This window comes from Micromonospora sp. NPDC023869, assembly GCF_055559695.1.
The window spans coordinates 307,218-364,888 of sequence record NZ_JBVHKD010000007.1 but is presented as its reverse complement, the minus strand read 5'-3'; the positions used below and the strand labels follow the sequence as shown (position 1 = coordinate 364,888).

The window sequence follows — 57,671 nt, the reverse complement described above, 5'->3', positions numbered from 1 at the left end:
CACCACCGGCACGTCGACCACCCGGCGTACCGCGGCGATGAGTTCGAGGTCGAACCCGGCCTTCGTGCCGTCGGCGTCCATCGAGTTCAGCAGGATCTCCCCGGCACCCAGCTCCGCGCCGCGTGCGGCCCACCACACCGCGTCCAGCCCGGTCCCCCGCCGGCCGCCGTGCGTGGTGACCTCGAAACCGCTGTCGGTGGTGCCGGCCGGTGCCCGCCGCACGTCCAGCGAGAGCACCAGCACCTGACGGCCGAACCGGTCCGCGATCTCGGCGATCAGCTCTGGCCGGGCGATGGCCGCGGTGTTCACCCCGACCTTGTCGGCACCGGCGCGCAGCAGCGTGTCCACGTCCCCCACCGCACGCACGCCACCGCCCACGGTCAGCGGGATGAAGACCGACTCGGCGGTACGCCGCACCACGTCGAGCATGGTGCCCCGGTCACTGGAGGAGGCGGTCACGTCCAGGAAGGTCAGCTCGTCCGCGCCCGCCCGGTCGTACGCCGCCGCCAGCTCGACCGGGTCACCGGCGTCCCGCAGGTCGAGGAAGTTGACCCCCTTGACCACCCGACCGGCGTCCACGTCGAGACAGGGGATCACGCGCACCGCCACCGTCATGCCGGAAGCCTATCGCTCGGTGCCGGTGCGCTGACCGGCCGTACCCGGGCCCCCGGCCGGCTCATGTGTTAGCAGGGGACCCTTCCTCTACCTCAGGCGGCAACAAGGTGCCCTTCCTTACCGCTCGGCGAGGGTTTCCAGGGCCTGGGCGACGGTGAACGCGCCCGCGTAGAGCGCCTTGCCGGCGATCACGCCCTCCACCCCGATCGGCTCCAGCGTCGCCAGCGCCCGCAGGTCGTCCAGGGTCGAGACGCCCCCGGAGGCGATCACCGGGGCGTCGGTGCGGCCACACACCGCCCGCAGCAGGTCCAGGTTCGGCCCGCGCATGGTGCCGTCCTTGGTGATGTCGGTGACCACGTACCGGGAGGCGCCGGCCTTGTCCAGCCGCTCCAGCACCTCGTACAGGTCACCGCCGTCGCGGGTCCACCCGCGCGCCGCCAGGGTCCGACCCCGCACGTCCAGCCCGATCGCGACGCGGTCGCCGTACTCGCCGCAGATCCGGTCGCACCACTCCGGGTCCTCCAGCGCCGCGGTGCCGATGTTCACCCGCTCGGCGCCGGTGGCCAGGGCGGCCCGCAGGGACGCGTCGTCCCGGATGCCGCCGGACAGTTCGACCCGTACGTCGAGCCGACGCACCACCTCGGCGAGCAGCGCCGCGTTGGAGCCCCGGCCGAACGCCGCGTCGAGGTCGACCAGGTGGATCCACTCGGCGCCGTCCTGCTGCCAGGCCAACGCGGCCTCCAGCGGATCGCCGTAGGTGGTCTCGCTACCCGCGGCGCCCTGCACGAGTCGGACGGCCTCGCCGTCGGCGACGTCCACGGCGGGCAACAGGGTGAGGCTCACGAATCTTGGTCCTCTCAGATCAGGAACGGCGGTTCAGGGCGATCACCACGATCACCGGCAGAACGAGCAACAACAACACGATCAACAACAGCCGCAGCCCCAGGTCGGGCACGAGCAGCCAGATCAGGACCACCGCCGCCAGGGTCAGCGCCACGATCGCGGCACGTTCACCCCGGGAGTACCGGAGCAACCGACCGGTCCGGCCCCGGCGGACGGTGGGCACGAGCCGGCGGACCAGCGCACGACGCCGGGCCCGGCGGGCCATCGCCCGTTCCCGGACCACCTGACGTCGGGCGGCCTCCGCCTCGCGGACCGCGCGACGGCGGGCCCGTTCCTTGCTCACCGGCGCCTCCGCGTACGCCCGGTCGTCCCCGGCCGCCGGGCCCTGCCCCGGTCAGCCACCGACGGGCACCGTGGCCAGCCAGTTGCGCAGCAGGGCGGCACCGGTGTCGGCGGACTTCTCCGGGTGGAACTGGGCGGCCGACAGCGCACCCCGTTCCACCGCCGCGACGAAGTCACGGTCGTGGTGGGCGGTGGTCACCTTGGCCCCGGCCTCGGTCAGCGCCGCCACGTCACCGGCCGCATACGAGTGCACGAAGTAGAAGCGGCTGTCGGCGGGCAGGCCGGCGAAGAGCACCGAGCCCACCGGCGCCTGCACGGTGTTCCAGCCCATGTGCGGCAACCGGGCGGCGGGGAGCCGGCTGACGCCACCCGGCAGCAGACCCAGCCCCTTGGTGACCACCCCGTGCTCGTCACCGGACTCGAAGAGGATCTGCATGCCCACGCAGATGCCCAGCACCGGCCGACCGGCGGCGACCCGCTCGGCGATCACCGGACCCGCGCCGATCTCCTCGATGCCGGCCATGCACGCGGCGAAGGCACCCACCCCGGGCACCACCAGACCGTCGGACTGCGCGGCGGCGGCCAGGTCTCCGGTGACCACCACGTCGGCACCGGCGGCGGCCAGCGCCCGTTCCGCCGAGCGCAGATTGCCCGACCCGTAGTCGAGCACCACGACCCGGCGACGCGCGTCCTCGGCACCGGCCGGGCGACTGGTCACGTCGGCCACTATCCCTCCCCCGGCAGCAGCCACAGCACACCGGCGACGCTGGCCAGCAGCGCCAGCAGACCGCAGACCACCACCGCACCCCGGGGCGCGCCCTGCCGGTGCAGCGAGAGTGTCCCGCCCACCAGCACCCCGGCGAAGATCAGCAACAGCGTCGGCAGCACTCCGCCCATCAGCGGCACCCCCGCCCGGTCACGCCCCGGCCGGTCACAGCGCGCCCTTGGTGCTCGGGATCGCGCCGGCGGAGCGCGGGTCCAGCGCGGTCGCCTCGCGCAGCGCCCGGGAGACCGCCTTGAACTGCGCCTCCACCACGTGGTGGGCGTCCGGGTGCCCGCCGGGGCGAGCCGCCCGCAGCACGTCCACGTGCAGCGTGATCCGGGCCGCCTGACCGAACGACTCCCAGATGTGCCGGGTCATGCTGGTCGGGTAGACCGGCCCGATGTACGGCGCCAGCGCCGGCTCGTCGTGCACCACGTACGGCCGACCGGACAGGTCGACGGCGGCCCGGACCAGTACCTCGTCCATCGGGACGACGGCCGAGCCGTACCGCCGGATGCCGGCCTTGTCGCCCAGCGCCTGGTCGAACGCGGCGCCCAGCGCCAACGCGGTGTCCTCCATCGTGTGGTGGGCGTCGATCTCCAGGTCACCCACGGTCTGCACGGTCAGGTCGAAACCGCCGTGCCGGGCGATCTGGTGCAGCATGTGGTCGTAGAAGCCGACCCCGGTGCTGATCTCGACCGCTCCGGTGCCGTCGAGGTCGATCTCCACCAGGACCTTGGTCTCCTTGGTGATCCGCTCCACCCGGGCGGTCCGGCTCATGATGTGGTGCCTTTCGGTCGCGGCGGGGCGGCCTGGCCCTCGCGCTGGGTCTCGTCCACGGCGGCAAGGAAGGCGTCGGTCTCGGCCGGGGTGCCGGCGGTGACCCGCAGCCAGCCCGGCAGGCCGACGTCGCGGACCAGCACCCCCTGCGCCAGCATCGCGCGCCAGGCCACGCCCTGGTCGCCGCCCACCTCGTAGAGCACGAAGTTGGCGTCGCTGTCGGCCACCCGCAGGCCACGCTCCCGCAGCGCGGTGACGATCCGGTCGCGCTGCCGCATGATCTCCGCCACGGTGCCGAGCAGGGTCTCGCGGTGCGCCAGCGCCGCCCGCGCGGCGGCCTGGGTGAGCGCCGAGAGGTGATACGGCAGGCGTACGAGCTGCACCGCCGCCACCACGGCCGGGTCGGCCGCCAGGTAGCCCAGCCGCCCGCCGGCGAACCCGAACGCCTTGCTCATCGTGCGGGTCACCACCAGCCGTGGGTGCCCGGGCAGCACCGCCAGGGCGCTGACCGTCCCCGGCCGGGCGAACTCCGCGTACGCCTCGTCGACCACCACCATGCCCGGCGTCTCGTCCAGCACGGCGGTGACCACCGCCGGGTCGAGCGCGGTGCCGGTGGGATTGTTCGGCGAGCAGAGGAAGACCACGTCGGGCCGGTGCTCGCGGATCTGGGCCACCGCCTCGTCGGCGGTCAACCCGAAGTCGACGCCGCGCCGGGCCGGCACCCACCGAGTGCCGGTCCCCAACGCCAGCAGCGGATGCATCGAGTACGCCGGGGTGAAGCCGAGCGCGGACCGCCCCGGCCCCCCGAACGCCTGGAGGAGCTGCTGCTGGATCTCGTTGGAGCCGTTGGCCGCCCACACCCCGTCGGCGGTGAGCCCGTGGCCGACGTACTCGGCCAGGTCGGCGCGGAGCGCCACCGCGTCGCGGTCCGGGTACCGGTTGAGGTCCCGCAGCTCGGCGGCGACGGCCTTGCCAATCGCCTCCACCACCGACTCCGGCACCGGGTAGGAGTTCTCGTTGGTGTTCAGCCGCACCGGCACGTCGAGCTGCGGCGCGCCGTACGGCGACAGCCCGCGCAGATCGTCCCGGATCGGCAGGTCGGACAGCTCGGTCATGAGGGGTCCTGAGGGAATCGGGCCGACACCGCCTGGCCGTGCGCGGGCAGGTCCTCCGCGGTGGCCAGCGCCACCACGTGCGGGGCCACCTCCCGCAGCGCCTCCTCGGTGTACTCCACCAGGTGGACGCCGCGCAGGAAGGACTGCACCGAGAGCCCGGAGGAGTGCCGGGCACAGCCGCCGGTGGGCAGCACGTGGTTGGAACCGGCGCAGTAGTCGCCGAGCGACACCGGCGAGTACGCGCCCACGAAAATCGCCCCGGCGTTGCGTACCCGCATCGCCCACTCCCGGGCGTCGACGGTCTGGATCTCCAGGTGCTCCGCCGCGTACGCGTCGACCACCCGCAGCCCGGCGGCCAGGTCGTCGACGAGCACGACGCCGCTCTGCTCCCCGCCCAGCGCGGTGGCGACCCGGTCGGCGTGCTTGGTGGCCGGCACCTGCCGGGCCAGTTCGCGGTCCACCGCGTCGGCCAGCGCCACCGAGGGGGTGACCAGCACACTCGCCGCCAGCGGGTCGTGCTCGGCCTGGCTGATCAGGTCGGCGGCGACGTGCGCCGGGTCGGCGGTGTCGTCGGCGAGGATGGCGATCTCGGTCGGACCGGCCTCGGCGTCGATGCCCACCACGCCCCGCAGCAGCCGCTTGGCGGCGGTGACCCAGATGTTGCCCGGCCCGGTGATCATGTCGACCGGAGCGCAGTGCGCGCTGCCGGCGGCGTCCACCGCGCAGCCGTACGCCAACATGGCCACCGCCTGCGCCCCGCCGACGGCGTAGACCTCGTCGACGCCGAGCAACGCGCAGGCCGCCAGCACCCGGGCGTCCGGCAGCCCGCCGTTCTCCTTCTGCGGCGGCGAGGCCACCACCAGCGACCGGACTCCGGCCGCCTGGGCGGGCACCACGTTCATCACCACGGTCGACGGGTACATCGCCAGGCCGCCGGGAACGTAGAGACCGACCCGGTCGACCGGCACCCAGCGCTCGGTGACCGTGCCGCCCGGCACGACCTGGGTGGTGTGGTCGGTGCGCCGCTGGTCGTCGTGCACCTTGCGGGTCCGGCTGATCGACTCCAGCAGCGCGGCGCGGACCTGTGGATCGAGGGTGTCCTCCGCCGCGGCGATCGCCTCGACCGGCACCCGCAGCACGTCCGGGGAGATTCCGTCGAACCGCTCACTGGCCTCGCGGACCGCCGGGTAACCATGCTCACGGACCGCCTCCACGATCGGGCGGATGCGCTCGACGGCCACCGACACGTCGAGTTGGGCACGGGGCAGCAGGTGGCGTGGGTCGGGCTCGCCACCGCGCAGGTCGATCCGGTTCAACACCCCTGCGAGTCTAGGCGGCCCGCCGACGGGCCGACCGACGCCGCCCGCTGTCCGGGACGGTGAGCCGGGACACTCCGGTGGCGCCGAGTGGGGCTACGCTCGATCACGTGACCGCACGGCTGCCGGTGTTCCCGCTCACCACGGTGCTCTTCCCCGGTTTGGTGCTGCCGCTGCACATCTTCGAGGAGCGTTACCGCGCGCTGGTCCGCCACCTGGTCGACCTGCCACCGGGGACGCCCCGCGAGTTCGGTGTGGTGGCCATCCGCAGCGGCTGGGAGGTGGCCCCCGGCCCCGGCCGGGTCACCCCGGGCACCGGCGAGGTGACGCTGCACGAGGTGGGCTGTACCGCCGAGCTGCGAGAGGTCGCCGAGTTGCCCGACGGCGGGTTCGACATCGTCACGGTGGGCAAGCGACGGTTCCGGGTCACCGAGATCGACCCCGCCTCCGCGCCGTACCTGACGGCCGAGGTGCAGTGGCTGCCCGAGCCGAGTGGCCCGGACGAGGCCGCCTCGTTGCTCGCGGCCCGGGTCACCGCCGTGTTCCGGCAGTACCTCGGGCTGATGCGGGCCGAGCCCGAGCAGCTCAGCGAGCAGCTGCCCGAGGACCCGACGGTGCTCTCCCACCTGGTGGCCGCGACCGCCGCGTTGACCCTGGCCGACCGGCAGCGGCTGCTGGCGATCGACGACACCGCCGCCCGGCTGCGCGCCGAGCTGACGCTGCTCAACCGCGAGGCGGCTCTGCTGCGCCAGGTGCGCGCGGTGCCGGTGCCGCTGGCGGAGCTGGCCACGACGCCGCCGGCTCCGAACTGACCGGCGGCGGCACCGGCCCGCCCGGGTAGCCGACCGGCGGTGGCACGGTCCCGCCCGGGTAGCCGAGCGGCGGTGGCTCGGTCCCGTCCGGGTGACCGGCCGGCGGGACGAACCAGGCCGGGTCGGGCTCCGGCTCGGGACGCAGCGACGGCCACCGGGACCAGCCGGCCAGCAGGGTGTACGCCACCGCGGCCCCGAACGCCGGCAGCAGCAGGTTGCCGTGCGGCACCGGCAGCACGCCGAGCACCATCTCGATGCCGCCGGCCCGCAGGTCGGCGGGTTTGGCCAGCCGGGCGCCGTCCGGCGCGCTCTCCAGCAACCGCTCGTAGCCGCCCAACCCGATGCGCCGCCCCACCTGCCAGGCGACCAGGGCGGCGGCAAGGCCACCGGTCGCCACGACGACCAGGCCGACCGGCCCCCGGTAGCGCCGCAGCACCAGCCAGACGACGAGCGCGGCGAGCACCCCGAAACCGAGACCGAGCAGGCTGAACCAACCGTCGGCGGCGATCGGCTGCTCCGGCTGCGCCTGACCGTAGACGGCCCGACCGGGAGCACTCTTGACCACCGGGGTGGCCGGGGCGAGCACCGCCCAGAGCAGCCCCAGCGGGACACCCAGCAGACCCATCACGAGCGCGGTCAGAGCACCGACCCGCAGCGTACGGGCGGGACGGCGCGGCGGTCCGGTCGGCGGCTGCGGGACGGCCGGCGGTACCGGTGCGGGCGGTTCGGCGGCGGGGGTCTCCGGGCTCACCCGTTGATCCTCGCAGTTGCCGTCGGACACCGTGCACGGTGTCGCCACTCCGTCACCACGGTCGGTGGTGAGCTGCCCGGACGCGTCACCGGCCGAAGGGCTCCAGCATCGCCGCCGCCGCCCGCAGCCACGCCTGCCGGGTCTCGCCCTGGAGTTGGTGGTACTCGATCGAGGAACCGGTCTCCAGCGCCGGGTCGTACGGCACCACGGTCACCGCCCGGGTCCGGGTCGCGAAGTGCCGCTCCAGGTCACCCTGCAACGGCAGCCGGCCCGGCGTCGGGCAGGAGATCAGCGTGACCGCGTTGTCGGCCAGCTCCCCCATCCCCTCCTCGTGCAGCAGGTCGAGCATCCAGTCGGCGCTGAACGCGGCGTCCTCGCGCGGCACGGTGGTGACCACGAGCTGGTCGGCGGCCTGCATGACGGTACGCCAGTTCGGGCTCTCCACGTTGTTGCCGGTGTCCACGCAGATCACGTCATGGGTGCGGCGCAGCAGTTCGAGCACCCGCTTGACGGTGAACTGGTCCAGCCGTTGGGCGAACCGGGGGCTCTCCTCACCGGCCAGCACGTCGTACGAGCCGTCGGAGGCGTGCCGCAGGTAGTCGTCGAGGATCTCCAGCAGCTCCGGCCCCTCGCGGATCTCGATCTGCACCAGGTCGGAGACGAGGTGCCGGATCGTCCGGGCGTGCCGGGCGCTGCCGGCGCGCAGCCCGAGGGTGCCCCGCAACTCGTTGTCGTCCCAGGCCAGCACGCCCCGCCCGCGTACGCTGCCGACGGTCGCCGCGGCCAGCACGGTCGCGGTGGTCTTGTGCACGCCGCCCTTGGGGTTGGCGAAGGCGACCACCCGAGGGGTGCCCAGGTCCCGCCGCAGCACGGCGGCGGCCCGTTCCAGGTCGCCACCGGAGTTCTGCGCCCGCCACTCGAAGCGTCCCGGGCGACCGCCGACCGCGCCCGGTGGCGCCGCCGGGGACGCCTGGGCCGGCGGCCCGGGCGGTGCCGTCGGCGGCGCGGGTGCCGGCGGGGCGGGCGGCTGGTAACCGCCGTTGTCCAGTAACGCGTACCGCGACTCCACCGGCGGGGCGGCGTGCCGGTAGCCGTTGTCCAGCAACGTGTACCGCGACTCGCTCGGGTCGGCACCCCGCTGGTCGGGGCGGCGCGGCTCAGGGCGGCGCTCGGGACGACGTTGCTCGGGCACCGGCGGATATCCCGGATCGCCCGGATAGCCGGGCTCCGGCGGGTGGCTCCCGGGCGGCCCGGGGTACGTCGGGGCGGGACGCGGCGGCTCGACCCGGTAGCTCGCCTCGGCCCGGTAACCGGGCTCCACACCGTACGGCTGTCGGTTGGGCGGCGGAGGTCCCATCGGCGGAGGTCCGACCGGCGGGGGTCCCATCGGCGGAGGTCCCATCGGTGACTGCCCGACCGGAGGCGGTCCGACCGGCGCCACCCGCCCGGAGTAGCCGGGACCCGGCCCTCGGCGCGGCAGCGGATCGGGCAACGGTGGCGGCTGATCCTCGTCGGCCTGCCGCTCGGCGGGCTGGTCGCCGCCGCGACCGCCCAGGCGGGCTCGATCCAGCAGCGCCCGCCAACGCGGTGCCGGTTCGGCGGGCCGTCCCCAACCGGTCTCGCTGCCGTCCACGGCTCGCCCTCCCAGCGCTTTGGTTTCCGTCTGACAGGCTACGAACGAAACCCTATTCAGGCCACACCGGGCGACGTACCGATGTGTCCGCAACCGTCACGGTGTCGGGCTCGCTTCGCTCTCCTCGGCGCTGTCCACCGAGGTGGAGGCCGTCTCGCGCGGGATGACGGGGGGTACCGACGAGGGAACCGCCGGTGATGGTGACGAATCCGTCACCTCCGGCGAAGCCGACGCGTCGCGCTCCGGAGTCGACGTCGGCGCCGGCGAACCCGTCGCGGCGGTCGGCATCGGGGACGCGGTGTGACCGTGGTCGATCGGCGGCCGGACGACGTCCTGCTGCTCGGGCAGCGGCGGGGTGAAGACGGTGCGCTCCAACCGCCGTACCTCCGGGGCGGGGTCGACCACCCGCACCCCCGCCCGGGCGGCCACGCCGCGCAACTGCGCCGGTGCGGCCCGGACCACCAGCGCATAGAGGCAGGCACAACCGGACCGGTACGCGGTGGCCTCCGCCGCCGCCACCTGCGCGCCGCTCTCGTAGAGCTCGCGCAGTTCGCGCTGCTGCGGTCCACCGCCGCCGAGCGCGGCGGCTCGGGCCCGGTAGTCGGTCGCCTCCTGCTCCTTGCGCTCGGCCAGCCGGGTCATCCCGGCGGTCACGTCCTCCGGCAGCCGCTGGGCGGGGATCCGGACGATCTCGGTCTGTCGGTCCGGCAGCGGCACCCGGCCGAAGACCACCGCCACGCCGACGTCGCCGACGACCGCCGCGAGCGACTGCGGCGTGCGGTACTCGGTCAACGAGACCAGCGCGTACGTGCCGTCGGTGCGGGACGCGCCGCCCAGCGCGGCCAGGTCCGCCGCGGCGGTGCGCTCGTAGCCGGGGATGGAGTCACCATCGGAGACCCCCACCCGGGTCACCTCACCGACGGTGCGGTCCGGCACCGGTGGGCCGTTGGTGGCGAGCACGGCGGTGGTCAGCACGGCGGCGCAGGACAGCACCGCCACCCAGCCGAGCAGCGGGACCCGGGTCGGCCCGTGGCCGAGCCGGGTCAACGCGGCGGCGAGACGGGGCAGCAGCCGCTGGTCCAACTGCCGCAGCAGGTCGCCGGCACGCACGGGCAGCCCCCTCGTCGGGTCGGTCTCCACGGGTGGGGCGCGTCAGTCGCGGAGGAGTTCCAGCGCACGTCCCAGGTCGTCAGGGTAGTCGCTGACGAAGCGGACCTCGTCCCCCGTACGGGGGTGCTGGAAGCTCAACTCTCTGGCGTGCAACCACTGCCGATCCAGTTTGAGCCGGGCGGCGAGCGTCGGGTCCGCGCCGTACGTCAGGTCACCGACGCAGGGGTGCCGCAGGGTGGAGAAGTGCACCCGGATCTGGTGGGTGCGACCGGTCTCCAACCGGACGTCGACCAGACTGGCCGACGGGAACGCCTCGATGGTGTCGTAGTGGGTGATGCTGGGCTTGCCGCCGGAGACCACCGCCCAGCGGTAGTCGTGGTGCGGGTGCCGGTCGATCGGGGCGTCCACGGTGCCGCGCAGCGGGTCCAGGTGGCCCTGCACCACCGCGTGGTACCGCTTCTCCACCTCGCGGTACTTGAAGGCCCGCTTCAGCACGCTGTACGCCTGCTCGCTCTTGGCCACCACCATCACGCCGGTGGTGCCGACGTCGAGCCGGTGCACCACGCCCTGACGCTCGGCCGCGCCGCTGGTGGCGATGGTGTGCCCGATCGCGGCCAGGCCGCCGATCACCGTTGGGCCGTTCCACCCGGGGCTCGGGTGCGCCGCCACGCCGACCGGCTTGTCCACCACCACGATGTCGTCGTCGGCGTGGACCACCCGCAGTCCCGGCACCGCCTGCGGCACCACCACCGGCGCGGTGGCCGGCGGCGGCAGCGTCACCTCCAGCCAGGAGCCCGCCCGGACCTTGTGCGAGTTGGGCCGTGCCGCGCCGTCGACCAGCGCCGCGCCGTCGTCGACGAGCGCGGCGGCGGCGGTACGGGAGAGGCCGAACAGTCGGGCGACGGCCTGGTCCAGCCGCATCCCGTCGAGACCGTCGGGGACGGGCAGGCTGCGGTGGTCGCCGCCGGCGGCGAAGGTGGCCGTCATGCCCGCTCCCGCCGTCCGTCGTCGGTCGTCGGTCGCTCGGCCCGGGGCCCCGGACCGGCGTCGTCGCCGGGCGGCGTCGCGTCGTCGGTCCCGGCCGCCGGTGCGGGCGGCTCCTCCCCGACGGCCCGGGTGCCGTCGCGCTGCCGGCCGGTGAACTCCAGGCCGACGGCGAGCACGACACCGCAGACGAGGGCGCTGTCCGCGATGTTGAAGATCGGGAAGACCCGGCCGTACGGGTCGAAGACGCTGATCATGTCGACCACGTGCCCGACGAACCAGCCGGGTGCCCGGAAGATCCGGTCGATCAGGTTGCCGGTCACACCGCCGACCACCAGGCCGAGCGAGATCGCCCACGGCACCGAGCGCAGCGTCCGCGCCATCCAGGCGATCCAGCCCAGGACGGCGAGCCCGATCACCGGGAAGATGAAGGTGTAGTCCGAACCCATGCTCCACGCGGCCCCGCTGTTGCGGGTCAGCGAGAAGTACAGCGCGCCGCCGAGCAGGCGTACCGGCTCCCGGTCGCTCAGTTCCTGCAAGGCCAGGTGCTTGGTGAACAGGTCGACCGCCACCGCGAACAGCGCGAGGCTGAGCAGGATCGTGACCGGCCGGCGCCGCGACTTCGTGGCGGCGCCCGGCTCGGCGGTGCCGGGCCCCGCGGGCGGTGCTGCGCTCATTCGCTCCCCATCGACGATCGCGGCGGTGCAGTCGCACCGCCGCGCACCAGTGCCGGGGAGACAGCCGTCAGCGCCGCTCCTCCAGCTGCTTGCAGGTCACACAGAGCGTGGCCGACGGGAACGCGGCCAGGCGCTCCACCGGGATGGGGTTGCCGCACCGCGCGCACCAGCCGTAACCACCTTCGTCGAGCCGCTCCAGCGCGCGCTCGACCTGCGTGATCCGTTCCAGGATGCTGTTGGCGAGGGAGATCTCCTGCTCCCGCTCGAGCGTCTTGGTCCCGGTGTCGGCCTGGTCGTCCCCGGCCGAGTCGGTCAGGCGGTCGCGCTGCAGCTCGGTGATCTCGCTCAGCGTCTGATCGTACTCGGCGCGCAACTCGTCATGGCGGGCCGCCAGCGCGGCACGGATCTTCTCGGTCTCCGCGGCACTGCGGGTGGACTTCGGCGCCGGCTTACGGCCTGCGGTCCTGGTGTCGGCTGGCTTGGCCATAGTCGCTCCCTCGGCCACGGAGCCGCGGGAAATCCGCGGCGCCTGGACAGGGGCCGCCGGCATCGGCTGCCCCAGGTACAAAACGGGCGCGCGGCGAACTGGCCGCGCACTCCGGAGGTTGGCAAGGATACGGAACGTACAGGCGTCCGACAATCTGCCGCACCGAAACGCCCTATCCGCCCCGATTCATGCCATTACCGGGGCAGGGGGAACGCTAGCAGATCGCGACCACATCGCCGGTCGGTTCGCCGTCCTCGTCCCCCGGTCCACCGTCGACGATGGAGGCTGTCAGCGGGAGGTTCGGTGGCGGATGCCGGTCAACCGGGCGGGTCCGCGCCGTCGCGCAGCCGCGACAACCGCGACACCGGATCCGGCCCGGCGTCGGCGACCAGGAAGAGTTTGTCGCGGCTGGCCGCGCCCGCCCGCAGCGACACGGCCGCCGGCCGCACACCGAGCGCCTCGGCCAACGCACGGCGCGCCGCCTCGGTGGCGCGTCCGTCCACCGCCCGGGCGTTGACGGCGATCACCAGGGCGGGACCGTGCGGACCGTCGAACCGGCCACCCACCCGGGCACGGGACGCCCCGGGCTTCACCCGTACGGCGACGGTGAGCACCTCGGCCACGGCTCAGCGGCGGCCGGACTCGGAGAGCAGGACGGTGCCGGGGGTGCAGAGCCCACACGGCGTGAAGCCGAGTTCCGCCGCCTCGGCGGCGGGCAGCGGCTCGTGGTCGCGCCCGACCAGATGCACACACTCGGCCAGGTGATAGCGGGGTCGCCCGTCGACCACCCGGACCTCGTCCGGCAGCCGGGCCAGCCGTGCGGCCTGCTCCGGCGTGATCTGCTGGGCGGCCGGCTCGTCGTCGTACCCGTCGACCACCGCGCCCTCGACCGGGGCCTCCGCCTCGACCGTCACCGGCGAACCGGGTGGTTGCCGCCACCCGGAGTCGCCGGTGTCGACGGTCGGCGGGACGTGCTGCGTCGGGATGCCCGACGGACTTTCCTGGACGCCCGGTCCGGTGGCGTCGTCCGGTGCCTGGTCACCACGGGCCGCCGCGCGACCGGTGGCGGCCTGACGGGCGCCGGTGACCAGGGCGACGGCGGCCAGCAGGCTGGCACCGATCGAGACGACCAACAGCGGGCTGGAGCCGCCGGCCAGACCGAGCACCAGCAGCACCACGGCGACGAGGATGAGCGCGAGACTGACGACTATCACCGCTCACCCCCGCCGCGTCGTACCGATGAGGCAGGGCGGGCGACCGCCGTGTCGACGACGGCCACCGGCCCGAATCAGCGACCGGCCTCGAGAGCGCCGGAGCGACCGCCGCCGTAGGAACCGGCGAGCCCGGCGGCGGCCAGGCCGTTGCCGGCGGCCCGGGTGCCGTCCCCGCGGGTCATCTCGGCCTCCAGGCCCTGACCGCGACCGTCGAGGTCCCGCAGCTGGCTCTCCAGGTACGCCTTGAGCCGGGTGCGGTACTCGCGCTCGAACTGCTTGAGCTCCTCGATGTGCTTCTGCAGCGCGGTGCGCTTGGCGTCCAGGCCGCCCATGGCCTCCTGGTGCCGCTGGCGGGCGTCCCGCTCCAGCGCGTCGGCCTTGGCCCGCGCCTCACGGGTGACCTCCTCGGCCTTGGAACGGGCCTCGGAGAGCAGCTGGTCGGCCTCGCGGCGCGCGTCGGAGACGTGGTCGTCCGCCGTGCGCTGGGCCATCATCAGCACCCGCAGAGCCTGCTGCTCGCCGTCACCGCCCGGCACCGCACCACTGGCGGAGCGGGTCTGCTCCAGCTCGGCCTGCATCGCGCGGGCGGCCTGCTCGGCGGCGGCCTTGTCCCGCTGCACGCGGTCGAGCTGAGCCTTGACGTCGTTGAGCTCGGCGGCGAGGCGGGCGTCGCCACCGGGACCGGCCGGGGCGCCGCCCCGACCGCCGCGCTCCACCTGGGCGCGCAGCTCGTTGTTCTCCTCGATCAGACGGGCGAGTTCGCGCTCGACCTCGTCCAGGAAGGCGTCGACCTCCTCCTCGTCGTAGCCCCGCTTGCCGATCGGCGGCTTCTTGAAGGCGACGTTATGGACGTCGGCCGGGGTCAGCGGCATCGAAACTCCTCGGGTCAGTTGCGGCCGCGATAGCGCGTCGGTCATCAGGCGGTCCTGATGATCGCCGGCTCTAACACAAACCTCATCAGCACGAACAGGATAACCAGGAGCACAAGGGAGGCCAGGTCGATGCTCACGGTACCAATTCGCAGCGGAGGGATCACACGCCTCAACGCCCAGAGCGGGGGATCAGTGACGCTCCACACGGATTCCAGTCCGGCCGATGCTCCGCGACCAGGTTGCCAACGCCGCCCGTACTGCAGGACGGCGCTCAACACGAATCGGGCCAAAAGAACGATCAGAAAGACATACGTGATCAGGTAGAGAACCTGTAGCAAGATCGACAACACGGCTTGTGGCGTCCCTCGGGTCGGGCGGGTCAACTCAGGCTGAAGAACCCACCCTCAGCGATCTTGGCCTTGTCCTCCGCGGTGACCTGGACGTTGGCCGGCGAGAGTAGGAACACCCGGTTGGTCACGCGCTCGATCGTACCGCGCAGTCCGAACGCCAACCCGGCGGCGAAGTCCACCAGACGGCGGGCATCCGCCTCGTCCATCTCGGTGAGGTTGATGATCACGGGTACGCCGTCCCGGAAGTGCTCGCCGATGGTCCGCGCCTCCCGGTAGGTGGTCGGGTGCAGCGTGGTGATCTGGTAGCGCTGCTCCTCCTCGGGCATCACCCGCTCGCGTGGCTGCACCTGCGGCGCCAGGGCCAGGTTGTCCCGGGTGTGGTAGCTGTTCGCACCGGACGACTCGGCGGACGCCCGGGTGATCGACCGCACGCTGGACCGCTCGGCCCGCTCCGGCCGCTCCGACTCCAGCCGCTCGGAGTCGCCGAGGCGACTTCCGGCACGCTCGCTCAGCCGCCCCCGGTCTCCGAGCCGCGGCCGGGGCGCGGGCGCCTCCTCCACCTCGTCGTCGTCATCGTCGGCGAACTCCTCGGCGTACCGACTCTGCCGGTAACGCGACTCGCGGTAGCCACCCTTGTCGTAGCCACCGTCGTCGTAGGCCCGCTCCTCGTCCTCTTCGACCAGTCCGAGCCAGACCCCCGCCTTGCGCAGTGCACCCATCCCCGCGCCCTTCCCGTCCGCCGTGCGGCACACGCCCCCGCCGTGTCGCCTGTCGCGAGTGGGCCGTTCCTGCCCACTGGACCGGAACGGCAATCCTCCGACGCGCAATTCGCGTTGCACGTCACGCCCCCCGTGGCGGGGAAGACCGTTCCCGCAAACAACACTGATGTAATTTGCTTCTCTCGCGGCCAGGCTACCGCAGCGTGGGACGCATTCCGAGCAACGCGCTACCGACGCGGACATGTGTCGCGCCGTGGGCGATCGCCGCCTCCAGGTCGCCGCTCATGCCCGCCGAGAGCACCGTGGCACCCGGATGCGCGGCGCGCACCTGCGCGGCGAGGTCGGCCAGTCGGGCGAACGCCCGCTCCGGCTCCCAGCCGAGCGGCGCCACCGCCATCAGACCGGCCAGCCGCAGGCTCTGGGCGGCGGCCACCGCCTCGGTGACCGGACCGAGCCCCACATCCGGATCGGCGCAGGACGGCACCGCCCCGCCCCGGGACGGGTCGCCGTCGATGCTGACCTGCACCAACACTTCCAACGGGCGGTCCCGTCCGCCGGCCGCGGCGGCCACCGTGGACGCCAGCCGGACGCTGTCGACGGACTGGACCATGTCGGCGTACCGGAGCACCGACTTCACCTTGTTACGTTGCAGCCGGCCGACGAAGTGCCAGCGGGGCGCCACCCCGGCCGCAGCGACCTCGGCGGCTTTCGGAGCCGCCTCCTGGTCGCGGTTCTCCCCCACGTCGGTCACGCCGAGCCCGGCCAGCGCGACCACGTCCGCGGCCGGGTAGGTCTTGGTCACCGCGATCATCGTCACGTCGGCGCGGTCCCGGCCCGCGGCGGCACAGGCGTCGGCGATGCGGGCGCGCACCCGGGCCAGCCCGGCGGCCAGTTCGGCACGCCGGTCGGGTCGCACCAGTGCGGGGCTGTCGGTCATCGGCGCCGCTCAGGACCCGTTCTTGAGGAAGTCGGGCACGTCGACGTCGTCGAACAGCACCCGACGCGGCGACTGCGTCGGCGCCGGCACGGCGGGCGACGACACGACCGGAGTGCTCGGCTGCGCCGGCTGGTTCTGGTTGGTCTTGCGCGTCGGCTCGGCCGCCTTGTACGCCGGAGTGCCACCGTCGAAGCCGGCGGCGATCACGGTCACCCGCACCTCGTCACCGAGGGCGTCGTCGATCACCGCACCGAAGATGATGTTGGCGTCCGGGTGCGCCGCGTCGGTGACCAGCTGAGCGGCGTCGTTGATCTCGAACAGCCCCAGGTCGGAGCCGCCCGCGATGGAGAGCAGCACACCGCGCGCGCCGTCCATGCTCTGCTCCAGCAGCGGGCTGGAGATGGCCGCCTCGGCGGCCTCCACGGCGCGGTTCTCGCCGCGCGCGCTGCCGATGCCCATCAGCGCGCTGCCGGCACCGCTCATCACGCTCTTGACGTCCGCGAAGTCCAGGTTGATCAGACCCGGCGTGGTGATCAGGTCGGTGATGCCCTGGACACCGGAGAGCAGCACCTGGTCGGCGGTGCGGAACGCGTCCATCATGCTGATGTTGCGGTCGCCGAGGGCCAGCAGCCGGTCGTTGGGAATGACGATCAGGGTGTCGCACTGGTTGCGCAGCTCGTCGATGCCGGCCTCGGCCTGCACCTGACGACGCTTGCCCTCGAAGGAGAACGGACGGGTCACCACACCGATGGTCAGCGCGCCCAGCTTGCGGGCGATGTTCGCCACCACCGGAGCGCCACCGGTGCCGGTGCCACCGCCCTCGCCGCAGGTAACGAAGACCATGTCGGCGCCCTTGAGTACCTCCTCGATCTCGTCGCGGTGGTCCTCGGCGGCGTTCTTGCCGACGTCCGGGTTGGCCCCGGCGCCGAGGCCCCGGGTCAGTTCGCGACCGACGTCGAGCTTCACGTCGGCGTCGCTCATCAGCAACGCCTGCGCGTCCGTGTTGATCGCGATGAACTCGACGCCCTTGAGCCCAACCTCGATCATCCGGTTGACGGCGTTGACGCCGCCGCCCCCGATGCCGACGACCTTGATGACCGCCAGGTAGTTGTGCGGAGGTGTCATCTCCGGTCCTTTCCCTTCGAGATTGGCTGCTCCCCGACCGGCTTCGGCGTGGCCAGACCTGCGGTCGACTCAGCTGTCACCCAGCGAGGGTGCGAGGCAAACCCTCACCCTCTACTAGAGGGTTACAGTTATGTCAACCACTGATCCTCTTCCGGGCAACGTAAGCGCAGCCGAGCGATGTGCCAAGGACCTTTCCGGCGTGTCGCCGGTGGAGCGGGACGCTTCACAGCCTGATCGGCCACTCACCGGAAGGTCACCACGTCCGGCGCGCTGACGTCGATCCGGTCGGCTTCCTCGCCGAGCAACGCGGTGGCGACCCGGGCCTTGTCCGCCCCGCGTGTCGCGTCACCCCAGAAGACCGTGCGGTCGTCGCGCAGCAGCACGCTGATCCGGGCCAGCCCCTCGACCCGGACCTCCGCCAGCTCACCGCGCAACTGCGGAGTGAGCTCGCCGAGCACCGTCAGCCCCGCCCGGGTGTCCGGATCGTCCGGCCCGGCGGCGGCCAGGCGCAGCAGCGGCAGCCCGTCCGGCCGCTGCGGCAGCGTCCGGAACGCCACCCCGGCCGCGTCGATCACGTCGAACTGCTGCTCGCGCGGCACCACCGCCACACCGGTCCGCTCCGTCAGCCGCACCACCAGCCCGTCCGGCCAGTCCCGGTGCACGGTGGCCCGCTCCACCGGCGGCAGGGTGCCGATCCGGGCGGCCAGCTCGGCCAGGTCGACCCGGGCCAGCGGCGCGCCGTCGGACACCCCGGCCGCCTCCCGCACCTGCACGGCCGTGACCAGCTCGGCGCCCTCCACCCGCATCTCGCGTACCCCGAACAGGCCGGTGCCGAGCAGCGTCCACGCGACCAGACCGGCGAGGGCGAGCACGCCACCGGCCACCGCCCAGGGCAGCGCGGCGCGCATCCGCCGACGCCGGGCCCGGGCCATGAACCGCCGGGTGGAGGCGGGCACCGCGTCCCGGCCGGCCCGGACCAGTTGCCACCGCCGGGTGGGACGGCGACCTCCACCGCCGTCCACACCGGTGCTGCGCCCGCGCGCCGGGCCGGGACTCATTCCGCCGTACGGTCCACGCCGAGCGCCGTGCCGCCACCGGCCGCCACCTGCGTACCGGCGGCCCGCGCGGTCAGCGCGACCAGCAGCTCGTCACCCATCAGCGAGATCGGCGGGGCGCCCATGGTCACCACCACGTCGCCGGGGCGGGCCCGACGGGCCACCTCCACCGGCGCGTCCTCCCACGAGTCGACGAAGACCTTCTGCTCCGACGGCAGCTCCACCGCCGCGATCAGCGCCGCCGACCCCTCGCCCGGGCCGCGCAGCTCACCCGGGCCGAAGACCTCCAGCAGCACCAGCTCGTCGGCGATCGCGAGCGCCTCGGCGATCTCCGCCTGCAGGTCGCGGGTGCGGTAGAGCCGGTAGGGCTGGAAGACGACGATCACCCGCCCCTCCCCGGCCACCTCCCGCAGCGTCCGCAGGGCCAGCGTCATCGAGGTGGGGTGGTAGGCGTACTCGTCGTAGACGAGCACCCCGTCCACCACGCCCTTGCGCTCGAACCGTCGGCGGACGCCGGGGAAGGCCGCCAGCGCGGCCTCGGCCGCCGTCAGCGGCAGCTCCAGCAGGTACGTCGCCAGCACCGCCGAGGCGCTGTTCAGCCCCATGTGCCGGCCCGGCACCGGCAGCCGGAACTCACCCAGCGACCGACCGTCGATGTGGGCCCGGTAGCGCACCCCCTGGGCCGACGACACGATGTCGCTCAGCCGCAGGTCGGCGTCGTCGGCCTCGCCGTAGGTGTAGACCCGACGCCCCTCGGCGCGCAACGTGGCCGCCAGCCGCCGACCGCCCGGGTCGTCGGCGCAGGTGATGACGTAGCCCGCCGGGTCGGTGAGCCGGGCGAACTCGGCGAAGGCCGCCTCCAGGGTGGCCAGGTCGCCGTAGGTGTTCAGGTGGTCGGCCTCGACGTTCGTGATGATCGAGACGAACGGCCGGTAGATGAGGAACGAGCGGTCGCTCTCGTCCGCCTCGACCACGAAGTGCTCACCGGTGCCGTGGTGCGCGCCGGAGCCGCCCTCGGAGATCTCCCCGCCGATCACGAAGGACGGATCGGTGCCGGCCCGCTGGAGCACCATGGTCACCATGGAGGTGGTGGTGGTCTTGCCGTGCGTACCGGCCACCGCCACCGTGCGCCGGCCGGTCATCGCCGCCGCGAGCGCCTCCGACCGGTGCAGCACCCGCAGGCCGCGCTCCCGTGCCTCGACCATCTCCAGGTGGTCGGCGGGAATGGCCGAGGAGTAGACGACGGTGTCCACACCGTCCAGGTTGGTCGCCTCGTGGGTCATGTGGATCGTCCCGCCGAGCGCCCGCAGACCGGCCAGGGACGGCCACTCCCGCAACTCGCTGCCGGAGACCGGCAACCCCCGGGTGAGGAAGAGCCGGGCCAGACCGCTCATCCCGACGCCACCCACCCCGATCAGGTGAATGTGGCCCAGGTCCTCGGCGGTCAGCGTGCCGGCCGGGCTGAACGTGGTCATCGGAGCCAACCTTTCGTTCGCGACTGCGCGGCTCCGGAATCCGGTCGCTTCACCGGTTCACCGCCTCGTAGACGAAGTTCAGCAGCGCCTCGTCGCCGTCGCGCCGACCGTACGCGGCGGCGGCGTTACCCATGGCGTGCAGCCGCTGCGGGTCGCGCACCAGCGGGATCACCGTCCGCTCCAGCCAGTCCGGGGTCAGCTCGGCGTCGTCGACCAGCAGCCCGCCACCGGCCTCCACCACCGGCAGCGCGTTGCGCTTCTGCTCCTGGTTGCTGTGCGGGTAGGGCACGTAGATGGTCGGCAGGCCGATCGCGGCCACCTCGGCACAGGTCATCGCCCCGCCCCGGCCCAGCATCAGGTCCGCGGCGGCGTACCCTGCGTCCATGTCGGACAGGTACGGCAGGGTCACGTACGGCACCGGCAGGTCGGTCGGGACCGGCACCGGCTCGTTGCGGGCCCCCATCACGTGCAGCACCTGGATGCCGTTGCGGGCCAACTCCTTGGCCGCCCCGGCCACCGCGAGGTTGATCGACCGGGCGCCCTGGGAACCACCGGCGACGAAGAGCACCGGCAGGTCGGGCCGGAGCCCGAAGTGGGCGCGGGCGGCGTTGCGCACGGCCGCCCGGTCCAGGCCGGCGATGGCCCGGCGCAGCGGCACCCCGACCACCCGGGCGTCGCGCAGCGACTCGGCCTGGGCCGGCTGGTGCGGGAAGCCGACCGCGACGTGCTTGGTGAACTTCATGCCCAGTCGGTTGGCCACCCCCGGCGGCACGTTCACCTCGTGGATCACGATGGGCAGTTCTCGCCGCCACGCGGCCAGATACGCCGGCACCGACACGTACCCGCCGAAGCCGACCACCGCGTCGGCGCGCACCTCGTCGATCACCTTGCCGGCGGCGCGGGCCGCGGTCCACATCCGGCCCGGGGTGCGGACCAGGTTCAGGTTGACCGACCGGGGCAACTGGTAGGCCGGGATGTTGCGCAGGTCGTAGCCGGCCGGCGGGATCAGCTCGTTCTCCAGGCCCTTGGGTGTGCCGAGGCAGGTGATCCGGACGCCGGGGTCGTGTCGGCGAAGGCAGTCGGCGAAGGCGAGCAGCGGGTAGATGTGCCCCCCGGTGCCACCTCCTGCGAGCACCACCGAACGCAGCGGACCCATCAACGTCTCCTCTCGTCCGCCGACCCGCCACGGCCCCGGCCCTCCCGGGTGCCACGCGGTGCGGCCTGGTCGTCCCTGCGCCGCTTGCGTGCCTGGGGTACGGACCCACGGGCAGCCGTCGGCGGCGCCGCGCGGCGGCGCCGGCCGGGAAGCGGCGGCAACGGAGCCCACACTAGTCGGACCCACCGGGCCGGCGGACGGGCATGCAGTGCCCGGGCCGCATCGGGTTCCGCCCGGGCGAAAGAGGCCAGCATGCCGACCGCCGCGAGCGTGACGACCAGTGCGCTGCCCCCGTCGGAGATGAACGGCAGCGGCACGCCGGTCAGCGGCAGCAGGCCGATCACGCCGCCCATGTTGATGAACGCCTGGCCGACCAGCCACGCGGTGGCCCCGGCGGCGGCCAGGCGGCGGAACGGGTCGTCCACCCGGCGGGCGATCCGCAGGCCGGTGTAGGCGAGCACGGCGAACAGCACCACCACCACCGCGCAGCCGACCACGCCGAGTTCCTCGGCGATGACCGCGAAGATGAAGTCGTTCTCGGCCGCCGGCAGCCAGGCCCACTTGGTACGCCCCTGGCCCAGCCCGGTGCCGAACCAGCCGCCGTTGACGATGGCGTAGCGGGCCTGGACCATCTGGTAGCAGAGCTCGTTGCGGCAGTCGTCCAGCGGCGGCGGGTTGAAGAAGACGGTGAGCCGGGCCAGCCGGTAGTTCTCCTCACCGCGTACGCCGGACCCGGCGCCGAGCGAGGCCACCGCGACCAGCAGGCCGATGCCGGCCAGACCGATCGCGCTGAGCGCGGCGAAGATCCGCAATCGCACCCCGGCCGCCCAGAGCAGGCCGACCACCAGGGCCAGCAGACACAGCATGCTGCCCAGGTCGTTGTAGCCGACCAGGACGAACATCAGGGCCACCACCGGGAACAGCGGGGTGGCCAACTCCCGCCACCAGCCCAGCGCCGCGCCCTTGCGGGCCAGCACGTACGCCCCCCACAGCACCAGGGCGAACTTCGCCAGCTCGGAGGGTTGCAGGCCGAACCCGAACACGTACAGCCAGAGCAGGTCGGCCTCCAGCGGGCCGATCCGGGGCTCACCGTCGGTCAGCCGCCCGTACGCCTCCAGCAGGTTCAGCAGCACCAGCAGTCCCACCGAGACGGCCAGCGCCGGGCGACCCAGCGACCGGTAGGTGCTGGCGGGCAGCCGCTGGCAGGCCCAGAACACCACGATGCCGATCACCGCGAAGATCGCCTGCCTGGTCAGCGACGTCGAGGCGCTCCCGCCCTGCGCGTAGTCGCGCACGCTGGTGGCCGAGAAGACCATGGTCAGGCCGATCAGCAGCAGCAGTCCGGCGCTGGCGAGCAGCAGGTGGTAGGAGGCCAGCGGCCGGGACAACAGACCACGCAGCGCGGCCAACCCGCCCACCGCGTCCAGACCTCGCCACGGCCCACCGCCCGGTACCGCGCCGGCCGCACCCGACCCGCCGGTACGACCCGTACCCGCTGCGGTTGTCGCGGCCCCGGCTTTTGCGCCCCCGGCCCCGCGCGTGCCGCCGGGTCGCGCCGTGTCCTCGGTCCCGACCGCCACGGACGATCCCTCGGCGGGCCCGGTCCGGGACGACCGCCGGGTCGGCCGCGCGCCGTCGTCTTCTCGCACCTCCCCCACAGCGCCATCATCGCTGCTCCGGGGACCTGACACCGGCGGTACCGGCCGGTCGGCGTGTCGAACTTGCGTTCAGCAACATTCCGCCACAGGCCGACCACTCTCCGCCACCCGCCCCACCCGCCCAGCCCACCCCACGCCCCGCCCGCCCCCACGCGTCCCGCCCCGCGCGACCATGAAGATGTGGTCGACTTTTCGTCTGGCATGTCCGCATTTGTCCATGCCACAACTCCATGATCGCGAGTGTGAGCGCGGGGCGTCGGGGGTGAGGGCGGCGAGAGGTGAGGGGTGGGTTGGGGGGTCAGCCCATGTTGGCCAGGAAGTCGCTGTAGAACAGGCCCAGGGCGATGGCGACACCGATGCCGGCGATGATCCAGAAGCGGACCACGATGTTGACCTCGCTCCAGCCGGCGAGCTCGAAGTGGTGCTGGAGCGGCGACATCCGGAACACCCGCTTGCCGGTGGTCTTGAAGGAGATGATCTGGATCACCACGGACATCGTGATGATCACGAACAGGCCACCGATGATCGGGAGCAGCAGCACCGTGCGGGTGGACATCGCCATGCCGGCGATCAGGCCGCCCAGACCGAGTGCGCCGGTGTCGCCCATGAAGATCCGGGCCGGTGAGGTGTTCCACCAGAGGAAGCCGACACAGGCACCGGCGGCGGCGCCGGCGATCAACGCGATCTCCAGCGGGTCCCGGACCGCGTAGCAGTAGTTGTTCGGGTTGGCGGTGTACGACGGGTCGGCGCACCAGTGCCGGTACTGCCAGAACGCGATCACCGCGTACGCGCCGAGCACCATCACCGAGGCACCGGTGGCCAGGCCGTCGAGGCCGTCGGTGAGGTTGACGCCGTTGGTCGCCGCCATCACCACGAAGATGAAGATGACCACCGCACCGATCTTGGTGACATCCAGCGCCGGGATGTCCCGGATGAAGCTGAGCGTCGTGCTGCCGACGGTCTCGGTGTTGGTCACCTCCCCGCTGGCGTCGGTCATGGTGGACGGGAAGTAGAGCGCCACGACCCCGAACAGCGCACCGACCAGGATCTGGCCGAGCAGCTTGCCCCGGGCGCTCAACCCGCCGCTGTGCCGCTTACGCACCTTGAGGAAGTCGTCGACGAAGCCGACCGCGCCGGAGAAGACCATCAGGCCCAGCAGCACCAGCGCGGTGATGGTCGGCTCGACCTGGGCGATCTGCGCGTCCGGCAGCGTGGTCAGGGCCAGGTGACCGGCCACGTACGCGATCACGGTGGCGAGGATGAACACCACCCCGCCCATGGTCGGGGTGCCCTTCTTGCCCTGGTGCATCTGCGGGCCCTCGGCCCGGATCGGCTGACCCGCCTTCAGCCGGGTGAACACCTTGATCGCGATCGGGGTGCAGAACAGCGAGACGAGGAAGGCCACCCCGATGGCCACGATGACCGCTCTCACGAAGCGTCACCCTCGCCGTCTGCGGCCGCGTCGACGCGCAGCGCGTCGGCCACCTCCCAGGTCCGGTACCGGGAGCCCTTCACCAGGACGACATCGCCCGGTCGTAGCTCGCTACGCAGCACCTCGACGGCCGCCGCCTGATCGGTGAGCAACACCGACTCTCCTCCCCAGTCACCTACCGATGTCGCCCCGTGGTGAATCGGCGCCGCGGCCTCACCGACCACCAGCAGCCGGGCGACGCCCAGCTCGGCCACGAGACGGCCCATGTCGGCGTGCCCCTGCGTCTCGAAGTCACCCAGCTCGGCCATGTAGCCGAGCACCGCGACGGTACGCCTCCCGCTGCCGATGCCGGCGAGCGCACGCAGCGCCACCGCCATCGACGCCGGGTTGGCGTTGTACGAGTCGTCGATCACGGTCACCCCGTCGGTGCGTTCGAAGACGTCCATCCGACGGGTGGAGACCAGTCCGAGCGCGCCCAGCGCGATGGCCAGCTCGGTCAGCGGCATGCCCAGTTCCCGGGCCACCGCCGCGGCGGCCAGGCTGTTGGAGACCTGGTGCCGCCCGGTGAGCCCGAGCCGCACCGGCGCGGTGCCCTCCGGCGTCACCAGGGTGTACGCCGGCCGACCGCGCTCGTCCAGCGTCACGTCCTCGGCCCGGATGTCGGCGTGCGCCGCCTCGCCGTAGCGGACCACGCGGGCCACCGTACGGGTCGCCATCGCGTCGACCAGCGGGTCGTCGGCGTTGAGCACCGCCAGGCCGTCGGCCGGCAGCGCCTCCACCAGCTCGCCCTTGGCGACGGCGATGTTCTCCTGGGAGCCGAACTCCCCGATGTGCGACACCCCGACGTTGAGCACCACGGAGATGCCCGGCGGCGCCACCTCGCAGAGGTAGCGCACGTGCCCGATGCCCCGCGCGCCCTTCTCCATCACCAGGTAGCGCGTCGTCGGCCCGGCCTGCAACGCCGTGTACGGGTGGCCCAGCTCGTTGTTGAACGAGCCGGGTGGTGCCACCGTCTCGCCGAGGCGGGCGGTGAGCTGGGCGATCAGGTCCTTGGTGGTGGTCTTGCCGGAGGAACCGGTCAGCCCGATCACGGTCAGCTCGGGCAGCCGGTCCACCACCGCCCGGGCCAGCCGGCCCATCGCGGTCAGCGCGTCGGTGACCACGATCATCGGCACTCCGGGCACCTCGCGGGTGCCCAGCACCGCCACCGCACCGTCGGCCACGGCCGTCACCGCGTAGTCGTGTCCGTCGACCTTCTCGCCGTCGAACGCGACGAAGATCCCACCGGCGCGGACCTTGCGCGAGTCGAACTCGACGCTGCCGGTCACCTGTGCGGCGGGGTCGGCGTCGACCAGCCGCCCGTCGACGGCCGAGGCGACCTCGGCCAGGCTGAGCGCGATCACCGCTGACCCGCCAGGTCCCCGAAGCGGGCCCGCAGCGCGTCGGCGAGCTCCGTCCGGTCGTCGAACGGGTACGTCTCGCCGGCGATCTCCTGGCCGCGTTCGTGGCCCTTGCCCAACAGCGCCACCACGTCCTGCGGTTCGGCCATCCGGACCGCCTCGTCGATCGCCGCGCGCCGCCCGGCCACCTCGATGATCCGGGCCGCCGTACCGGCCTGGTAGGCACCGGCGAGCACCTCGGCGCGGATCGCCGACGGCTCCTCGGTACGCGGGTTGTCGTCGGTCACCACGACCACGTCGGCTCCCTCCGCGGCAGCGGCACCCATCAGGGGGCGCTTGCCCCGATCCCGGTCGCCGCCCGCACCGATCACACAGATCAGCCGGCCGGCGCTGAGTTCGCGCAGTGCGGCCAGCGCGGCCACCACGGCGTCGGTCTTGTGCGCGTAGTCGACCACCCCGCGTACCCCGCCGGCCACGCCCACCGACTCCAGACGCCCGGGTACGCCACCGCAGGCGGCCACCCCCTCGGCGGCCGTCACCGGGTCGACTCCGGCGGCGACCAGGGTGGCGATGGCCAGCAGGGCGTTCGCCACGTTGTGTCGGCCGGGCAGCGCCACCCCGGCGGGCAGCGTCAGCCCGTCCGGGCCGTGCGCGGTGAAGCGCTGGGCGTACCCGTCGCCGTCGATCGTGTCGGCCCACCAGGTGGCAGCCGGGTCGCCGGCCGCCGAGTAGCTGACCGTGGCCGGCCGGAAGAGGGGTTCCAGCGCCGGGTCGTCGCGGTTCAGCACCTCCACCGCGCAGCGGCCGTCGAACAGGCGCGCCTTGGCCGCGAAGTAGTCCTCGGCGTCGGCGTGGAAGTCCAGGTGGTCGGAGCCGAAGTTGGTCCAGCCACCCACGCTGAACCGCACCCCGCCGACCCGCCCCATCGCCAGGGCGTGGCTGGAGACCTCCATGACCACCGCGGTGACGCCGCGCTCGCGGGCGGCGGCGAGCATCGCGTGCAGGTCGGTGGCCTCCGGCGTGGTCCGTACGCTCTCCACCACCAGGTCACCCAGGCGCGTCTCCACGGTGCCGATCAGGCCGGTGGTGTGGCCGGCGGCGCGCAGCCCGGACCCCACGAGGTAGGCGGTGGAGGTCTTCCCGGCGGTGCCGGTCACCCCGATCGTCAGCAGGTGCGCGGTCGGGTCGCCGTAGATCGTCGAGGCGACCGGGCCCAACACCGCGCGCGGGTCGTCGACCACCAGCACCGGCAGCCCGGTGCCGGCGGCCGACTCGGCACCGGCCGGGTCGGTCAGCACGGCGACCGCGCCGGCCTGCGCCGCACCGGCGGCGAACTCCGCGCCGTGTCGGCGCGCGCCGGGCAGGGCCGCGTACAGGTCGCCGGGTCGGATCTCCTGACTGGCGTGGGTCACCCCGGTCACCAACGGATCGGCGCTGGTGGAGGGCGCCACGGTGAGCAGGGCGGCTAGGTCACCGAGCCGGATTCCGGTCACGGTACGGGGACGAGGATTGCCGCGCACGGCGTCAGACCCTACCCGGTCGCCCGGGTCCGGCCGCACGGCGCGCCTGAATCTCCGCCGCACGAAGTCGAACCGCAGGTCGCGGCCGGTGCACGCGGCAGGCGTACGCCCGGCGGCACGGACGGGCACCCGACACCCCGGGTGCCTCGGCGACCGTCCGCCTCCGCAGGGAAGGTGATTCCGGGTGGCTTCCGCCACCGACGACCATTCACGCCGGGGCGATACGGAGAGACGACGCACCCGGGTACGGTCACCGCGAAAAGACCGAAAACGCACCCACGAATGTGCGTACGTCAATTCCTCGGGTCACCGGTGGCGGCACCCGGCGACCCGAGGAATTGACAATGACGACAGTTACGGGAATACGGTGAACTTCGGAGCCGGGTCGCCCGACGGCGGCACCCGGAAATGCCGCAGCGCGAAGGTCATCATTTCCTTGAACGCCGGTGCGGCGACCCGGCCACCGCCGCCACTCGGGCTGTGCACGAACACCGCGATCACGTACTTCGGGTTGTCCGCCGGCGCCATCCCGATGAACGAGGCGACCTCGCCGGGCTGTTTCTTCCCCTCGACCAACCGCCACCCGGTGCCGGTCTTGCCCGCCACCCGGTAGCCGGGTACCGCCGCCGCGAGTCCGGTGGCGTTGTCCACGGTGGTGACCGCCTCCAGGATCGTGCGCAACTCGGCGGCATTCTTCGGGCTGAGCACCTGGCGGGTCACCGGCTCCTCGGCCGGCGTCGTCGTCCCGTCCGGACCGATCGTCTCCTTGACCAGCCTCGGCTGCACGTACGTGCCGTCGTTGGCGATGGCGGCGTACGCGGCGGCCATCTGCAACGGCGTGGCGTCCACGCTGTGCCCGATCGGCACCGAGCCGTGCGACGACTCGCTCCACTCCTGCACCGGCAGCAGTCGCCCGCCCGCCTCACCGGGCATCCCCACGCCGGTCGGCTTGCCGAGCCCGAACCGCTGCTGGTAGTCGAGCAGCCGCTCCGGGCCGAGCTGGTCGGCGATCTGGATGGTGCCGACGTTGGAGGAGTGGGCCATCATTCCGGCCACGCTCATCCGCTTCCCATCCGCCGGGAACGTGTCCCGGAACCAGGTGTCGCCCTTGCGGATTCCGTTGGCGACCGGGAAGACGGTGTCCGGGGTGATCACACCTTCCTGCAACGCCGCCCCGAACGTGATCGCCTTGTGCACCGAACCCGGGTCGACGACGAAGCTGGTGGCCGCGTCCTCCCGGTCGGTGGGGTCACTCGCCTGCGGCTTCGCCGCGTTGTAGGTGGGATGGCTGGCCTGGGCCAGCACCTCACCGGTCCGCGCGTCGAGCACCACCGCGGCACCCGTGCTGCCCTGCACCGCCGCCATCTGCTCGCTGAGGATCCGCTGCACCGTGTACTGCAGGTCCCGGTCGATGGTGAGCACGATCGAGCTGCCCGGCTTGGCCTTGGTGGTGCGGCTGTATCCACCGGGGATGGGCGCGGCCAACGCACCCAGGCCGATCTCGAAGACACGCTGACCGTCCTCGCCGTGCAGCAGGTCGTCGTAGCGCGCCTCCAGACCCTCCAACCCGACCATGTCCAGGCTGGTGAAACCGATCAGGTTGGCGGCCAGGTCGCCGCCGGGGACCTCACGACGCTCGTCCCGATGGGCGGCGATTCCCGGCAGTTTCAGCGCCATGATCTCCCGGGCGCGGCCGACGTCCACTCCTCGGGCCAGATACTCGAACTGCGAGTCGACACCGCTGATCCGCTTGCGCGGCTTCATCCTCTCGGCCAGCTCCGAGGCGGGCATGCCGAGCAGCGGGGAGAGCGTCTGCGCGGTCGCGGCGATGTCCTCGATCTTGGTCGGGTCGGCGTAGACGTACCGGGCCTCGACGCTGTGCGCCAGGGCGGCGCCGTCGCGGTCCAGGATCGCGCCGCGCGGTGCGGGCAACGGCACGGTCCGCAGCCGCTCGGCCATGCCGCCGTCGGCGTACGCCGGAGTGTCGACGGCCTGGAGCACGACGAGCCGCACGCCGATGGCGACGAAGAGGGCCAGCGCCAGCGCGGTGCCCAGCCGCAGCCGACGGCCGGGGTCGGCGAGCCGGGGCGGACGCGGCGCCTTGCGGGCCGGTCGGCGCCCGGCCGGACGGTCGCCCCGGCGCGGCTCCCGGCCGCCGACGCGACGCCGGGGCGTGCCGGCCGGCGCCTCACCCCGTGGGGTGCGGTCGGTGACCGTACGGACCACGGTGGTCCGGCCGGCGGTGGACTCCCGCCGGGGTGCGGCACCCGCCCGGGCACCACCACGGGTCGCGGCGGACCGTCCACCGTCGAGCACCTGCAACGCCGGCCGGAACGGGTCCTGGGTCCGGCTGGTGCGCGGGTTGCGCCGCTGCTCGGTGCGACCGCCGCCGTCCCGGACGGTACGGCCCCGGGGGGTGTACGCGCGGGCGTCGGAGATGCCGCCGACACCCGGCTCACCACCGCGCTCGCCCGACACGCCCCCGTTACGGGAAGAACCGCGCCGGGAGCCTGTGGCGTCCCGGCGCGGTTCGTCTGATCTCGAGGGCACGGCCTACCCCTCCGAGCCCTGCTGGCTGGTGATCGACACCTGCCCGCCGGCCGGCTGCGGCACGCCGATCATCTTGCCGTCCGGCAGCCGGATGTACGCCAGCTCGCCCGACTCGACCAGTCCCAGGCGGCGGGCCTGGGCGGCCAGGTTGCCCGGCGACTCCGACTCGGCGATCTGCTTCTTCAGCTGCTGCTGCTCCACGTCGAGCTTGGCCTGCTGCTGCTGGAGCTCGTCGAGCCGGAAGGCGTTCTCGTTGATCTTCGTGTTGACGGCCAGGATGCCGAGCACCCCACCGACGACGAGCACCACCACGAGCGCCGCGAACGGCGCCCGGGGCACCCGCACCGGCGGCGGCGGGGCGACCCGCAGCCGTGGCGACTCGGCCCGCTCCGGCTTGCCGGCAGTGGCCCGCTCCACCGGTCGCAGTGCGGCGCTGCCGTGGACGGGAAACTCGCGCGCCCCCCGGGCGCGAGTGTCGTCCAGCCGGCTCACCCGGTCCTGCCGCCGGGTGTCGGTCCCGGCCGCTCGGGTCCGCTCCGCCGCGATCCGGCCCCCCGACCGCGGTGTGCGCTGCCCGACGCCGGCGACGTCCCGGCGCTTGCTCACATTCATATTCCCTCCCCCTCTTCGTCCGTGTCCCCCGGCGTCCGCCGCGGTCCCCCTCCGGTTTCCGCGGTCGACCCCGTCCCCGGTTGGTGCATCGCCTTGACCCGGCGCCGGTACCGTTCGCGGTCGGTACGCCCCTGGTGCCGGGCCTGCGGGTCGATCCGTTCCGCCGCCCGTAGCCGCACCGATGCGGCTCGCGGGTTGGCGGCGACCTCCCTCTCCCCGGGCAGCTCCGCGCCCCGGCTGAGCAGCCGGAACGTCGGCTCCGACCCGGGCAGTTCGACCGGGAGGTCGACCGGGCCCGTGCTGCGGACCCGGCCGGCGAGCGCCTGCTTGGTGAGCCTGTCCTCCAACGAGTGGTAGGACAGGACCACCATGCGACCGCCGACGGAAAGCTTGTCCAGAGCGGCCGGCAGCGCCGTCTCCAGCGCTGCCAGTTCTCTGTTTACCTCGATCCGTAAAGCCTGAAACGTTCTCTTTGCCGGGTGTCCCCCGGTTCGCCGGGCCGGTGCCGGGATCGACTCCCGCACCAGCTCGGCCAGTCGCGCCGACGAGGTGATCCGGGCCCGTTCCCGTTCCCGGATGATCGCCGAGGCGATCCGCCCGGCGAACTTCTCCTCGCCGTACACCCGCAGCACCCGGGCCAGATCCGGATGCAGGTAGGTGTTGACCACCTCTTCGGCGGTCACCCCCCGGGTCTGGTCCATCCGCATGTCCAGTGGCGCGTCCTGTGCGTACGCGAACCCGCGGTCGGGCGCGTCGAGTTGCAGCGAGGAGACACCGAGGTCGAACAGCACACCGTCCACGGACGAGTAACCCAACCGGTCCAGCACCTCGGGCAGCTCGTCGTAGACCGCGTGTTCCAGATGGACGCGATCGGCGAACCGGGCCAGGCGCACCCGAGCGTGTGCGAGCGCCTCGGTGTCCCGGTCCAGGCCCACCAGGATCGTCTCCGGATGCGCCTGCAACACCGCCTCGGCGTGCCCGGCCAGGCCGAGCGTCGCGTCGACGTGGACCGTACGCCCGCCTCGACCCAGCGCGGGGGCGAGCAGCTCGAGACACCGCTCGAGCAGCACCGGCACGTGCGTGCCGCGTAGCTCCCCCATGTCGACCCCCACTGGTTGAACCGGTTTCGTGTACGCGTTCTGTTCGTCGGACGACGCCGTGCCGTCGTACCGCCAGATCCCCATCCGCTCTCGATCCGTCCGCCGGACCGTGGTCCTGCGTGCAGATCGTGTGCCTGGCACCGGGGAAGGGATGCCAGGAGCTCGAAAGCGGCTGGAGATCTCGCAGTACGCCGGGCGTCGCCACGCCCTACAGACCGCCTGGCAGCACCCCCTCCTCGATGTCGGCGAAGTCGTCTTCGCTCTCGGCGAGGTAGGTCTCCCAGGCGACCTTGTCCCAGATCTCCACCCGGGTGCTCGCGCCGATGACCACCAGGTCCCGGTCGAGCCCCGCGTAGCTGCGCAGGTGTGCCGGGATGGTCACCCGGCCCTGCTTGTCGGGTATCTCGTCGTGCGCGCTGGCGAAGAAGACACGGCTGTAGGCCCGGGCCGCCTTGTGCGTCATCGGCTGCGCGCGCAACTGATCCGCGATGCGCTGGAACTCAGGTGTCGGAAAGACATAGAGGCAGCGCTCCTGCCCTTTTGTGATCACGACACCCCCCGCCAGCTCATCCCGGAACTTCGCCGGAAGGATCAACCGGCCCTTGTCATCCAGGCGCGGAGTGTGGGTGCCGAGAAACATCGGCCCAACCCCCTCGCCCTTAACGGCGTTCGCGCGCCGTTGACCCCCCGGGCCGGTGGGCCCCTCCCGGCCCCACCAATGTGCCCCACTCTACTCCACTTCCCTCCACCCGCAACCAGAATCGACCGCGCGGCGCGCCGTTGCGCGCCACAAAACCGCACGTCAGCCGGGGTGGAGCGGAGTGGAGGGCGGCGGGGCGCCGGAGGGGGTCCGCTATCCGACATAGATCGACTCGGGCCGGGCCGGACGCCTGCGGTCGCACTCACCGACGAAGTGGACAGAACGGAACACCGTCGGCGGCGATCTGAGGGGTGGTCTGGTCCGGTAACCTCGCTCGCGTGACGGACGCGAAGATGCCCCTACGGGCGAAGGTGGCCAGCTCCGTGTCACGGACCGCCGCAGCCCTGTCGCGGGCTGCGGGCCGTGGCGACGGCTCGGTGATCGGTGGCTGGATCGGCCTCAAGATCGACCCGGACCTGCTGGCGCACCTCTCCGCCGGACGGGCCATCGCGCTGGTCTCCGGCACCAACGGCAAGACCACCACCACCCGGCTGGCCGCCGCGGCCGTCGGCGTGCTCGGCCGGGTCGCCACCAACTCCTTCGGCGCCAACATGCCCACCGGGCACACCTCCGCCCTGGCCAAGGCGGGCAGCACACCGTACGCGGTACTGGAGGTCGACGAGCACTACCTCGCGCAGGTGATCGAGGCGACCGAGCCGCACGTGGTGGCGCTGCTCAACCTCTCCCGCGACCAGCTCGACCGGGCCAAGGAGGTCGCCATGATGGCGCAGCTCTGGCGCGCGGCCCTGGTCCGGCACCCGGACATCCGGATCGTGGCCAACGCCGACGACCCGATGGTGGTCTGGGCGGCCACCCCGCCGGCCGCCCACGACCATCGGATCACTCCGCCGCACGTCACCTGGTTCTCCGCCGGTCAGCGCTGGCACGACGACTCGTGGGTCTGCCCCGAGTGCGGCTCGACCATCCAGCGCTCGGGCGAGCAGTGGTGGTGCAGCGGCTGCCCGCTGCGCCGGCCGCAGCCGCAGTGGACGGTCGACGACGAAGGGGTCCTGGACCCCACCGGCGCCTGGTACAAGGTGAAGCTCCAGCTCCCCGGCAAGGTCAACATCGGCAACGCAGCCACCGCCCTGGCCCTGGCCGCCGAGTTCGGCGTACGCCCGTTCGACGCGGTCCCCCGCCTCGGCGACGTCACCTCGGTCGCCGGGCGGTACGCCCAGGTCGAGCGGGACGGTCGGCTGGTCCGACTGCTGCTGGCGAAGAACCCGGCCAGTTGGCTGGAGGCGTTCGACATGGCCGAGCACGCCCCGACACTGCTGTCCATCAACGCCCGCGACCCCGACGGGATGGACACCTCCTGGCTCTTCGACGTCGACTTCGCCCCGCTACGCGGACGTCAGGTGCTGATCACCGGCGACCGGGCATACGACCTGGCGGTCCGGCTGGACGTCAACGGCGTGCCGTTCCAGCACGTACGCACGTTCGACGACGCCCTCCGGGCGGTGCCGCCGGGGCGGCTGGAGGTCATCGCGAACTACACCGCCTTCCAGGACATCCGAGCGGAGTTGGACCGTGTCAACTGAGACCCTGCGCATCGTCTGGATCTATCCCGACCTGCTGTCCACCTACGGCGACCGGGGCAACATGCTGATCCTGGCCCGCCGGGCGCAGCAGCGCGGCTTCCCGATCGAGGTGCTGGAGGTCCGCTCCGACCAGCAGATGCCCACCACCGCCGACATCTATCTCATCGGCGGCGGCGAGGACGGACCGCAGGCGCTCGGTGCCCAGCGGCTGCTCGCCGACGGCGGCCTGCACCGAGCCGTCGCCCAGGGTTCGGTGGTGTTCGGCGTCTGTGCCGGATACCAACTGCTCGGCACCTCGTTCTTCGCCAAGGGCACCCAGTACCGTGGCCTCGAACTGCTCGACCTCTCCTCCGACCGGGGCGAGACGCGCGCCGTCGGCGAGCTGGCCGGTGACATCGACGCCCGGCTGGGCCTGCCCCCGCTGACCGGCTTCGAGAACCACGGCGGTCGTACCCGTCTCGGCGCCGAGGTCTCCCCGCTGGCCCGGGTCACCGCCGGGATCGGCAACGACGGCGCCACCGAGGGGGCGTGGCGCGGCAAGCTGCTCGGCACGTACTCGCACGGTCCCGCGCTGGCCCGCAACCCGGCCCTGGCCGACCTGCTGCTGCGCTGGGCCACCGGCGCGCAGCAACTCCCGCCGCTCGACGACACCTGGGCCGACCGGCTGCGGGCCGAACGCCGGGCCGCGGTGGCCGCCGCCCGGGCATGACCCCGGCCGACCGGCGGCTCGCGCGGTACTGGCGATCGGTACGACCGGTCGCCACCACACCGTCAGTCGTCCGGTTCGGCCTGCTGCTGCTCCTGATCGCCGGGTTCGGGGTGACCCTGGTGCTGGTGCCCCACCCCGACCCGACGGCACTGCCGCAGTTCGGCGACCGGCTGGGCGGCCTCGCCCCGATCGCCGGGGTCCTCGGCGGCGCGCTGCTGCTGGTGGCCCTGGTCCCCCGCACGTTCATCACGCTCGCGGCGGGCGCGGTCTTCGGCGCTCTGGAGGGTGCCGCGTACGCGCTGGGCGCCGCCCTGCTGGCGGCGGCGATCGGCTTCACCGTCGGTCGGGTGCTCGGGCGGGAGTTCGTCGCCGAACGCGTCCGGGGCCGGCTGGCCCGGCTGGACCGCTGGTTCACCCGGCAGAGCGTGCTCGGGGTGATCACCGTACGGCTGCTGCCGATCTCCGGCTTCGGCCTGGTCAGCTACGGCTACGGCACCACCGGCGCGCGGATCCTGCCGTTCCTCGTCGGCAGCGTGATCGCCTCCGCGCCGACGGCGTTCGGCTACGCCGCGGTCGGCGCCGCCGTCACCAGCCCTGGCGAGGTCAACTGGCTCGCCGCCACCCCCGCCGCGCTCGGCTTCATCGCCAGCGCGGTGCTCCTCGTCCGCTGGTGGCGCGCCGAACGCCGACCCCGCACCGCCCAGATGTAAGGAGGGGTCCCCTGCTATCGCCTCATGCATAGCAGGGGACCCCTCCTAACAAACCAGCAAGCGCGGTCGTGCCGCGCCCCCGCCCTCGCCCCGTCGCGTCGCATCGCGCTGCATGATCACGCTTGATCCTGGATCGAGTGGCCTCGGTGCCACCACGAGACCACTCGATCCCGGATCGAGCACGACCTTGCGAGGAGTCGCCGCACCCCGGGTCATCGGGTGAGGCCGACCAGCGCGCCGCGGCATCCTCGCCGTGCTCGGTGAGATCCGTGTTTCTGCTCAGGAACTCGAAGACGCCGCCTTCGTACCACCGGAGTGTGCGGCACGTCGTCTTCCCGCCAACGTGGCCGCACGGGTGCCCGCCGCAGCACGGGATCGCACCGCACACGCGCCGGCATACCTTGCACCGGTGGGTTCGGCCGCCGAGCCGAGCACGGCGCTCGAATGTTAGGAAGGGTCCCCTGCTATGCACGAGGCGTTAGCAGGGGACCCTTCCTAACAACACGTCAGGCGACGACGGACACCATCCGGCCGGGGATCACGATCACCTTGCGCGGCTCCTTGCCGGCCAGCGCACCCGCCACCGCTGCCAGCGCGGCGGACCGGACGTCGTCCTCGGCGGCGTCGGCCGGCACCTCGACCCGGCCCCGGACCTTGCCGTTGACCTGCACCGGATAGGTGACGGTCTCGGCGACCAGCAGCGCCGGGTCGGCGACCGGGAAGTCGGCGTACGTCAGGGAGGACTGGTGGCCCAGCCGCTGCCACAGTTCCTCGGCGATGTGCGGGGCCAGCGGCGCCACCATCAGCACCAGCGGTTCGGCCACCTCGCGCGGGGTGCTCGCCAGCTTGGTCACCGCGTTGGTCAGCTCGATCAGCTTGGCGATCGCGGTGTTGAACCGGATGCCCTCCATGTCGCCCCGGACGCCGTCGATCACCCGGTGCAGCAGTTGGCGGGTCTGTTCGTCGGCCGGTGCGTCGGTGACCCGCGACTCGCCGGTCTGCTCGTCGACGACCGCCCGCCAGACCCGCTGCAGGAACCGGTACGAGCCGACCACCGCCCGGGTCTCCCACGGGCGGGACACCTCCAGCGGCCCCATCGACATCTCGTAGACCCGGAACGTGTCGGCGCCGTACGCGGCGCACATCTCGTCCGGGGTGACGATGTTCTTCAGGGACTTGCCCATCTTGCCGTACTCGCGGTTGACCTGGACGTCGCCCAGGAACCAGCCGCCGTCGCGCTCGACGACCTCCTCGGCCGGCACGTACGCGCCCCGGTCGTCGGTGTACGCGTACGCCTGGATGTAGCCCTGGTTGAACAGCTTGCGGAACGGCTCGAACGACGACACGTGCCCCAGGTCGAACAGCACCTTGTGCCAGAACCGGGCGTACAGCAGGTGCAGCACCGCGTGCTCGGCGCCGCCGACGTACAGGTCGACGCCACCGCAGTCGCCCTCGCCGCGCGGTCCCATCCAGTACCGCTCGTTGTCCGCGTCGACGAACCGCCCGTCGTTGGTCGGGTCCAGGTAGCGCAGCTCGTACCAGCAGGAGCCGGCCCACTGCGGCATCACGTTGGTCTCCCGGGTGTACCGCTTCGGCCCGTCACCCAGGTCCAGCTCGACCTCGACCCAGTCGCGGCGGCGCGACAACGGCGTCTCCGGGTCGCTGTCGGCGTCGTTCGCGTCGAAGGTGCGCGGCGAGAAGTCGTCCACCTCGGGCAGTTCGACCGGCAGCATCTCCTCCGGCAGCGCGATCGCGGCACCGTCGGTGTCGTAGACGATCGGGAACGGCTCGCCCCAGTACCGCTGCCGGCTGAACAGCCAGTCCCGCAGCCGGTAGGTCACCGCACCCTGACCGGCGCCGGTGGACTCCAGCCAGGCGATGATGCGGGCCTTGGCGTCGGCCACCCCCAGTCCGTTCAGGTCCAGGTCGCGGTCGGGCGCGGCGCTGTTGATCGCCGGCCCCTCCCCGGTGTACGCCTTGCCGTCGAAGCTCTCCGGCGGCTGCACGGTACGCACGATCGGCAGCTCGAATACCTCGGCGAACTCCCAGTCCCGCTCGTCCTGTGCGGGTACCGCCATGATCGCGCCGGTGCCGTAGCCGGCCAGCACGTAGTCCGCGATGAAGATCGGGACCTGCCCGCCGGTGACCGGGTTGGTGGCGTACGCGCCGATGAAGACGCCGGTCTTCTCCTTGGTGTCGGCCTGCCGCTCGACGTCGGTCTTGGCCGCGGCCGCCTTGCGGTACGCCTCGACGGCCGCCCGGGGACCGGTGTGCCCGCCGGTCCACGCGTCCCGGGTCCCCTCCGGCCAGGCCGCCGGCACCAGCGCGTCGACCAGCTCGTGCTCGGGCGCCAGCACCATGTAGGTGGCCCCGAAGACGGTGTCCGGCCGGGTCGTGAACACCCGGATCGGCGCGGTGGGGGTCGGGAAGTCGATGTGCGCACCGGTGGACCGGCCGATCCAGTTGCGCTGCATCAGCTTGATCGGCTCGGGCCAGTCCAGCTTGTCCAGGTCGTCCAGCAGCCGGTCACCGTACGCGGTGATCCGCATCATCCACTGCTTCAGGTTGCGCTTGAAGACCGGGAAGTTGCCGCGCTCGGAGCGGCCGTCGGCGGTGACCTCCTCGTTGGCCAGCACCGTGCCCAGCCCGGGGCACCAGTTCACCGGCGCCTGCGACACGTACGCCAGGCGGTGGTCGTCGACGATGGCGCGACGCTCGGCGGAGGACAGCTCGGCCCACGGCCGACCGTCCGGGGTACGCCGGGTACCTCCGGCGAACTCGGCGATCAGCTCGCTGATCGGGCGGGCCCGACCGGCCTCGCGGTCGTACCAGGAGTTGAAGATCTGCAGGAAGATCCACTGCGTCCAGCGGTAGAAGTCGGTGTCGATGGTGGCCACCGAGCGCCGCTGGTCGTGGGCCAGCCCCAGCCGCCGCAGCTGCTCCCGGTACCGCTCGATGTTCGCCTCGGTGGTCGTCCGGGGGTGCGTGCCGGTCTGCACCGCGTACTGCTCGGCGGGCAGGCCGAACGCGTCGAAGCCCATCGCGTGCAGCACGTTGCGCCCGGCCATCCGCTGGTAGCGGGCGTAACAGTCGGTGCCGATGTAGCCCAGCGGGTGCCCGACGTGCAGCCCCGCGCCGGACGGGTACGGAAACATGTCCAGCACGTACAGCTTCTCCGCGCCGGAGCGCGGGTGGGCCGGGTCGGCCAGCGGGCCGGACGGGTTCGGCGCGTGGAAGCTGCCCTCGCGTTCCCAGTGATCCTGCCAGCGGCGTTCGATCTCGTCGGCCAGCACGGCGGTGTACCGGAACGGTGGGGTGTCGTTGGTAGCTGCCTCGGTCATGGCCTTCTCCTCGCGTCGACCGGCGGGGTCTTCTCCGTGCTGGCTGGTCTCGTGTCCGTGCTCGGCGGCCCGCCCCGAGCCCCGGCGGGCACGAAAAAGCCCCTCGCACAGGAGGGGCCGCCGTGCTGTCGCGCCGTCAGCGCGTCAGCACGGCTCGGTAAGAAGCAGGAAGACTCCGGCCATGACCGGCAGTGTACCGCGACCGTCACAGCGGTCCGCGTCTGGTCGCGTACGTCCCTCCCCCACACGGGATCGGGACGTCCGCCGCCGCTTACCCGGCAGAACCGACGACATGCGCTGTGTGAACGACAAATAGCCCTCTAAGCACCCAAACACCTGCGCCGGTCGGCGTTGGCGAGAAACATGGTTAGCCTGAGAGGCCAGTGAGATTGCTGCGGCAGACGAGGCTCGCACGTCGCGAACCCAACGGCGGGTCCAGGTGCTCTGTACAGAGCTGCCGTGACAGCGACGAGGAGGAGGCCCGTGACACAACAGACCTGGGACGAAGTTGGCGGACTGCTGCCGCACGACGAGTTCCGCGCAGCGAGCGACGCCATCGTGGCCAACATCGAACAGGTCATCGAGGGCAAGACCGCCACCGTGCGGCTCGCTCTGGCCGTCCTGCTCGCCGAGGGGCATCTGCTCATCGAGGATGTGCCCGGCGTCGGCAAGACCAAGCTGGCCAAGGCCCTCGCCCGCTCCATCGACTGCTCCGTGCGCCGCATCCAGTTCACCCCCGACCTGCTGCCCAGCGACGTGACCGGCGTCAGCGTCTACAACCAGGAGACGCACGACTTCGAGTTCCGGCCGGGTGCCGTCTTCGCCAACCTGGTCGTCGGCGACGAGATCAACCGAGCCTCGCCGAAGACCCAGTCCGCGCTGCTGGAGTGCATGGAGGAGCGGCAGGTCACCGTCGACGGGGTGACATACCAGTTGCAGACCCCGTTCATGGTGATCGCCACCCAGAACCCGATCGAGATGGAGGGCACGTACCCGCTGCCGGAGGCGCAGCGGGACCGCTTCACCGCCCGGATCGCGATGGGTTACCCCGACCCGAACGCCGAGCTGGCCATGCTCGACGGCCACGGCGCGGTGGACCCGCTGCCGGCACTGCGCCCGGTCTCCGACGCCGACACCGTGCGCCGGCTGATCGGTCACGTCCGGCAGGTGCACGTCGCCGACGCGGTCAAGCAGTACGCGATCGACCTGGTCACCGCCACCCGGGAGGCACCCGACCTGCGGCTCGGCGCGTCCCCGCGGTGCACCCTGCAACTGCTGCGCACCGCCCGCGCGGTGGCCGCCCTCGACGGACGCGACTACGTCCTGCCCGACGATCTCCAGGTACTCGCCGTACCGGTCCTGGCGCACCGGCTCATCCCCACCGCCGACGCCCAACTCGCCCGGCGTACCACCGACGCGATCGTGGCGGACCTGGTGCACCGGCTGCCGTTGCCGCACGACCGCCAGCGCTCGCCGTACGACACCCGGCCGCCGGCCGGCAACGGCAACGGTCGGGCTCCGTTCGAACCCCGGAGGCCGTGACGTGCGTGACGGCCTCCGCGGCCTGACCACCCGCGGTCGATCCTTCCTGGCCGCCGCGCTGGCGGCCGCCGTCTCCGCCGGCATCCTCGGCGAGAAGGACCTGCTGCGGGTGGCGGTGCTGCTGGCCGTCCTCCCGCTGCTCGCCGCGCTCTACGTCGGCCGCAGCCGCTACAAGCTGGCCTGTCACCGCTCGCTGGACCCGCACCGGGTGCCGGTCGGCGCCACCGCCCGGATGGTGCTGCGGTTGCAGAACCTGTCCCGGTTGCCCACCGGCACCCTGCTGCTGGAGGACCGACTGCCGTACGCGCTCGGCAGCCGCCCCCGGGTGGTGCTGGAACGCCTCGGCGCGCACCAGGCCAGCTCGGTGGCATACACCGTGCGGGCCGACGTGCGCGGCCGGTACGAGGTGGGGCCGCTGGTGGTCCGGATGACCGACCCGTTCGGGCTGTGCGAACTGAGCCGGGCCTTCCCGGGCACCGACTCGCTGACCGTGGTGCCGCAGGTGGTGCCGCTGCCGGCGGTGCGGCTGCCCGGTGAGTACGCCGGCAGCGGCGAGAGCCGGGCCCGCTCGGTGGCGGTGCACGGCGAGGACGACGCGGCGACCCGCGAGTACCGGCGCGGCGACGACCTGCGCCGGGTGCACTGGAAGTCGACCGCGCGCACCGGGGAGCTGATGGTGCGCCGGGAGGAACAGCCCTGGGAGAGCCGCGCGACCGTCCTGCTGGACACCCGCGCGTACGGCCACCAGGGCGACGGCCCGACGGCCAGTTTCGAGTGGGCCGTCTCGGCTGCCGCCAGCATCGCCGTGCACCTGCGTCAGGCCGGCTACAAGCTGCGCCTGGTCACCGGCTCCGGCGCGGACGTGAACGCGACCGAGGGTGCCGGTGACGGCCTGCTGCTCGACCAACTCGCGGAGGTCCGGCTGGACCAGCGCGTCGAGATCACCACCCTGGTGCAACACGTCCGGCAGCGCTCCGACGGCGGCCTGATCATCGGCGTCTTCGGTTCGTTGAGCACCGCGGAGGCGGAGGTGTTGTCCGGGCTGCGGGCCAACGGCGCCACCTGCGTCTGCTTCCTGCTGGACAGCTCCGCCTGGCTGAACCTGCCGGCGCCGGCCCGGGCCGAGGCCGACCAGGCACACGACACCGCCGCGCTGGCGCTGATGCAGTCCGGCTGGCGGGTGATCGGCGTCGACCACGGCGGCCGGTTGCCGGCGCTCTGGCCGCAGGCCGGCCGGGGCTCACAGGGGTTCGCCCTGCGGGCCGCGATGGCCGAGACGGTGGCCGGCGGCGTGCGATGAACGGAAGGTCCCCCTCATGATCGCCCATCGGAACCTGGGTCTGGTGGCCGCCGCCGCGACCCTGCTCGCCGCCGCGCCCCTGTCGGCCATCTTCGAACGGTGGACCTGGCTGGTGCAGGCCGTCATCGCGGTGGCCGCGGTGGCCGCCGCGGCGGCCCTGGCCCGGCTCGGCCGGACCCCGCTGTGGGCCCAGATCCTGGCCATGGTCGCCGGCCTCACCCTGGCCCTGACCTGGCTGTTCCCCAGCGGCGAGGAACTGCTCGCGGTGCTGCCCACGCCGGCCACCTTCGGGCACTTCGCCGAGTTACTCAGCACCTCGGTCGACGACATGCGCTCGCACGGCGTGAAGGTGCCCGACACCGACCCGCTGCTGTTCATCACGGTGCTCGGCGTCGGCGGGGTCGCGGTGCTGGTGGACGTGCTCTGTGTCGGGCTGCGCCGGCCCGCCCTGGCCGGTCTGCCGATGCTGGCCATCTACTCGGTGCCGGTGGCGGTCTACGTGGACAGCGTCCCGCCGCTGCCGTTCGCCATCGGAGCCGCCGGCTTCCTCTGGCTGCTGGTCACCGATAACGTCGACCGGGTCCGGCGGTTCGGCCGACGGTTCACCGGCGACGGCCGCGACGTCGACGTCTGGGAGGCGTCCCCACTGGCCGCCGCCGGACGACGGCTGGCGGTGGTGGGCCTGGCGCTGGCCGTCCTGGTGCCGCTGGCCATACCGGGCATGACCTCCGGTCTGATGGGCAATCTGAACTCCGGTGTCGGCAACGGTCTGGGCGGGCAGGGTTTCGGCGGCTCCCCCGGCCGCGTCGACCTGTTCGCCGCGCTCAGCGGCACGCTCAACCAGTCCGAGACCACCGACCTGGTGACGGTGACCACCACCGAGGAGGATCCGTTCTACCTGCGCTTCGGCGTCGCCGACGAGCTGCGCGGCGACGGCTTCCGGGTACGCGGTCCGAACGGCGGCCGGGTCACCGGTGAGCTGCCCGACCCGTCGGACCAGCAGGTACGAGGGGTCGAGCGGACCCGGCACCGGGCCACCGTGGAGGTGACCCGGGCCCTGGCCATGCCGCTGCTGCCGGTGTACGCCGAGCCGGTCGACTTCACCGACCTGGACCGGAACTGGTTCTACGACCAGGACCTGCAGGTGGTCTTCTCGAACCGGGAGAACTCCCGGGAGAAGTCGTACTCGTTCGACTACGTCCGCTCGACGTACACGCCGCAGGCCCTGCGCTCGGCCCGGGCGCTGTCCGCCGATGATCCCCGGCGGGTCCAGCAGACCGTCACCCCCGACGTGCCCGAGGTGCGGGCCCTGGTGGCCGACCTGATCCGGGGCCAGCGCACCGAGTACGACAAGGTGCGCGCGATCTACGACTACTTCTCCGAGGACAACGGCTTCACCTACCAGCTCAGCACCGAGCAGGGCACCAGCGGCCAGGAGATCCTCGACTTCCTGGAGAACAAGGCCGGCTACTGCCAGCAGTACGCGGCGGCGCTGGCCTGGATGGTCCGCGACGCCGGCATCCCCGCCCGGGTGGCCTTCGGGTTCACCAACGGCAGCCGGCGTACCGCTGACACGCTCACCCTGACCAACCGGAACCTGCACGCCTGGACCGAGGTGTACTTCGACCAGATCGGGTGGGTGCCCTTCGACGCCACCCCGACCTACGGCGTGCCGGGCTCGGCCCGCTCCGCCTGGGCGCCGGACGTCGACGCCCCGGAGGAGAACACCCCGCAGACCGACCCCACGGACGCGCCCGACGCGGACGACCCGTCGGCCGGACCGGACGCCGGACCGGACCAGTTCGAGGAGGGCGACGACCCGGCCCTCGGCGCCGCCCCGGGCGCGCCCACCCAGCAGGCGCCGCGCTGGCCCTGGCTGCTCGCCGTGGGCGTGCTCGCCCTGCTGGCCCTGCTCGCCGTGCCGGCGCTGCGCCGACTCGCGCTGCGTCACCGGCGAGGTCGGCCCGCGCCGGTGATCCGGACGGTCGACGCGTCGGAGGCGACCGCCACCGGGGAGCACCGACCGGCGATGACGGTCGGCGCCGACCCGGACCGGGCACGGGCGGACGCACACGCCGCCTGGGACGAACTGCTCGACACCCTGGTCGACTACCGGATCCGGGTGGACCGGACGGAGACCCCCCGGGCGACCGCCGACCGGTTGGTCCGGGAGGCCCTCGCACCGGACACCGGGGCCGGCACGGCGGCCCGTCTGCTCGGCCGCGCCGAGGAGCGGGCCCGGTACGCGCGCGACCCGCTGACCGGCGAGCCGCTGCCCACGGCCCTGCGGACGGTACGCGGTGCGCTTTCCGAGCGGGCCGACCGGCGTACCCGACTGATGGCGACCGTGTTGCCGCCGTCGGTGCTGCAACGCTGGCGCACCACCGTCGCGGACACCTCGTCGCGGCTGGTGAACTCCGGCGGTCAGGTACGCCACCGGCTGCTGCGGTTCAGTCCGCGTCGGCTGATCGCGAACCGCGCGAGTCGCTGACCGCCGCCCGGACCGGGGCACGACGACACGGGCCGGGTACCGGTGGACATCCACCGGTACCCGGCCCGTCGTGGTGCTTCCCTCGCGGACATGGCCTTACATCGCCGCGTGGCCCTTTGTCGCCGCCAGTCTTTCCACGACGCGTGGCCGGCTGGGCAGCGCTCAGCGCGCCACGTCGTAGCCCTCGCCCTGGGCACCCCGAAGGGGACCCGGACGACACACGTCCGTCGCACGCCGGAACGCCCCGGACCGGTCAGGCCCGGGACGGATGTCCCGCCGTCAGGAACAGCGGGTCAGCGGTGCCCCTCCGGGCGCTGACGCCACCGGTCCTCCATCCGGTCGAGGAAACCCCCCGACCGGCGGCCGGACCGTCCCCGGGACCGGCGACGACTCGCCGTGCCTCCGACGACGTGCAGGTCCGGTGACTGCGCCCGACGGTGCGACTGCACCGCGAACGCGGCCGAGGCCAGCATGACAACGAATCCCGCCACTGCCAACGGCGGAGTCTTGATCACCGCGCCATAGACCAACAACGCCAGGCCAGCGACGATCACGCCGGCAGCGACGAGCAGGCGACGCCGCGCGTGGAAACGCGGGTCGCTGGCGCGCACGGCCGAGGCGAACTTGGGGTCCTCGGCAAGCGACCGCTCGATCTGCTCGAACAGCCGCTGCTCGTGCTCCGAGAGCGGCACGGCACTCCTCCCCGGTCACGTTGGTCGGTCCGGTCGGACCGACAGACCGTGGCAGCCAACCGGCTGCTTACCCGCAAGTCTACGAGGGCCCTCGCGCGTCGGAAAGCGGGACGACCTACGGCCGCGTCGGATTTTCATTTCGTCGGGGATCACGCCCACCGAGAAGACTGGCCGGTCCTATGACGGACCGCCCGAATCGGGCAGCCGCGGCGTCCGCCGCGACCTCCGCCTCGCGCCAACCCCGCTCGGGCGCACCGAGCGCGAGCTGCCGGGGTGTCTCGTCCGCCGACGTCAGGCCCTCCGCACGTACGCCGACGAGGCGAATCCGCTCACCCGGTGCCAGAGCGGTGTAGAGCGACCAGACCGTGTCGAACATCTCCCGGGCCACGTCGGTGGGCACGTCGAGGGTGCGCGACCGGCTCACCGTGCGGAAATCGGCCATCCGCACCTTGAGTGACACGGTGCGTCCCACCTGCCCGGCAGCGCGCAGCCGGCCACCGACCTTCTCGGCGAGCCCCAGCAGCGTACGCCGGATCTCGGTCGGATCTTGGACATCGACGTCGAAGGTGACCTCCGCGCCGATCGACTTCTCCACATGCTCCGGGCTGACCCGACGCGGATCGCGTCCCCACGCCAACTCCTGCAGGTGCGCGGCCGCCGCCGCGCCGACCGCGGTCCGCAGCATCCCCGGCGGGGCCTGGGCCAGGTCGCCCACCGTCCGCAGCCCGAGTCGCAGCAGGCTCTGCTCGGCCCGCTCCCCCACTCCCCAGAGGGCGGCCACCGGCAACGGATGGAGGAAGTCGAGGACCTGCGCGGCCGGGACCACGAGCAGGCCGTCCGGCTTGGCCCGGGTCGACCCGAGCTTGGCCACGAACTTGCTCGACGCCACCCCCACCGAACAGGTCAGCTCCTGCTCGGCGGCGACCCGCTCGCGGATCCGGCGGGCGATCGCGGCCGGCGGGCCGAACAGTCGCCGGGCCCCCGCGACGTCCAGGAACGCCTCGTCCAGGGAGAGCGGCTCGACCAGCGGCGTGACGTCCCGGAAGATCTGCATGACCGCCCGCGAGGCGGCCGAGTAGCGGCTGAAGTCCGGTGGCAGGAACACCGCGTGGGGGCAGAGCCCTCTGGCCCGCATCGTCGGCATCGCGCTGCGGACGCCGTACCGCCGGGCCTCGTAGCTGGCCGAACTGACCACTCCGCGCGGACCGACCCCGCCGACCACGACGGCCTTTCCGCGCAACTCCGGCCGGTGCCGCACCTCCACCGAGGCGAAGAAGGCGTCCATGTCGACGTGCAGGATCGAGCAGCCGGCGTCGTCGGAGTCCGGCCCGAACCGGGGATCGCCACCCCGGGGCAACGACTGGCTACGTCCCACCCCGGCAGGTTAACCCCGGGGTGGGACGCAGACGTCCGGTCAGCCCCGCAGCACCAGCAGCGGAATCGTCATCTCGGCCGCAGTGTCCGCCCCGTGGAAGGCCACCAGCCGGGACACCATCGGGCTCTCCGACCGGCTGGCCAGCACGGCGTACGTGTCGTTGCAGACCACCACCACGTCGCCGACCCGCTCCAGGTGCGCCTCGGGCACCGGCCCGAACCAGCCGGTGGCCACCGCCTCGTCCCGCACCATCACCCGGGCGGCGTCGCCGAGCACGGCCGACCAGGCCGCCACCACGTCGGCGGTGGCACCCGGCGCGGTGTGCAGGTACCGCACCCGGGGCTCACCCGCGACCACCTGCACCCCGTCGGTCAGCCGGGGGTCGGTGTCCAGGTCGAACCGGTGCTCCGCGGGCACGTCGAGCTGGCCGTGGTCGGCGGTGACCAGCAACGCCCCGTCCGGCGGCAACCCGTCCACCAACCGGGCCAGCATCCCGTCCACCTCGGCCACCGAGGCCCGCCAGGGCGCCGAGTCGACGCCGCTGAGGTGCCCGTCGCGGTCCACGTCCGGGTGGTAGCCGGAGACCAGGGTTGGGCCGCGCCCGGAGGTCAGCGCGGTCAGCATCGTGGCGGCCACCGCGTCGACCCCGGCCGCTCCCCGGTAGTCCCCGCCCCGGTTCGCGGCCAGGGTCAGCCCGCTGCCACCGAACTCCGGCCGGCTGACCACGGTCACCGCCACCCCGGCGGCCCGGGCCCGCTGCAACTGGGTGGCGACCGGCTGCCAGCGCAGCGGCGACGGGTCACCGGACCACTCGATGTGGTTGAGCACCCGCTCGGTGCCGGGCACCCGCAGCGTGAAGCCGAGCACCCCGTGCGCGCCGGGTGTCGCCCCGGTGCCCAGGGTGACCAGGCTGACCGGGGTGGTGGAGGGAAAGCCGCAGGTGAGTGGCCGACCGGCCGCCGCGGTCAGCCCGGCAAGGGTCGGCGCGTACGGCGCGGCGGTCGGGATCTGGTACCAGCCGAGCCCGTCGACCAGAAGCACCGCGATCCGGCGTACGCCGGACAGGTCGACGCCGAGGCCGAGCAGGTCGGCGGCACCGGGCACGCCGAGCACCGCAAGCGCGCTGGGCAGCACGTCGGCGAGGCTCCCCCCGCCGTACTCCGGCGCGACGGGTGTAAGGAAGGGCACCTTGTTAACGCCTGGTGCATAGGAGGGGACCCCTCCTAACACCGAGGGCTCCCACGCCGACCCGCCCGGGCCGGTCATGCCGGACGGCGGGCGAACAGGTGCAGTTGCGCCGCCAGATCCCGCCAGGGCGGCCGGGCCGCCAACGCCCGTTCCAGCTCCAGCAGGGCGCCCGGCTGGCCGTCCGCCACGGCCGCGGGCAGCAGGTCGGCGAGCACGCGTACGCCGTGGATCTCCTCGACGGCGAGCCCGGCGGCGGCCAGCAGCGCGGTGGCGCCGTCGGCGTCGAAGCGTCGACGCAGCGTGTCCCGGGGGCCGGCGCTGCCGTCGGGGTCGGCGGCGAGCGCCGTCGCCACGTCCAGGTGGCCGTTCATCGCCCGGCCGAGCACCGCCGCCGCCCGCCCGGCGACCAGCACGCTGGCCGCACCGCCCGGCCGCAGCGCCCCGGCCAGCGCGGCCACCACCGGCGCCGGGTCGTCGACGACCTCCAGGACGGCGTGGCAGAGCACCAGGTCCACGCTGGCCGGCTCGACCAGCCCGGCGAGGGCGTCGCCGTCGCCCTGCACCGCGCGTACCCGCTGCGCCACCCCGGCCTCGGCGGCCCGGCGGCTGAGCGCGGCCAGCGCGTCGGGGCTGGCGTCGACCACGGTGACCCGATGCCCGGCCCGGGCCAGCGGCACGGCGAAGCCACCGGTGCCGCCGCCGACGTCGAGCACGGTCAGCTCGGCGGCGGGCCGACGGTCCAACTCGGCGCGGAGCACCGACCAGACCACGGCGGTACGGGGGGTGAGCGGCGGCCCGGCCGGATTCGGGGTCTGTTCCACCCGGTCGAGCCTAGGGCCTGCCCGGCCGATCATGTGCGGCGAGGCACGCCGTCCGGGCCAGCAGGCGGGCCACGGCAAGGCACGCCGTCGGGACATCAGGCGGGCGCACGGCGAACCACACCGCCGGCGACAGGCCGGTCAGCGGCCGGGTCGAGGCGACGACGGGCCGGTCAGCGGAAGTCGCGGGACGCGGGGCTGACCGGTGGCTCGATGGCGTCCAGCCGGTCGGCGACCAGGTTGACCACTCCCTCGTGTCGCTGCAACAGCCCGCGCACCACAAGCGCGGCGCTGGTCCGGGCCACCCGCCGGTGCCGCTGCCACAGCCCGGGTGAGCAGGTGACGTTGAGCATGCCGGTCTCGTCCTCCAGGTTGAGGAAGGTGACCCCGCCTGCGGTCGCCGGGCGCTGCCGGTGGGTGACGATCCCGCCGACCCGGATCCGTCGGCCCGGCTCCACCCGCCCCAGCCGGTCGATCGGCACCGCACCCAGGGCGTCCAGCCGGGGGCGGATGAACCGGGCCGGGTGGTGCTCCGGGGACAATCCGGTCGCCCACACGTCGGCGACCAGCCGGTCCACCTCCTCCATGCCGGGCAGGGTGGGTGCCGTCGCGCCGGTCACCGTACCGGGCAGGCGATCCGGCCGGTCCTGCGCCGCCGCGCCGGCCGCCCAGAGCGCCTGCCGCCGGCTCAGCCCGAAACAGGCGAAGGCGTCCGCGGTGGCCAGCGCCTCCAGGTGGGCCGCGGTCAGTCCCACCCGCCGGGCCAGATCCGACATGTCGCGGTACGGCCCGTTCGCCGTCCGTTCCGCCTCGATCCGCTCGGCCACCGGATCGCCGAGGGTACGCACGCTGGACAGCCCCAGCCGCACGGCCGGACCGCCCAGCCCCCAGGCGTGCGGCGGCTCACCGGGCCGGCTGCCCCAGCGGGTCTGCGGGGTGGACTCCAGCACCGGCTTCGCGCCGCTGGCGTTGACGTCCGGACGGCGTACCTCCACGCCGTGCCGGCGGGCGTCGTCGACCAGGGTCTGCGGCGAGTAGAAGCCCATCGGCTGGGCGCTGAGCAGCGCGGCCAGGAACGGGCCCGGGTGGTAGCGCTTGAGCCAGGAACTGGCGTAGACCAGGTAGGCGAAGCTCATCGCGTGGCTCTCCGGGAAGCCGTAGCTGGCGAACGCGGTGAGCTTGCGGTAGACGTCGTCGGCCAGCTCGCCGGTGATGCCGCGCTCGGCCATGCCCCGATAGAGCCGGTCGGCGATCTTCGCCATCCGCTCCACCGACCGTTTGGCCCCCATCGCCCGGCGCAACTCGTCGGCCCCGGCCGCGTCGAACCCGGCCAGGTCGATGGCGAGCTGCATCAACTGCTCCTGGAACAGCGGTACGCCCAGCGTCTTCTCCAACGCGTTGCGCATCAGCGGGTGCGGGAAGGTCACCTCCTCCTGCCCGCTCTTGCGCCGGATGTACGGGTGCACCGAGCCGCCCTGGATCGGGCCGGGCCGGATCAGCGCCACCTCGACCACCAGGTCGTAGAACGTCCGGGGGCGCAGCCGGGGCAGGGTGGCCATCTGGGCACGGCTCTCCACCTGGAACACCCCGACCGAGTCGGCCCGGCAGAGCATGTCGTAGACCTCCGGGTCCTCCAGCGACATGTCGCCGAGGTCCAGGCTCATCCCGATCATGTCGTACCCGTAGTGCAGCGCGGAGAGCATGCCCAGGCCGAGCAGGTCGAACTTGACCAGGCCGACGGCGGCGCAGTCGTCCTTGTCCCACTGGAGCACGCTGCGGCCGGGCATCCGGCCCCACTCCACCGGACAGACCTCGATCACCGGCCGGTCGCAGATCACCATGCCGCCGGAGTGGATGCCCAGGTGCCGGGGGAAGGTCTGGAGCTCGTTGGCGTACGCGATCACCTGCTCGGGGATCTCCGGCACGTCCACCGTGGCCACGTCGCCCCACCGGTCGATCTGCTTGCTCCACGCGTCCTGCTGACCTGGCGAGAAACCGAACGCCTTGGCCACGTCCCGCACCGCCGACCGGGGCCGATAGGAGATCACGTTGGCCACCTGAGCGGTGTGCTCCCGCCCGTACCGGGCGTAGACGTGCTGGATGACCTCCTCCCGGCGGTCGGACTCGATGTCCACGTCAATGTCGGGCGGGCCGTCGCGCTCCGGGGCCAGGAAGCGCTCGAACAGCAGCCGGTGCCGGACCGCGTCCACGTTGGTGATCCGCAACGCGTAGCAGACCGCCGAGTTCGCCGCCGAGCCCCGGCCCTGGCAGTAGATGTCCGCCCGCCGGCAGAAGTCGACGATGTCGTAGACCACCAGGAAGTAGCCGGGGAAGCCCAGCTCCTCGATCATGTTCAGCTCGTGGTCGAGCTGCGCGTACGCCTGCGGGTGCGCCTCGCGCGGGCCGTAGCGTTCCCGCGCCCCCTCGTCGGTGAGGTGCCGCAGCCAGCTCATCTCGGTGTGCCCCGGCGGCACCGGGTACGCCGGCAGCCGGGGCGCGACGAGCTGGAGGTCGAAGGCGAGTTCCGCGCCGAACTCGGCGGCCCGGGCCACCGCCCCCGGGTACGCGGCGAACCGCGCCGCCATCTCGGCACCACTGCGCAGGTGGGCGGTGCCCGCAGCGGGCAGCCAACCGTCGATCTCGTCCAGGCTGCGCCGGGCCCGCACCGCGGCAACGGTGGTGGCCAGCCGACGCCGGCCGGGGGTGGCGTAGTGCACGTTGTTCGTGGCGACCGTGGGCAGCCCGGCGGCGGCGGCCAGCTCGGCCAGCGCGTCGTTGCGGTCGCCGTCGACCGGGTGCCCGTGGTCGGTCAGCTCCACCGCCACCGTCTCCGCGCCGAACAGCTCGGTGAGCCGGTCCAGCTCCCGGGCCGCCGCGTCCACCCCCTCGGTGAGCAGGGCGGACGGCACGTGCCCCTTGCGGCAGCCGGTCAACACCAGCACGTGGTCGCGCAGGTCGGCTGCCACTTCCTCCAACTCCCCGTAGACCGGACGGCCCTTCTCCCCGCCGCGCAACTGGGCCCGGGCGATGGTCGTGGCCAGCCGCGCGTACCCCTCGTGGCCGTGCGCCAGCACCAGGAGGTGGTTGCCGTGCGGGTCGGGTACGCCCTGCTGCGGACCGGGCAGGCCGAGGGAAAGCTCCGCCCCGAAGATCGTCGGCAGGTCCAGCGCACGGGCCGCCTCGGCGAAACGCACCACGCCGTAGAAGCCGTCGTGATCGGTGACGGCGAGCGCGGTCAACCCCAGCCGGACCGCCTCCTCGGCCAGTTCCTCGGGATGGCTGGCCCCGTCGAGGAAGCTGAAGTTGGTGTGCGCGTGCAGTTCGGCGTACGGCACCGCACCGTCCGGGCGGGCCAGCTCGGGCGGACGGTACTGCTCCCGGCTCCGGCTCCAGGCCGGCGAGTCGCCGCCGTCGGCGTCGACCGCGAGAGGATCCACCACCCGCAGGTGCCGTTCACCCTCCCCGGTACGCCCGGAGAGCACCCGCTCCAGCTCCGACCAGGGCAGCCGAGGATTGTGGAAACTCACCGTCCCACCCCACCCACCGAGATCTTGGTACGTTCCGGCCCTCCCAGGGGACGGAACACACCAAGATTCACTTCTGCCTCAGTCATAGACCGCCTCCAGGAGCCACCGGCCGGCTTCGACGGCGAGCAGCAGGGCGCTGCCGTCGGCCAGGCTGACCTGGAAACGGGCCCGCCGACACGCCTCGACCGGGTCCCACCACCGCTCGTCGACCGGCCACGGACCGGCCCAGCCGACGATCTCGACCGGCACACCACCCCGGCCGAAGGCTCCGTCCGCCGGACCACCCGCACCGGCAGTCCCCGCCGGGGCGCTGCTCCGGGTGACCTGGGCACCGACCTCCACCGCGATGATCAACTGGGCCGGTGGGGCGCTCACCGTCAATCGCGCGCTCACCACGACCGGTGCGCCGGTGGCGTCCAGCACGCTCGCGGTGAGCGGGGTGGGCAGCACCACGGCCGGCGAAGGCGGCGGCAGCCGTCCTGGCCAGGACGGTACGGCCGAACCGGCGCCGGGACGGGCCGGTAACCGCTCGTCGCCCCAGGGCACCAGCCGCGTCTGGTCGGTCGGCGACCGGCCCCCACCGAGCACGGCGGTGACCACCGCCTCCGGGCCGAGCAGGCCCTGCACCCGGCTCAGCGCCCGGTGTGCCCGCTCGCGTTCCGCACCGGTCTCGCCCCACAGCCCCGGTTGCAGACCGGCCTGGGCCAGCACCCCGTCCGGCACCAGCCGCAGCCGGACGATCCCTGCGGTGGGCCGGGGCGGCCGGTCACCGCCCCGTCGGCCACCACCGGAGAGCCAACCGTCCAGTTGCCAGCGGACCCGGTCGGCGATCGCCGCCGCGCTGAGCAGACCGTCGTGCCGCCAGACCCGGTGCAACTCCTGGCCGTGCGCGGTCACCGCCTCGATGCCGAGCCGGGTGCAGGCCAGCCCGTGCCCGGCGAGCCGCTCGTGCAGCCGCTCGGCCAGCGTCCGCGCCGCGAACGCCGCCACGTCGACACGCTCGATCGGCTCGTCCAGGTCGGCGGTGACCGTCAGGTCCACAGGCGGACGTCGGACCGCCAGCGGCCGGTCGTCGCCACCGATGGCCAACCGGTGGGCCAGCGCCCCGTCGAACCCGAACCGGGCCAGTACGTCACCGGCGGCCAGCGCGGCGAAGTCGCCGAGCGTACGCACCCCGAGTCGGCGCAACAGGTCGGCCAGGGCGGGTCGCCCGAGTGCCTCGACCGGCTGGACGGCCAGGAACGCCGGCGTCGCACCGGGCGACACGATCCGCCCCTCCCGCGCGGCCAGCCCGGCGGCGAACACCCCGTCGGCGATGCCGACCTGGCTCTCCACCGCGCAACTCTGCGCAACGTGCTCGACGATCCGCTCGGCCGCCGCCTCCTCACCGCCGAAGTACCGGACCGGTCCCCGGGCAGCCAGCGCACAGGCCCCCGGACGGACCACCTCGACCCCGACCGCCACCTCCTCGACCGCGGCCACCACCGGCTCGAACGCCCGGGCGTCCCGACCCGGATCGTGGTCGATGACGGTGAGCCCCGGACAGCGCCCCTGCGCCTCCCGTCGGCGCAGCCCCCGACGCACCCCCTCGGCACGGGCCTGCTCGGAGCAGGCGACCACCCGGTTGGCGTGCAGCACCGCGACCGGCCCGGTGGCGGGCACCCCGTCGACGACCTCGGCGGCGAGCACCGGCCAGTCCGGGCACCAGAGCAGCAGCGTCCGAGCCGACGTGCTCATGTCGACGCTCCGCGCCGCCATGAGCCACCACGGAGCCGATGACTCACTCGCTGACGCTCGCTCATACCGACGCTCCGCGCCGACATGAGGCACCACAGAGCTGACGACTCGCTCGCTGACGCTCGCTCATGTCGCGCGCTCCGCGATGTGTGGGGAGGTCAGCACGCGGAACCGGGCGGGGTGTGACCGGGCGGCGGTGGTGGGGCGGGGGATGACGCGGGTCAGCTCGTCGCCGGGCAACCACACCGTGAGCTCCTTGGCGCGGGCGGCCGCGCCCCGCCCGTGTGCCGAGATGGTCACCTCCCGGCGGCGCAGCCGTCCCCGCCCCGCCCCGAGTCCCTCCCAGGCGCCCCGGACCACCTGGAGTGTCAGGTCCGCCCCGTCCCACCGGCCGTACGGCACGAGCACGCTGCCGCGTTGACGGGCCCGGGCGGCCAACCGGGCGGTGACCGAGGTGGAGACGGTGGCGGGTACCGCGGTCACCACCACGTCGACCCCGTCGATGAGCGCGGCGACGACGGTGGGCCACTCGGGGCCGGGCTGCGGCACCAGGGCGAGCCGGTCCAGGGCGATCCCGGCCTCGGCCGCCGCACCGGCACCGAAGGTCGGCATCCCGACCACGGCACACCAGGAACCGGCCCGGGACGCCTCGGCGAGCAGGGCGAGCAGCAGCGAGGTGGTGCCGCTGTGCCGGGGCTGCCCGACGCCGACCGCGATGGTGCTGCCCCGTCGCAGTCCACGACCGGGCAGCAACCCGGTCAGTTCGGGACGGACGGGGAGTATCCGGTGGCCGCCTGCCGGGTCGGGTGCGCTGGCCGGACGCACCAACCCGGCCAGCGCGGCGGAACCGACCACCATGCGGCCCGCCATCGGACCTACCCCCCGTCGTGTCGCCACCGGGTGCCCGCCGGTGGGTGGTGCTGGTCAGGCGACGAGACCGTCGATCGCCGGCTGATGTGCCAGGCCGAGCGCGGCCTCCACCACCGTCACGAACTCCTCGGCGGCGCGGAGCAGGTCGTCGGCCTCCCGGGCGGTGACCACCCGGGGTATGCCGGCCTCGGCGGCGGCGCGCTTGCCGGCGCCGAGGGCGAAGTAGGCGGCCCACTCGTCGAGTTCGGGGGCGACGACCGCGAGCAGCACCCAGACGCTGGTGATCCGGTTGCGTCGGGTGGGTGCGGGACGGGCACGGGCGGCGAGCACCGCGGCGGCGGCGCGCAGCGCCGCGAGGTGGGCGGCGGCGTACCGGAGGCCGTCGGGGCCGGTCCGGGCGGCCTCGGCGAGGCCCTGCCGGGCCACGGTGAGCAGTTGGGCGGGAGTGCGGTGCGGCAGCACGTGCGCGGGCACCGTCGGCACCTGGGCCGGACTGGTCGGCATGGTCTCCTCCACGTGGGCCGGAGCGGGGCGGTCGCGCGACGGGGTGGAACCCGTCGGCGCGGTACGCGCCCGCGGCGGGCGGTGCGGAGGAAGACGCACCAGGTGGGTGGCCGGCCGGGTGCGGAGCTTCCCCACACCCCACCCGGCCGGCGTTACCGGCGGGTCCGTCGGCCGCCGCCCGGGGGTCGTGGGCGGCGGCCGACGGCCTGCCTGACGGGTCCGGACTCGCGACTGCCCGGAGCCCAGGTGCGATCCGCGGCACCGCACCTGTCGGGAGCCGGTGCCGCGAAACACCCGCCCCCGAGGGGTTGGAACGAACGTTCGATTTAGCCGGCGATGCCAGCAATCGAACACTCGTTCTAACTACTGCTGACAGTACACCCTCCCCCTGACGAAAACGCAACGTGTGACGCGCCGGGCCAGCCACGTCACCCGCCTGGTCAGGGCGACCGGTTCCGCATGCTGTGGCCGGGTGCTCCGGCCGTCGGCGTACCGGGAAGAATGGCGGGATGCAGTCACACCCGAACGTCCAGGCGGTGCAGGACGCGCTCGACGGCCCGTACACCCGCAACGGCTCCGGCAAGCGGGCCCTGGTCCGGCTGCTGCCCGACGCGGTGCACACCGCAGCGGCCGCCGCCGAGGCGCTCGGTGTCGACGTGGGCGCGATCGCCAACTCGCTCGTCTTCGACGCCGACGGTGAACCGCTGCTGGTGCTCACCTCCGGCGCGCACCGGGTGGACACCGACGTCCTGGCCGCCCGGCTCGGGGTCGCCCGGCTGCGCCGGGCCACCCCGCAGTTCGTCAAGGAGCACACCGGCCAGGTGATCGGCGGGGTCGCCCCGGTCGGTCACCCGCGCCCGCTGCGTACGCTCGTCGACACCGCGCTGGAGAAGTACGACGAGGTCTGGGCCGCCGGTGGCGTGCCGCAGGCGGTCTTCCCCACCACGTACGCCGAACTGCTGCGGGTCACCTACGGGACCCCGACCGACGTGGCGTGAATACCACCGAGACCGTCCCCGAGCTGGTCACCCTGCACGTGTGGCGGATTCCCCGGGCCGCCCTGGGCCGGGCGTTGAGCCGGATGGCGCTCGATCCGCGCCGGCTGCGCGCCCTGCCCGGCGTACGGTTCGGCAAGCTGCTCGGCACCGGGACCGGCACCGGCTTCGGGCCGGGCGACGCCGACCTCACCCGCTGGGCGGCGCTGACGGTGTGGGACTCCCCCGCCGCAGCGGCCGGGTTCACCGGCTCGCGGGTGGAGCGGGCCTGGTCCGGCATCGCCCGGTCCGGGGTACGCGTCGACCTGCGCCCACTGACCAGCCGGGGCGAGTGGTCCGGTCGGCGACCGTTCGGCGAGCCCGCCGGTGGGCCGGTCCACGGGCCGGTGCTGGCGCTGACCCGGGCCCGGCTGCGGCCGGCGCGGGCGCTCACCTTCTGGCGGGCCGTCCCACCGGTGGCCGCCGCCCTGCACGCCGCGCCCGGCCTGCTGGCCCGTTTCGGCGTCGGCGAGGCGCCCCTGGGCTGGCAGGGCACGGTGAGCGTGTGGCGGGATCCGGCGGATCTGGTGGCGTTCGCGTACCGTCACCCGGAGCACCGGGCCGCGATCACCCGCACCCCGACCGAGCGGTGGTACGCGGAGGAACTCTTCGCGCGATTCGAGGTACGTGACGTGGTCGGTGACCGGACGGTACTGGGGTGGGTCGGCGACGCGGACGACCCGGCGAAGGGTGAGCGGGCATGAGGTTGGTGCGGTGGACGCCGGACGATCTCCTCCGGCGGCTGGACGACGTGGTCGCCGTCTACGGCGAGGCGATGGGATACCGCGCCGACCTGTTGGAGGCTCGCCGTGGCTATATCGCCACCCACGTACGCCGGCCCGGTTTCCGCGCCGTGGCCAGCCTGACCAGCGAGGGGCACCTGGCCGGCTTCGGCTACGGCTACGTCGGCGGGCCCGGCCAGTGGTGGCACGACCAGGTCTGGCGGGCGCTGGAGCAGGGCGACCGCAAGCGCTGGCTGACCGACTGCTTCGAGGTGGTCGAGCTGCACGTCCGGCCACCGGCGCAGGGGCACGGCCTGGGCGCCGGTCAACTGCGTGCCCTGCTCACCATGGCCGAGGGCGCCACCACGCTGCTGTCCACCCCGGAGGCCGACGAGAGCACCTCGCGCGCCTGGCGGCTGTACCGCCGGTTCGGCTTCGTCGACGTGCTGCGCGACTTCCGGTTCCCCGGCGACGAGCGCCCGTTCGGCGTACTCGGTCGGGACCTGCCCCTGCCGGGGCCGACGCCACCGGCCCGTCCCGGACAGCCATGACGCCGTCCGCCCGCCGTGCCCGGGTCTACGCCTGGGCGATGCTCGCCCTGCTGGTGCTGGCCCAGATCGGCTATCCGTTGACCGACGGGACGACCCGGGCCCGACTGACCGTGGCCACCGTCGTGCTGGGCTACCTGCTCTCGGTCGGCCACGCGTTGTTGTCCCGGGGGCCGCGTACGGCCGCGGCGCTGATCGCCACCGCGACCGGGGGCGGGTTCGCCATCGAGGCGCTCGGCGTCGCCACCGGCTTCCCGTTCGGCAGCTACGACTACTCGGGACAGCTCGGCCCGAAGCTGGCCGGCGTACCGCTGATCATCCCGCTGGCCTGGACCTGGATGGCCTGGCCGGCGTGGCTGGTGGCGACCCGGCTCACCGCGCGGATCGCGGTGGCGGCGGGCCGCTGGCGGTGGCCGACCCGGATCGCGCTGGCCACCGTCGGCCTGGCCACCTGGGACCTCTTCCTCGACCCGCAGATGGTGGCCGAGGGGCACTGGGTGTGGCGGGACCCGACCCCGGCGCTGCCCGGCCTGCCCGGCATCCCGATCAGCAACTACCTCGGCTGGCTGCTGTTCGCGGTGCTCATGATGACCGCGCTGCGTCCGCTCGCCGGACCGGCCGTGGGCACCACCGACCACACCGACCATCCGTTGTACGCGCTCTACCTGTGGACGTACGGCTCCAGCGTGTTGGCTCACGCGGTCTTCCTGGACCTGCCCGCCTCGGCGCTGTGGGGTGCGGCCGGCATGTCGGTCGTCGCGGTGCCGCTGGCGATCAGCCTGCTGCGGCAGCGTCGAACGGGGCACACCGACAGCGAACCCCGGCTCCGGGCCGACGTCCCGGCATGAGCGAGCGTCAGCGAGCGAATCATCGACGCAGTGCGGAAGTGCCTCATGACGGCGCGCAGCGAAGCGAAGCG

At 73.2% G+C, this 57,671-nt stretch carries 52 protein-coding genes (1 of these 52 only partly in view); 11 read left to right on the top strand and 41 right to left on the bottom strand.

All coding sequences use genetic code 11. The features are described 5' to 3' along the window. The 8 genes from hisF to hisD form a co-directional block, all read right to left on the bottom strand. Positions 1-615: the 5' portion of an imidazole glycerol phosphate synthase subunit HisF gene (gene hisF, locus ACZ31C_RS21370; protein ID WP_396742658.1), read on the bottom strand. 153 nt of this gene lie to the left of the window's left edge; the window shows 615 of its 768 coding nt (coding positions 1-615); the start codon lies at positions 613-615; its stop codon lies off the left edge, out of view. Positions 616-732: 117 nt separating this feature from the next. After that, complete coding sequence (gene priA / locus ACZ31C_RS21365) at positions 733-1,458, bottom strand: bifunctional 1-(5-phosphoribosyl)-5-((5-phosphoribosylamino)methylideneamino)imidazole-4-carboxamide isomerase/phosphoribosylanthranilate isomerase PriA (protein ID WP_350696399.1); 726 nt, start codon at positions 1,456-1,458, stop codon at positions 733-735. A gap of 19 nt (positions 1,459-1,477) precedes the next feature. Beyond that, positions 1,478-1,801: a hypothetical protein gene (locus tag ACZ31C_RS21360; RefSeq protein WP_465796750.1), complete on the bottom strand. Its 324-nt coding sequence runs from the start codon at positions 1,799-1,801 to the stop codon at positions 1,478-1,480. Positions 1,802-1,852: 51 nt separating this feature from the next. Continuing rightward, complete coding sequence (gene hisH / locus ACZ31C_RS21355; protein ID WP_465796749.1) at positions 1,853-2,518, bottom strand: imidazole glycerol phosphate synthase subunit HisH; 666 nt, start codon at positions 2,516-2,518, stop codon at positions 1,853-1,855. A gap of 8 nt (positions 2,519-2,526) precedes the next feature. Further along, positions 2,527-2,697, bottom strand: a complete 171-nt coding sequence (locus ACZ31C_RS21350) for a hypothetical protein (RefSeq protein WP_396742652.1) — start codon at positions 2,695-2,697, stop codon at positions 2,527-2,529. A gap of 34 nt (positions 2,698-2,731) precedes the next feature. Then, positions 2,732-3,343 (bottom strand): imidazoleglycerol-phosphate dehydratase HisB, encoded by a 612-nt coding sequence (gene hisB / locus ACZ31C_RS21345; protein ID WP_396693010.1) that lies wholly within the window; start codon positions 3,341-3,343, stop codon positions 2,732-2,734. Beyond that, a complete protein-coding gene (locus tag ACZ31C_RS21340; RefSeq protein WP_465796748.1) occupies positions 3,340-4,458 on the bottom strand; it encodes a histidinol-phosphate transaminase in 1,119 nt (372 codons plus the stop codon). Before ACZ31C_RS21340 ends, hisB begins: the two co-directional genes overlap by 4 nt. Next, entirely contained in the window at positions 4,455-5,777 is a 1,323-nt protein-coding gene (hisD, locus tag ACZ31C_RS21335) for a histidinol dehydrogenase (RefSeq protein ID WP_465796747.1), read from the bottom strand. Before hisD ends, ACZ31C_RS21340 begins: the two co-directional genes overlap by 4 nt. Positions 5,778-5,884: 107 nt before the next feature. Here hisD and ACZ31C_RS21330 point away from each other — a divergent pair, with 107 nt between their 5' ends. Then, positions 5,885-6,586, top strand: coding sequence for an LON peptidase substrate-binding domain-containing protein (locus tag ACZ31C_RS21330; RefSeq protein WP_396742646.1), 702 nt, complete (start codon positions 5,885-5,887; stop codon positions 6,584-6,586). Here ACZ31C_RS21330 and ACZ31C_RS21325 read toward each other — a convergent pair. The 24 genes from ACZ31C_RS21325 to mraZ form a co-directional block, all read right to left on the bottom strand. Then, positions 6,498-7,337, bottom strand: a complete 840-nt coding sequence (locus ACZ31C_RS21325; RefSeq protein WP_465796746.1) for a DUF2567 domain-containing protein — start codon at positions 7,335-7,337, stop codon at positions 6,498-6,500. The genes ACZ31C_RS21330 and ACZ31C_RS21325 overlap by 89 nt on opposite strands. Positions 7,338-7,422: 85 nt before the next feature. Then, positions 7,423-8,970: a MinD/ParA family ATP-binding protein gene (locus ACZ31C_RS21320; RefSeq protein WP_465796745.1), complete on the bottom strand. Its 1,548-nt coding sequence runs from the start codon at positions 8,968-8,970 to the stop codon at positions 7,423-7,425. 96 nt (positions 8,971-9,066) lie between these two features. Further along, on the bottom strand, positions 9,067-10,080 hold the full coding sequence (locus ACZ31C_RS21315) for a hypothetical protein (protein ID WP_465796744.1): 1,014 nt from the start codon (positions 10,078-10,080) through the stop codon (positions 9,067-9,069). Between the two features lie 42 nt (positions 10,081-10,122). Continuing rightward, positions 10,123-11,067 (bottom strand): RluA family pseudouridine synthase, encoded by a 945-nt coding sequence (locus tag ACZ31C_RS21310; RefSeq protein WP_465796743.1) that lies wholly within the window; start codon positions 11,065-11,067, stop codon positions 10,123-10,125. Then, complete coding sequence (gene lspA / locus ACZ31C_RS21305; RefSeq protein ID WP_465796742.1) at positions 11,064-11,741, bottom strand: signal peptidase II; 678 nt, start codon at positions 11,739-11,741, stop codon at positions 11,064-11,066. Before lspA ends, ACZ31C_RS21310 begins: the two co-directional genes overlap by 4 nt. A gap of 67 nt (positions 11,742-11,808) precedes the next feature. Then, positions 11,809-12,228 (bottom strand): TraR/DksA family transcriptional regulator, encoded by a 420-nt coding sequence (locus ACZ31C_RS21300; RefSeq protein WP_117227075.1) that lies wholly within the window; start codon positions 12,226-12,228, stop codon positions 11,809-11,811. A 317-nt stretch (positions 12,229-12,545) separates the two neighbouring features. Continuing rightward, on the bottom strand, positions 12,546-12,851 hold the full coding sequence (locus tag ACZ31C_RS21295; RefSeq protein ID WP_396742637.1) for a DUF167 domain-containing protein: 306 nt from the start codon (positions 12,849-12,851) through the stop codon (positions 12,546-12,548). 3 nt (positions 12,852-12,854) lie between these two features. Beyond that, the gene (locus ACZ31C_RS21290; protein ID WP_396742635.1) at positions 12,855-13,442 is read right to left on the bottom strand and encodes a hypothetical protein; all 588 of its coding nucleotides are present in this window, start codon (positions 13,440-13,442) and stop codon (positions 12,855-12,857) included. Positions 13,443-13,516: 74 nt separating this feature from the next. Next, a complete protein-coding gene (locus ACZ31C_RS21285) occupies positions 13,517-14,314 on the bottom strand; it encodes a DivIVA domain-containing protein (protein ID WP_465796741.1) in 798 nt (265 codons plus the stop codon). A 44-nt stretch (positions 14,315-14,358) separates the two neighbouring features. Further along, entirely contained in the window at positions 14,359-14,664 is a 306-nt protein-coding gene (locus ACZ31C_RS21280) for a YggT family protein (RefSeq protein ID WP_111212523.1), read from the bottom strand. Positions 14,665-14,693: 29 nt separating this feature from the next. Beyond that, positions 14,694-15,383 (bottom strand): cell division protein SepF, encoded by a 690-nt coding sequence (locus ACZ31C_RS21275; protein WP_396742633.1) that lies wholly within the window; start codon positions 15,381-15,383, stop codon positions 14,694-14,696. Positions 15,384-15,576: 193 nt separating this feature from the next. After that, positions 15,577-16,320, bottom strand: coding sequence for a YggS family pyridoxal phosphate-dependent enzyme (locus ACZ31C_RS21270; RefSeq protein ID WP_465796740.1), 744 nt, complete (start codon positions 16,318-16,320; stop codon positions 15,577-15,579). A 9-nt stretch (positions 16,321-16,329) separates the two neighbouring features. After that, on the bottom strand, positions 16,330-17,445 hold the full coding sequence (ftsZ, locus tag ACZ31C_RS21265) for a cell division protein FtsZ (protein WP_396742629.1): 1,116 nt from the start codon (positions 17,443-17,445) through the stop codon (positions 16,330-16,332). Between the two features lie 242 nt (positions 17,446-17,687). Further along, entirely contained in the window at positions 17,688-18,467 is a 780-nt protein-coding gene (locus ACZ31C_RS21260) for a cell division protein FtsQ/DivIB (RefSeq protein WP_396743280.1), read from the bottom strand. 32 nt (positions 18,468-18,499) lie between these two features. After that, on the bottom strand, positions 18,500-19,975 hold the full coding sequence (gene murC, locus ACZ31C_RS21255) for a UDP-N-acetylmuramate--L-alanine ligase (RefSeq protein WP_465796739.1): 1,476 nt from the start codon (positions 19,973-19,975) through the stop codon (positions 18,500-18,502). Positions 19,976-20,024: 49 nt separating this feature from the next. Continuing rightward, a complete protein-coding gene (gene murG, locus ACZ31C_RS21250; RefSeq protein WP_465796738.1) occupies positions 20,025-21,131 on the bottom strand; it encodes an undecaprenyldiphospho-muramoylpentapeptide beta-N-acetylglucosaminyltransferase in 1,107 nt (368 codons plus the stop codon). Then, a complete protein-coding gene (locus tag ACZ31C_RS21245) occupies positions 21,131-22,540 on the bottom strand; it encodes an FtsW/RodA/SpoVE family cell cycle protein (protein ID WP_396742623.1) in 1,410 nt (469 codons plus the stop codon). The genes murG and ACZ31C_RS21245 overlap by 1 nt, the downstream gene beginning before the upstream one ends. Positions 22,541-23,087: 547 nt before the next feature. Then, positions 23,088-24,221 carry a phospho-N-acetylmuramoyl-pentapeptide-transferase gene (gene mraY, locus ACZ31C_RS21240; RefSeq protein WP_396742621.1) on the bottom strand — a complete coding sequence of 378 codons (1,134 nt, stop codon included), beginning with the start codon at positions 24,219-24,221 and terminating at the stop codon, positions 23,088-23,090. Further along, complete coding sequence (locus tag ACZ31C_RS21235) at positions 24,218-25,624, bottom strand: UDP-N-acetylmuramoyl-tripeptide--D-alanyl-D-alanine ligase (protein WP_465796737.1); 1,407 nt, start codon at positions 25,622-25,624, stop codon at positions 24,218-24,220. The genes mraY and ACZ31C_RS21235 overlap by 4 nt, the downstream gene beginning before the upstream one ends. Beyond that, positions 25,621-27,180, bottom strand: coding sequence for a UDP-N-acetylmuramoyl-L-alanyl-D-glutamate--2,6-diaminopimelate ligase (locus ACZ31C_RS21230; RefSeq protein ID WP_465796781.1), 1,560 nt, complete (start codon positions 27,178-27,180; stop codon positions 25,621-25,623). Before ACZ31C_RS21230 ends, ACZ31C_RS21235 begins: the two co-directional genes overlap by 4 nt. Before the next feature lie 315 nt (positions 27,181-27,495). Beyond that, a complete protein-coding gene (locus tag ACZ31C_RS21225; protein WP_465796736.1) occupies positions 27,496-29,691 on the bottom strand; it encodes a peptidoglycan D,D-transpeptidase FtsI family protein in 2,196 nt (731 codons plus the stop codon). Between the two features lie 3 nt (positions 29,692-29,694). After that, positions 29,695-30,303, bottom strand: coding sequence for a cell division protein FtsL (gene ftsL, locus ACZ31C_RS21220; protein WP_465796735.1), 609 nt, complete (start codon positions 30,301-30,303; stop codon positions 29,695-29,697). Continuing rightward, complete coding sequence (gene rsmH, locus ACZ31C_RS21215; RefSeq protein ID WP_465796780.1) at positions 30,300-31,403, bottom strand: 16S rRNA (cytosine(1402)-N(4))-methyltransferase RsmH; 1,104 nt, start codon at positions 31,401-31,403, stop codon at positions 30,300-30,302. The genes ftsL and rsmH overlap by 4 nt, the downstream gene beginning before the upstream one ends. Positions 31,404-31,611: 208 nt before the next feature. Further along, positions 31,612-32,043, bottom strand: a complete 432-nt coding sequence (mraZ, locus tag ACZ31C_RS21210) for a division/cell wall cluster transcriptional repressor MraZ (RefSeq protein WP_396742614.1) — start codon at positions 32,041-32,043, stop codon at positions 31,612-31,614. Positions 32,044-32,396: 353 nt separating this feature from the next. Here mraZ and ACZ31C_RS21205 point away from each other — a divergent pair, with 353 nt between their 5' ends. From ACZ31C_RS21205 to ACZ31C_RS21195, 3 genes are read left to right on the top strand one after another with little or no spacing between them, the layout of a single operon-like run. Then, positions 32,397-33,644, top strand: coding sequence for a MurT ligase domain-containing protein (locus tag ACZ31C_RS21205; RefSeq protein ID WP_396743271.1), 1,248 nt, complete (start codon positions 32,397-32,399; stop codon positions 33,642-33,644). Then, a complete protein-coding gene (locus ACZ31C_RS21200) occupies positions 33,634-34,353 on the top strand; it encodes a type 1 glutamine amidotransferase (protein ID WP_396742612.1) in 720 nt (239 codons plus the stop codon). Before ACZ31C_RS21205 ends, ACZ31C_RS21200 begins: the two co-directional genes overlap by 11 nt. Next, entirely contained in the window at positions 34,296-35,063 is a 768-nt protein-coding gene (locus tag ACZ31C_RS21195) for a TVP38/TMEM64 family protein (RefSeq protein ID WP_465796779.1), read from the top strand. Before ACZ31C_RS21200 ends, ACZ31C_RS21195 begins: the two co-directional genes overlap by 58 nt. A 506-nt stretch (positions 35,064-35,569) precedes the next feature. Here the strand turns inward: ACZ31C_RS21195 and leuS are convergent. After that, positions 35,570-38,404, bottom strand: a complete 2,835-nt coding sequence (leuS, locus tag ACZ31C_RS21190) for a leucine--tRNA ligase (RefSeq protein ID WP_465796734.1) — start codon at positions 38,402-38,404, stop codon at positions 35,570-35,572. 483 nt (positions 38,405-38,887) lie between these two features. Between leuS and ACZ31C_RS21185 the strand changes: the two genes are divergently transcribed. Genes ACZ31C_RS21185 through ACZ31C_RS21175 form a run of 3 tightly spaced genes read left to right on the top strand, consistent with a single transcriptional unit; the run spans position 38,888 to position 43,737 of the window. Continuing rightward, a complete protein-coding gene (locus ACZ31C_RS21185) occupies positions 38,888-39,946 on the top strand; it encodes an AAA family ATPase (protein ID WP_396742606.1) in 1,059 nt (352 codons plus the stop codon). Between the two features lies 1 nt (position 39,947). Further along, positions 39,948-41,246 carry a DUF58 domain-containing protein gene (locus tag ACZ31C_RS21180; protein ID WP_350696347.1) on the top strand — a complete coding sequence of 433 codons (1,299 nt, stop codon included), beginning with the start codon at positions 39,948-39,950 and terminating at the stop codon, positions 41,244-41,246. Between the two features lie 16 nt (positions 41,247-41,262). Continuing rightward, positions 41,263-43,737 (top strand): transglutaminase TgpA family protein, encoded by a 2,475-nt coding sequence (locus ACZ31C_RS21175; protein ID WP_465796733.1) that lies wholly within the window; start codon positions 41,263-41,265, stop codon positions 43,735-43,737. A 293-nt stretch (positions 43,738-44,030) separates the two neighbouring features. Here ACZ31C_RS21175 and ACZ31C_RS21170 read toward each other — a convergent pair whose 3' ends face one another. The 8 genes from ACZ31C_RS21170 to ACZ31C_RS21135 all read right to left on the bottom strand — a co-directional run bounded on the left by ACZ31C_RS21170 (position 44,031) and on the right by ACZ31C_RS21135 (position 54,448). Next, positions 44,031-44,429, bottom strand: a complete 399-nt coding sequence (locus tag ACZ31C_RS21170) for a DUF3040 domain-containing protein (protein WP_131056765.1) — start codon at positions 44,427-44,429, stop codon at positions 44,031-44,033. A 115-nt stretch (positions 44,430-44,544) separates the two neighbouring features. Beyond that, the gene (locus ACZ31C_RS21165) at positions 44,545-45,804 is read right to left on the bottom strand and encodes a DNA polymerase IV (RefSeq protein WP_465796732.1); all 1,260 of its coding nucleotides are present in this window, start codon (positions 45,802-45,804) and stop codon (positions 44,545-44,547) included. Positions 45,805-45,843: 39 nt separating this feature from the next. After that, on the bottom strand, positions 45,844-47,070 hold the full coding sequence (locus tag ACZ31C_RS21160) for an alkaline phosphatase family protein (RefSeq protein WP_465796731.1): 1,227 nt from the start codon (positions 47,068-47,070) through the stop codon (positions 45,844-45,846). Next, a complete protein-coding gene (locus ACZ31C_RS21155) occupies positions 47,067-47,846 on the bottom strand; it encodes a methyltransferase domain-containing protein (protein WP_350696340.1) in 780 nt (259 codons plus the stop codon). Before ACZ31C_RS21155 ends, ACZ31C_RS21160 begins: the two co-directional genes overlap by 4 nt. Before the next feature lie 137 nt (positions 47,847-47,983). Next, complete coding sequence (locus tag ACZ31C_RS21150) at positions 47,984-51,337, bottom strand: error-prone DNA polymerase (RefSeq protein WP_465796730.1); 3,354 nt, start codon at positions 51,335-51,337, stop codon at positions 47,984-47,986. 78 nt (positions 51,338-51,415) lie between these two features. Further along, on the bottom strand, positions 51,416-53,074 hold the full coding sequence (locus ACZ31C_RS21145; protein ID WP_465796729.1) for a DNA polymerase Y family protein: 1,659 nt from the start codon (positions 53,072-53,074) through the stop codon (positions 51,416-51,418). A 126-nt stretch (positions 53,075-53,200) separates the two neighbouring features. Further along, a complete protein-coding gene (locus ACZ31C_RS21140; RefSeq protein ID WP_465796728.1) occupies positions 53,201-53,944 on the bottom strand; it encodes a hypothetical protein in 744 nt (247 codons plus the stop codon). Between the two features lie 54 nt (positions 53,945-53,998). Continuing rightward, a complete protein-coding gene (locus tag ACZ31C_RS21135; RefSeq protein WP_465796727.1) occupies positions 53,999-54,448 on the bottom strand; it encodes an SAV_6107 family HEPN domain-containing protein in 450 nt (149 codons plus the stop codon). Between the two features lie 509 nt (positions 54,449-54,957). Here ACZ31C_RS21135 and ACZ31C_RS21130 point away from each other — a divergent pair. From ACZ31C_RS21130 to ACZ31C_RS21115, 4 genes are read left to right on the top strand one after another with little or no spacing between them, the layout of a single operon-like run. Beyond that, positions 54,958-55,446, top strand: a complete 489-nt coding sequence (locus tag ACZ31C_RS21130) for a YbaK/EbsC family protein (RefSeq protein ID WP_465796726.1) — start codon at positions 54,958-54,960, stop codon at positions 55,444-55,446. After that, on the top strand, positions 55,443-56,186 hold the full coding sequence (locus ACZ31C_RS21125) for a monooxygenase (RefSeq protein WP_465796725.1): 744 nt from the start codon (positions 55,443-55,445) through the stop codon (positions 56,184-56,186). Before ACZ31C_RS21130 ends, ACZ31C_RS21125 begins: the two co-directional genes overlap by 4 nt. Then, positions 56,183-56,755: a GNAT family N-acetyltransferase gene (locus ACZ31C_RS21120; protein ID WP_350696330.1), complete on the top strand. Its 573-nt coding sequence runs from the start codon at positions 56,183-56,185 to the stop codon at positions 56,753-56,755. Before ACZ31C_RS21125 ends, ACZ31C_RS21120 begins: the two co-directional genes overlap by 4 nt. Then, on the top strand, positions 56,752-57,600 hold the full coding sequence (locus ACZ31C_RS21115) for a carotenoid biosynthesis protein (RefSeq protein WP_465796724.1): 849 nt from the start codon (positions 56,752-56,754) through the stop codon (positions 57,598-57,600). Before ACZ31C_RS21120 ends, ACZ31C_RS21115 begins: the two co-directional genes overlap by 4 nt. The last annotated feature ends 71 nt before the right edge of the window (positions 57,601-57,671 follow it).

Excerpts from the sequence above, each read along its gene's own strand:
- ACZ31C_RS21140 (WP_465796728.1), bottom strand. The coding sequence starts at position 53,944 with ATGGCGGGCCGCATGGTGGTCGGTTCCGCCGCGCTGGCCGGGTTGGTG.
- ACZ31C_RS21155 (WP_350696340.1), bottom strand. The coding sequence starts at position 47,846 with ATGATCGGCCGGGCAGGCCCTAGGCTCGACCGGGTGGAACAGACCCCG.
- ACZ31C_RS21275 (WP_396742633.1), bottom strand. The coding sequence starts at position 15,383 with ATGGGTGCACTGCGCAAGGCGGGGGTCTGGCTCGGACTGGTCGAAGAG.
- ACZ31C_RS21115 (WP_465796724.1), top strand. The coding sequence starts at position 56,752 with ATGACGCCGTCCGCCCGCCGTGCCCGGGTCTACGCCTGGGCGATGCTC.
- ACZ31C_RS21310 (WP_465796743.1), bottom strand. The coding sequence starts at position 11,067 with ATGACGGCCACCTTCGCCGCCGGCGGCGACCACCGCAGCCTGCCCGTC.
- ACZ31C_RS21340 (WP_465796748.1), bottom strand. The coding sequence starts at position 4,458 with ATGACCGAGCTGTCCGACCTGCCGATCCGGGACGATCTGCGCGGGCTG.
- lspA (WP_465796742.1), bottom strand. The coding sequence starts at position 11,741 with ATGAGCGCAGCACCGCCCGCGGGGCCCGGCACCGCCGAGCCGGGCGCC.
- ACZ31C_RS21300 (WP_117227075.1), bottom strand. The coding sequence starts at position 12,228 with ATGGCCAAGCCAGCCGACACCAGGACCGCAGGCCGTAAGCCGGCGCCG.
- ACZ31C_RS21285 (WP_465796741.1), bottom strand. The coding sequence starts at position 14,314 with ATGCCGCTGACCCCGGCCGACGTCCATAACGTCGCCTTCAAGAAGCCG.
- ftsL (WP_465796735.1), bottom strand. The coding sequence starts at position 30,303 with ATGAATGTGAGCAAGCGCCGGGACGTCGCCGGCGTCGGGCAGCGCACA.
- ACZ31C_RS21350 (WP_396742652.1), bottom strand. The coding sequence starts at position 2,697 with ATGGGCGGAGTGCTGCCGACGCTGTTGCTGATCTTCGCCGGGGTGCTG.
- ACZ31C_RS21175 (WP_465796733.1), top strand. The coding sequence starts at position 41,263 with ATGATCGCCCATCGGAACCTGGGTCTGGTGGCCGCCGCCGCGACCCTG.
- ACZ31C_RS21130 (WP_465796726.1), top strand. The coding sequence starts at position 54,958 with ATGCAGTCACACCCGAACGTCCAGGCGGTGCAGGACGCGCTCGACGGC.
- ACZ31C_RS21270 (WP_465796740.1), bottom strand. The coding sequence starts at position 16,320 with ATGACCGACAGCCCCGCACTGGTGCGACCCGACCGGCGTGCCGAACTG.
- ACZ31C_RS21205 (WP_396743271.1), top strand. The coding sequence starts at position 32,397 with ATGCCCCTACGGGCGAAGGTGGCCAGCTCCGTGTCACGGACCGCCGCA.
- mraZ (WP_396742614.1), bottom strand. The coding sequence starts at position 32,043 with ATGTTTCTCGGCACCCACACTCCGCGCCTGGATGACAAGGGCCGGTTG.
- leuS (WP_465796734.1), bottom strand. The coding sequence starts at position 38,404 with ATGACCGAGGCAGCTACCAACGACACCCCACCGTTCCGGTACACCGCC.
- hisB (WP_396693010.1), bottom strand. The coding sequence starts at position 3,343 with ATGAGCCGGACCGCCCGGGTGGAGCGGATCACCAAGGAGACCAAGGTC.
- ACZ31C_RS21135 (WP_465796727.1), bottom strand. The coding sequence starts at position 54,448 with ATGCCGACCAGTCCGGCCCAGGTGCCGACGGTGCCCGCGCACGTGCTG.
- murG (WP_465796738.1), bottom strand. The coding sequence starts at position 21,131 with ATGGGTCCGCTGCGTTCGGTGGTGCTCGCAGGAGGTGGCACCGGGGGG.
- rsmH (WP_465796780.1), bottom strand. The coding sequence starts at position 31,403 with ATGGGGGAGCTACGCGGCACGCACGTGCCGGTGCTGCTCGAGCGGTGT.
- ftsZ (WP_396742629.1), bottom strand. The coding sequence starts at position 17,445 with ATGACACCTCCGCACAACTACCTGGCGGTCATCAAGGTCGTCGGCATC.
- ACZ31C_RS21145 (WP_465796729.1), bottom strand. The coding sequence starts at position 53,074 with ATGAGCACGTCGGCTCGGACGCTGCTGCTCTGGTGCCCGGACTGGCCG.
- ACZ31C_RS21120 (WP_350696330.1), top strand. The coding sequence starts at position 56,183 with ATGAGGTTGGTGCGGTGGACGCCGGACGATCTCCTCCGGCGGCTGGAC.
- murC (WP_465796739.1), bottom strand. The coding sequence starts at position 19,975 with ATGACCACGTTCAGCCCGGCCGGCACGCTGACCGCCGAGGACCTGGGC.
- ACZ31C_RS21160 (WP_465796731.1), bottom strand. The coding sequence starts at position 47,070 with ATGACCGGCCCGGGCGGGTCGGCGTGGGAGCCCTCGGTGTTAGGAGGG.